Genomic DNA, 57,671 nt, shown 5'->3' with positions numbered 1-57,671 from the left:
AATTTTGGATTCTAAAGTTGTGGAGAAAAATAAGGAAAATGATGAAAAAGGGGTTTATCAGGATTACTATGATTATTCGGAGCTTGTTAAAAAAGCGGCTTCTAATAGAATTTTGGCGATAAATCGTGGGGAAAAAGAAAAAATATTAAAAGTTGACATTGAAATTGACGAAAAAACTGAAAAATTTATAATGGACTTTATTTTGGATACTTTTGAAAATAAAAATTTAGTTGAATTTTTGAGTGAAGTTATAAAAGATTCGCTGGATAGACTGGCTTATCCGTCGATAAAAAATGAAGTGAGAAATATTTATACTGAAAAAGCTGAGGAAGAAGCGATTAATATTTTTTCTGAAAATTTAGAAAAACTTCTTTTACAACCGCCTTTGAGTAAAAAAACATTGATGGGCCTTGATCCTGGTTATAGAACAGGTTGCAAACTGGTAATTATTAATAAAGATGGTTTTTATGAAACAAACGATGTGCTTTTCCTGGTTGAAGGAGTGCATAATCCAAAACAGCTTGAAACAGCGAAGAAAAAAATATTAGATTACATAAAAAAATATGATGTTGATATTATTGCAATTGGGAATGGAACGGCTTCTCGTGAAACTGAAAGTTTTGTGGCAAATATCATAAAAGAGGCGTCAAAACCTGTGTCATACTTGATTGTAAGTGAAGCAGGAGCTTCAGTTTATTCAGCTTCAAAAATTGCAATTGAGGAGTTTCCTGATTTGGATGTAACGGCGAGAGGAGCGATTTCGATTGCTAGAAGAATTCAAGATCCTATGGCTGAGCTTGTAAAAATTGATCCAAAATCAATTGGAGTTGGAATGTATCAGCATGATGTAAATCAGAAAAAATTGAATGAAACATTGGAACAAACGATTGAGCATGTTGTAAATAATGTTGGAGTCAATATTAATACGGCTTCTTGGGCATTACTTAGTTTTGTGTCTGGAATTAAGAAAAATGTAGCAAAAAATCTTGTAGATTACAGACATGAAAATGGAGATTTTAAGGATAGAAAAGAATTGAAAAAGGTAAAAGGGCTTGGAACGAAGGCGTTTGAACAAATGGCAGGATTCGTTGTAGTGCCTAATAGTAAAAATCCTTTGGATAATACGATAATCCATCCAGAATCGTATCATATCGCTGAAACTATTTTGAAGGAAGCAAATTGTAAGGTTGACGATTTAAAATCTAATTTGGATGAAGTTAGACAAAAATTGAAAACAGTGAATTTGGACAAAATTATAAAAGAAAATGATTTTGGACCGCAAACTGCAAAAGATGTTTATGAAGCGTTGTTAAAAGATAGAAGAGACCCAAGAGATGAGTTTGAAAAACCATTATTGAGATCGGATATTTTAAATATGGATGATTTGCAAGAAGGAATGGTTTTGGAAGGAACTGTGAGAAATGTGGCTAAATTTGGGGCTTTTGTGGATATAGGGCTAAAAGGGGATGCACTGCTTCATATTTCTGAAATTTCTGATAAATTTGTAAAAGATGCTACAAAAGAGCTATCTGTGGGGCAAATTATTAAAGTTAAAATATTGTCGCTGGATAAAGAGCGTGGAAGAGTGGGACTTACGAGAAAAGGATTATAAAAAAATTTAAAAAATATTAAAAAAGTGCAGATATTATAAAAAAATAAAAAATTTTTAAAAAAATATTTGTACTTTTTTGAAAAATTTGATAATATATAAGTGAGAAATTTGGGTTATTAAAAAGTTATAAATATTATTTTAAATTATAAACTTCTAATTTTTGCAATAGAAATGTTTAGAAACTTATGATTTTATTTATATTAAGTAGACAAGTCTCTTTGTCAAATGATCATAGTAAAATAGTTTATGTAGTTGTCAAGCAAGTCTAAAAAAATATAACCTAAAAAAATTTAAAGAATTTTTAAAAAACCAAATTAATTTTAAAAAGTAAAATATTTTATGTATTTTAAATTTTAAAAGAAATTTTTCTTTTTAAAACTTTTTTAAAAAAAATATAAAGAGAAGGAAGGTTCGGAAATGGGATTATTTTTAATCGGATTAGTGCCAATAGTTGTATTTTTGATACTATTAACTTTTTTGAAAAAATCAGCTATGTTTAGTGCGTATGCCAGTTTAGTAGTGGCAATTATTTTAAACTTTATTGTTCCTGGATGGCAAATGCCAGTTCAAGGGGTTATCGCTTCAATTATTGAAGGATTTGCAACAGCGTGGATGCCTATCGGTTTTGTAGTATTTGCTGCATTGTTTGCTTATGATTTATCAGTAAAAACTGGTAAAATTGAAACAATCAAATCAATGTTAGGAAGCATTTCAACAGATAAAAGAGCTCAAGCATTGATATTAGCTTGGGGATTTGGTGGATTTATAGAAGGTATTGCAGGATATGGGACAGCAGTTGCGATTCCAGCAGCAATCATGGTTTCATTAGGATTTACTCCACTAAGTGCAGCTTTAATTTGTCTTATTGCAAACTCAACACCAACAGCGTTTGGAACAGTTGGACTACCAGTTACAACAATGATTTCAAACTTTAAATTGAATGCTGGGGAAACAGCATTTTATACATCATTATTGTTGTTAGTTTTGACATGTATTATACCATTTATCTTGGTAATAATGGCTAATAAAGAAATTGATGGTGGAAAAAACGCAGCATTTGGAAGAGGAATTTTACCTGTAGTTATTGCTTCAATTATTGGTTATTTAACACAACCATTTATCGCAAAAGCAATGGGTGCTGAATTGCCAACAATTTTATCAAGTTTATTTGCAATGATTTTGATGATAGTTGCTACTAAAATCTTTATTAAAGAAGATAAAAGTGCAAAATCTAATAAAGGTCAAGCTATTACTGGAAAAGATGCATTTATGGCTTGGGTTCCATATATTTTAATGATAATCTTAATTATTGGAACAAGTCCAGTTGTAGAAGCTGTTCATAAAGCGTTAGAACCAACAACTACACATTTCAATTTTGCTTTGGGACATGAAGCTACATGGTTTAAGGATAAAGGAGATCCGAGTGTAATATTCAAATGGATTTTAGCACCAGCTGCACCATTATTTGTTGCAACTGTTATAGCAGGATTCATTCAAGGTGTAAAACCAAAAGTTATGGCTGAAACATTAAAAGAAACAATTTTAAGTAAATTACCTTCAGTTGTGGTAATTATGGGAATTGTGGCATTATCAGTAGTAATGAAACATAGTGGAATGATTGAAAGTATAGCAAAAGGATTTGCTGCAACAGGTAAATTCTTCCCAGTAATTTCGCCGTTCCTAGGAACTATCGGTACATTCGTAACAGGAAGTGACTTGGCATCTAACTTGTTATTCGGTGGAGTTCAAGTAAATATAGCAGGATCAAACGAAGCGTTGAAAGCATTGTATATTGCCGCTGGTACAGGTGGAGCAACAGGAGGAAAAATGATTTCTCCGCAAAATATTGCAATTGCCGCTTCAACAGTTGGATTAATGGGTAAAGAAGGAGATATGCTTAAATTCACTGTTAAATATTCAATAGCTTATGCAGCTGTTTTAGGTATTTTAACATTCATCGGAGCAGGAATACTTCATTAAAAACTTAAAACTAAGAATTATGAAGTTTTAAAAAAATAAATGCAATAAATAGTTAATAAAAAGGAGAATACTGAAGTTATAAAAATTTTAGTATCTCCTTATTTATTTAAAAAATTAAATTTTGCTGCCAAATAAAATATTATTTTATTTTTTAAGCGGGATTTAGTGAGAGTTATTTAAAAATGTATAAAATTGTGATATAATAAAAGACATAAAAATAGTAAAAAAAAATAATTTTAAATAAAAGTAGGAGGAAGTAATGTCAGAAAACAACAATCCAGAAAAAGTGGATTATGCAAAAACGCTTAATTTGCCAAAGACAAGTTTTAAAATGAAAGCTAATTTGGCACAAAAAGAACCTTTGACATTAAGGGACTGGAAAAAAGCTGAAATTTATGAAAAATCATTGAAAGAAGGAGCACCATTTTTTGTGCTTCACGATGGACCGCCTTATGCGAATGGAGATATTCACATTGGACATGCGTTAAATAAAATATTGAAGGATATTATCTTAAAATATAAGAGATTAAGAGGTTATAATGCACCGTATATTCCAGGATGGGATACTCACGGACTTCCTATTGAGTGGAAAATAATGGAAGAACTTGGGGAAAAAGCAAAAAATATGACTCCACTGCAAATTAGACAAGAATGTAAAAAATATGCATTAAAATGGGTGGAAAAACAAAAAGAAGGATTTAAAAGACTTGGAGTTTTAGGAAACTGGGATAATCCTTATATCACTTTAAGACCTGAATATGAAGCAGAACAATTAAAAGTATTTAAAGAAATTTATGAAAATGGATATATTTATAAAGGGTTAAAACCAGTGTACTGGTCGCCAACTACTGAAACTGCACTTGCAGAAGCAGAAATTGAGTATAAAGATGTAACTTCTCATTCAATTTATGTAAAATTTGAAGGGGAAAAAGATTTGACTGATAAATTAGGTGTGGATGAAGCAAGTATTTTAATTTGGACAACAACACCTTGGACATTGCCAGCAAACTTGGGAGTATTCTTACATCCTGAATTTGATTATGGATTGTATAAAACTGAAAAAGGTAATCTTGTAGTTGCAAAAGACTTGGCTGAAGATGTGTTTAAAACATTGGACTTGTCGTATGAATTATTAAAAGAATTTAAAGGGACAGAATTGGAATATACTCATTATCAACATCCGTTCTTAGATAGAAAAGGGTTAGTAATGAATGCTGATTATGTAACAATAGATGCAGGTACAGGAGCAGTTCATACAGCACCTGGACATGGGGCAGATGACTATAATTATTCATTGAAATATAACATTGGAATTTTGTCGCCAGTAGATGATAAAGGGCATATGACTAAAGAAGCTGGAAAATATGAAGGAATGTTCTATGCAAAAGCAAGTAAAGCGATTGTTGAAGACTTGACCGAAAGCGGACATATGTTATATCACACAACTTTTGTTCACTCGTATCCACATGATTGGAGAAGTAAAAAACCAGTTATTTTCAGAGCAACTGAACAATGGTTCATTAGCATTGACGAAAGCGATATTAGGGAAAATGCATTAAAGGCATTGGAAAATGTTGAATTTGTGCCATCTTGGGGTAAAAATAGAATTGGTTCAATGTTAGAAACTCGTCCTGACTGGACTATTTCAAGACAAAGAGTCTGGGGAGTGCCAATACCATTATTTTATAACAGAGCGACTGATGAAGTTATTTATGAGCCAGAAATTATGGATAGAATAATTGAATTGGTTAAAAAAGAAGGAACTGACATTTGGTGGAAATACGAAGCCAAAGAAATTATTGGAGATGAACTTTTAGAAAAATATAACTTGAAAGATGTGGATATTAGAAAAGAAAGAAGTATAATGGATGTATGGTTTGATTCTGGAGTTTCGCATAGAAGTGTGCTAGTTCCAAGAAACTTGCCAAGACCAGCAGATTTATATCTTGAAGGAAGTGACCAGCACAGAGGTTGGTTCCAATCTTCACTATTGACATCAATTGCAAGTACAAAAGATGCACCTTACAAGAGAATATTAACTCACGGATTTACAATGGACGGACAAGGTAGAAAAATGTCTAAATCACTTGGAAACACAATACTTCCAAAAGATATTACAGAAAAATACGGAGCAGATATTTTAAGACTTTGGGTATCTTCGGTAGATTACAGAGAAGATGTGAGAATTTCTGAAAATATTTTACAGCAAATGTCAGATGCATACAGAAGAATTAGAAATACAGCGAGATTCTTGATGGGTAACTTAAATAACTTTGACTATGCAAATGATAAAGTTGACTATAAAGATATGTTTGAAATTGACAAATGGGCAATGCACAAACTGGAAGAATTAAAAGAAAAAACAACTGAATATTATGATAAATACGAATTTTACAGTTTATTCCAAGAAATTACATATTTCTGCTCAATGGAAATGTCTTCATTCTATCTTGACATCGTAAAAGACAGACTTTACTGTGAAGGTACAACTTCAATCGAAAGAAGAAGTGCTCAAACTGTGCTGACAGAAGTTCTAAAAGTGTTAGTAAGAATTATTTCACCAGTATTGTCGTTTACTGCTGATGAAATTTGGGAAAGAATTCCAGAAGCATTAAAAGAAGAAGAAAGTGTGCATTTATCAAAATGGATTGAAGCAAATCCTGAATACTTAAATGAAGAGTTGGCTAAAAAATGGGATAAAATCGCTCGTTTAAGAAGAGAAGTAAATAAAAAACTGGAAGCAGAAAGACAGACTGGATTAATAGGGCACTCTCTTGATGCAAGAGTTCTTTTAAACATTGCCAATGCTGAATATTCATTTATAAAAGATTATACAGAAAATGAAGTTTCTGATTTATTTATCGTATCTCAAGTTAAATTTGTAAATGATAATTTAGCAGAAAGCGAAATCGAAGGAATAAGTATAAGTGTGGAAAAAGCGTCTGGAGAAAAATGTGAAAGATGCTGGAAGTATGATGAAGAAGTTGGGCACGATCACAATCATTCAGATGTTTGTCCGAGATGTGCAAAAGTTCTTAATGAATTGGAAGGTAAAAATTAATTTATGAATTATGGAATAATAATAGTGGGATTGGCTCTGTTTGACCAAATTACAAAATACATAATTTATCAAGTTGCAAAAGGTCAAGCGGGGTTTTCAATCCCGATTATAAAAAATTTTTTTCACATTACTTATGTTGAAAATCACGGTATGATTTTTGGACTAGCGCAGGGGAAAATAAATGCAGTTACGATATTTAGTGTACTTTTGATTATTTTTATAATTTTTAGCGAATACAAAAATTTTAAGAATTATTCAAAATGGACAAAAGTCGGAATTTCTGTTATAGCCGCTGGAGCGTTAGGAAATATGATTGACAGAGTTTTTAGAAATTTTGTAATTGATATGATAGATTTTCGTGGAATTTGGAATTTTGTATTCAATGTTGCAGATATGTATGTTCATATTGGGATTTATATTATTGTTATTGATTATTTAGTAAGAAAATATAAAATAAAAAGAGGTAAATAGCGTGATTTTTGTTGCTGTTTATGGATTTTTCTTGCTTTTTCTTGTAGTGTTAATACTTACTGTATTTTTGACTATTATTTATTTTTCTAAGAATAATGTGTTAGTTAAACTAATTATTTGTGGATTTTTATTAATTTTTACTATTAATTTTTTCTATATCTGGTTTCCAATTAAAGAAAATACAGAATTGAAAATAGGAAGTTATTTACTTACAGCTGATTATAATGCGACTGTTCCTGAAGTAAGTTTTTCTTTAGGAAATAAAGGATATTTAAAAAAATTAAATAAAATAAAAGATAACTGGGTCGGTTATATTTATGATTTTGATGAAGCTGTATTAGAAAATTTAAGAGCTGAAGAGGAATTAGTTTCTTTATTAGAAGAAAAAGAAGTTGAAAATAATAGAATTGAATATAATAAAAATTCTGGTTATTTTATAATAAATTCACAAAATCAGCTGTTTCATTTGACAGAAGAACAGGCAAAAGAAAAACTGAAAGTAAAAAATCTTAATTTGAAAAATCCAGAAAAAATTATAAGAAAATATGGAGAAAAAAAAGAAAAATCAACATTTTACAAGATAATTGATGATTATTTTATACCATTTTCAGATAATGAAATTGGTATAATAGGTTATGAAGTAATCAAATACTTCGCTATTTTAACATTAATTTTGAGAATATTATATTTAAGAAAACTTTTAAAAAAAGAAATCAAGAGAAAGGATAGAGATAAATGACTTTTCAGGAAATTATATTAACTCTTCAAAAATTTTGGGGAGATAAAGGTTGTGTAATTGGGAATCCTTATGATGTGGAAACTGGAGCGGGGACTTTTAACCCTGATACGTTTTTGATGTCATTAGGACCAGAACCTTGGAATATTGCGTATGTTGAGCCATCTAGAAGACCAAAAGATGGAAGATATGGAGAAAATCCAAACAGAGTTTATCAACATCACCAATTTCAAGTAATAATGAAACCATCGCCAGAAAATATACAAGAATTATATTTAGAAAGTTTGGTTGCACTAGGAATTGATCCGAAAGAGCATGATATAAGATTTGTAGAGGATAACTGGGAAAGTCCTACATTAGGAGCTTGGGGACTTGGATGGGAAGTATGGTTAGATGGAATGGAAGTAACTCAATTTACTTATTTCCAACAAGTTGGAGGATTAGAAGTTGAAATTGTTCCATCAGAATTAACTTACGGACTTGAAAGAATCGCACTTTATTTACAAAATAAAGATGATGTAAAAGATTTAGAGTGGACAAAAGGTGTAAAATACGGAGAAAGAAGATTCCAATTCGAGTACGAAATGTCGAAATACAGCTTTGAAGTAGCCGATGTGCCAATGCACTTCCAATTATTCGATATGTATGAAAAAGAAGCATTAAATTGCTTGAATCATAACTTGGTATTACCAGCTTACGACTATGTGCTAAAATGTTCACACACATTTAACAATCTTGACGCAAGAGGTGCAATTAGTACAACAGAAAGAATGTCTTATATCTTAAGAGTAAGAGATTTAGCTAAAAAATGTGCCGAACAATTTGTGGCAGCAAGAAAAGAATTGGGATATCCATTGTTGAAAAAATAAGAAATATAAAAGGGGGCTTTTCAAAAGATTTTGAGAAGGAAGGAGTGTGCGATGAAACTAACAATAAACAATATCGGGAAATTAAAAAATGCTGAAGTTGTAATTGATGGAATAACGGTTATCACTGGTGAAAATGATACTGGGAAAAGTACAGTTGGGAAAGTTTTGTGGAGTGTTTTTAATGGATTTTATGAAATTGATGAGAAAGTTTATAATGAAAAAGTTTCTGAGTTAAAAAAAATTATAGATGAAATCATAAAAGAAAATGTTTATAAAAATCTTTCAACGGATTATAATTCTTTTTTTGAAATTTTTAACAGTACGGGGGAAAAAATTGCTATAGAATTTTTGAAGGAAAATAAAAATTATTCAGAAGATGAGATAAAAATTATAATTAATAATTATAAAAAAGATTTAAAAATTGAAAATATTTCAAAATTTGTTCAAGAAATAAATGAAACTTTAAAAATTTCAGACAAAGAAATCATAAAAGTTATTGTTTCACGAGTTATGAATAAGGAATTTCATAATCAAATTAACGCCGTTTTTTCTAAAGAAAAAATGAATATCGGAGAAATAAATCTTAAAATAAAAGATAAAGAAATAGATTTAAAAATTGAAAATAATGAAATTTCAGATGTTCAAAATTATTTTTTAATAAATAAAGAAACGATGTATATTGACAATCCATTTATTTTGGATAGTTATGATTTCGAGGATGAGAATCACCAGACACATTTAGCAACCAATGTTTTTTCAGAAAACGAAAATAGTGTTATTTCTGAAATAAAAGTGAAGAAAAAATTGAATAATATTTACCAAAAATTAAACAGTGTTTTGAGTGGAGAAATTTTGGAAAATAAAAATTCTAAATTTGTTTACAGAAAAAATGGTGAAGATATTGACTTAAAAAATTTATCTACAGGGCTTAAAACTTTTGCAATTATAAAAATGTTATTGCAAAATGGAACGTTGGAAGAAAATGGGACAATAATTCTTGATGAACCAGAAATTCATTTACATCCAGAATGGCAACTAAAATTTGCTGAATTGATAGTTTTATTGCAAAGAGAGTTTGGAATGCATATTTTATTGACAACACATAGTCCGTATTTTTTAAATGCAATTGAAGTTTTTTCGGAACGACATAAAATTGATGATAAATGTAAATATTATGTGGCTGAAAATGAAGGAAATAGCAGTATTATAAAAGATGTAACAGGAAATACAAGAGAAATTTATAGAAAATTAGCAAGACCGATTCAGGATTTAGAAAATATTAGATATAGCAGTGATTTAGATGAGTAAAAAAATTAATTTGAAAATATATAATACTTCTACATTAAAGCAAACTTCAAAAGATGATAACAATGAAGAATATATGACAGAAAGTCAAATTAAAGTAATTAATTTTGATAGTGTTGGAGGAGATAAGTACACTAGAAATAATAATTTGAGCATTCAGCTAAAAACAAATGATGTTTTATTTTTACATAGCGATAGAAGATATACTTTTATTGAATTTAAAAATGGGAAATTACTTGATAAGTCTAATAGAATTGATATAAAAAAATTAAAGGATATAGAGTTAAAGATTCTTAATAGTATGTTTGTTTTAGGAGATATTGAGGAAAAATCTTTAAATACTTTAAAAGAAATTACAAATTATATTTTAGTCTACAATGAAGAAAAAAATTCACCAAATGAAAAGAATTCCATTTCAGAGATTGGAAATTATTTTATAAATCAGGGAAGTAGTTTATCAGTTGGAGAAAATACTTTTGGTAAAGATGAAATCATTTGTTTTGGACTTGAAAAATTTAAAAATTATTGTTTTAAAAATGTACACACCTACTCAAAAGAGGAATTTGAGGAAAAATTTGTAAGAAAATATGAGAAATTAAAATAAAAAATAAAGTCTTTTTTACTTCTTTTTGGGCGAAAATTTATAAAAAATAAAAAAAGAAGAGTGTAAATACCGAAAGGAGTGAAAAAATTGAATTTTCTTTTTGAAATAGGATTAGAAGAATTGCCTTCGAGATATGTAGACGAGGCTGAAAGTAATTTGAAAAAAATTGCGGAAAAAGAGTTAAAAGAAGAAAGAATTGCGTTTTCAGAAATAGAGTCTTTTAGTACGCCTAGAAGAGTGGCGATTATTGTTAAAGATATTGCTGAAAAACAAGCAGATTTGGATAAAAAAAGTGTTGGACCTTCAGTGGAAATCGCTTATAAAGACGGAGCGTTGACAAAAGCTGGAGAAGGATTTATAAAATCACAAGGAGCGACACCTGATGATGTAAAAATTATCGAAAATGAAAAAGGGAAATATATTTCAATTGAAAAATTTATTGCTGGAAAACCTACAAAAGAAGTGTTGCCAGAAATATTGTCGAATGTTATTAAAAAAATCGAGTTTGAAAAATCAATGAAATGGTCAGATAGAACATTTAGATTTGCAAGACCGATAAAATGGTTTGTGACTTTGCTTGGAACAGAAGTATTGCCTTTTGAGTTTGAAGGATTAAAAGGTGGAAACAAAACTCGTGGAATGAGATATTTTGCACCACAAGATGTTGAAATTTCAAATCCTGACGAATATGTTTCAAAATTGAGAGAAAATAGTGTAATTGCTAGAAAAGCTGATAGAAAAGCAGAAATTTTAAAAAGTATAAAAGAAAATTGTGAAAATGATGGTGATGTTGCAATTATCAATAATTATTTATTGGAAGAAGTTGTGAATTTGGTGGAATATCCTTTTGCGATAAAAGGTGAGTTTAATCCTGATTATTTGGACCTTCCAGAAGATATTATTACGATAACTATGGAAACACACCAAAGATATTTTCCAGTGAAAGATGCAAATGGAAGATTGACAAATAAATTTATTGTAATTAGAAATGCACCTGAATATTCGGAAGTTGTGAAAAAAGGTAATGAAAAAGTTATCGAGCCAAGACTTGCTGATGCAAAATTCTTCTTTGACGAAGATTTAAAAGGTAAATTTGCCGATAATGTGGAAAAATTAAAAGAAGTTACATTCCAAAAAGATATGGGAACAATCTACGAAAAAATGCAAAGAAGTAAAAAAATCGCTGAATATTTGGCAGATGAATTGGGATATGGAGCGAAAAAGAAAAATATCTTAAGAACAGTGGAACTTTCAAAAGCAGACTTGGTTTCGAATGTAATTGCAGAAAAAGAATTTACAAAATTACAAGGATTTATGGGATCAGTTTATGCTGAAAAACAAGGTGAAGATAGAGAAGTGGCACTTGGAATTTTTGAACATTATTTGCCAAGATACCAAAACGATATTTTGCCGACAACTATTGAAGGAGCATTAGCTGGAATTGCTGATAAAATCGACACTGTAGTAGGTTGTTATTCAGTAGGTTTAAAACCAACAAGTTCAAAAGATCCTTATGCGTTGAGAAGAGCAGTTCAAGGAATCATTCAAGTAGCATTGGATTCTAAATTAGAGTTAAATTACGAAAAATTAGTCGAAAAGGCTTACGAAATTTTTGCAGCTGACAAAAAAGTGTTGGATAAAAATGTTGTGGAAAATGTGGTAGAATTGTTTAAACAAAGATTATCAAATGTTTTAGGTGAAAAATACAGCAAGGACTTGATTTCATATGAAATTAATCTTGAAAACAATATCGTAAAATTAAATGACAGATTGTCAGTGTTGTTGGAATTATCGAAAACAGAAAATTTCGAAACATTAATTAACTTATTAAAAAGAGTAAAAAATATAGTTAAAGATACCAAAGGTGAAACTGAAATTTCAGAAAACTTATTTGAAAAAGACGAGGAAAAAGCAATATTTGAATTAGGAAATGAATTGGAATTTCTTGAAAATGAAGAATTTGCAAATTACATTCAAGTTTTATTGAATAATGCAAATGTAATTAATAACTATTTCGATAATGTTATAATTAACGCCAGCGATAAAAAAATTAAAAATAATAGAATTGCTACATTGAAAAAATTGGAAAAATCAATTGACAAGATGATAAATATATAAAAATTTTTAAAAAAATTTAAATAGTTAAATTGCCAGTCAATATGGGGTTTTCGAATAAATTTCACAGTTAAATGATAGATAAATAAAATTTTAGTGTTGACTTTTTTTGCTAAAAATGTTATTATTTAAGTGTAAAACAAAGGTTAAGTTGAACTTGACCTAGTGCAAAATTAGCAAAAAAACTTGATTTTTTTGCTTAAATGGTGTATAATCACTTAAGTAAAGTTAGATTAAAAAATCCAAATTATTAAAAAGTTTTTTTAAAAAATCAATTAAGTTTTAGTTTTTTAAAATTTTTTATTTTGGATTAAGCATCTTGAAATATAACTGTTTAGGCACAATCAAGACAGTATAGTAACAAGATTTAAATAGAAAATTCAGGAGGAATTAAAATGAAAAAATTAGTTATTTTGGGAACAGCTTTATTAGCTTTGAATGCTGTAGCGTCTGAATTCCAAGTAAAAGGTGGATATGATTTCTACAGAAAATATAAATCAGGAGCAGATTATTGGAAAAATCCTGATTTTAAAGTAAAAAATGGTGCAACTGCTGGTGCTGAATACATCGTAGACAACCAAGGTGAATTTGAATGGGGATTAGGAGCAGAATATAAATTTGCTAATAACTCAGGAAAATTAAAACCTAAAAAAGACCAATGGAATGGTACTTATGCAAAAGCTAAAAAAATTGGTAGAGATGTACCAGTTTATGCTTTAGGTAAATTTAACTTAATTACAACTAACAATGGAAATGATGCTTTATATGTATTAGGTAGAGCAGGATACAATTTCGCTAAAGAATCAAAAGAAGCAAGAAAACAAGCAGGATTGGATATTAAAGGTGGATTATATACTGCAGCAGGAATTGGTACTGAATTTGGACCAGTTTCATTAGAAGCATTATATGAAAGATCTAGTTTTAAAGTATCTGACAAAACTCCAAATGCTGATGTAACTAAATACAGAGATCATTTAGATACAGTTGGAGTAAGAGTAGGTTATAGAATCGGTCAATTGAAAAATGACAGATCACCTAAAGTTATAACTCAAACAGTTGAAGTACCTGTACCAACTCCAGTTCCAGTACCTGATAAAACAATCGACACTGGTAGAAATGCTGCATTACCATTTAGCTGCTCAGTTGATGAGAAAAAATGTGTAATCAGAGGATTTAAAGTTGACGGAAGAGTACCTAACGAAACTGAACAAAACGACTTAAGAAGTATCGCAGGTGTAATTAACCAATTCGCTGACGGTGGATCAATTGATTTCGTTGGACATACAGATTCAACTGGATCAGCTGCTTACAACCAAAAATTATCAGTTGCAAGAGCACAAAATGTAGCAAGATTATTAAGAGAATATGGACTTAAAAATACAATTTCTTACGGAACAATCACTGGACAAGGTGAAGCTAATCCAATGGATACTAACGATACAGAACAAGGAAGATACAATAACAGAAGAGTTGAATTATTCTTCCAAAATGTTGACTTCCAAAATGTAAAATTCATTAACCAATAAGAATAATTAATAATTTGGGAACTATTTTAAATAGTTCTCAAATTTTATAATTTTTTTAAAATTATATTTAAAAAGAGGCGAAAGCCTTTTTTTTGTATAACAAAAAATGTGAGAAAAATTATTAAATATTTTCTTTTTTTTCGAAAAATGTGATATAATTTATTGTAATTGTGTATTTAGAAAAATTTAAAATAGAGATTATTTAAAAATTAAAAATTAAAAATTAAAATTTATAGATTTTAGAATCCTGCAACTTTAGTCGTGGGAGGTTCAGATATTAATAAAATAAATAGAAATAATTTTTTAATTGAAAAAGTGGAGAAAATATGAAAAATAATTTTAGAGAAAATTTATTGAGTGCAGAAAAAATGTGTGAGAAAATAACTGAATTAAAAAGGGAAGGGAAAAAAGTTGTTTTTACAAATGGAGTATTTGATATTTTGCACATAGGTCATTTGACTTATTTGGAGGAAGCTAGAAGTCTTGGAGATATTTTGGTTGTCGGTGTCAACAGTAATTCTTCTGTTAAAGTCAACAAAGGCGATAAAAGACCAATTAACGATGAAAAAAATAGGGCGTTTGTACTTTTGGGGACGAAGTTTGTGGATTTTACAGTTATTTTTGATGAGAAGACGCCGGAAAAACTTCTGGATATTTTAAAACCTGACATTCATGTGAAAGGTGGAGATTATAAGAAAGAAGATTTACCAGAAACAAAAATTGTGGAAAAAAATGGTGGAAAAGTTAAAATTTTATCTTTTGTTGACAATGTTTCCACAACAGATATAATTAATAAAATAATTAAAGTTTATTAAATAGTGCAAGAACACTCGCGACTTTAGTCGTGAGATGAATTGTACGAAAATTTTAGTAAGCATATAGGGAAACTTGTATGTAGACACGGATCAAAACCGTGCAACAAAGAAACTGAATTGCTGGGAACTCTTAAAGCTAGTATAACCACAACATAATACCTAAGTGAATGGTATAGGTGTGATGGTGGCGAAAGCAGAAAAAATATACTAGATGGTGCAAGGTTAAATCCTAAACATTATGATAATAGACAATCAGCAGCTAAACCTGAAAAGGAAAGTTCAACGACTATCCCTCGTGAGGGGAGTACAATACAAGCGATAGGTATTGGAAGTGGTTTCGCCTAAGTCCTTGAAATAGGATATGGATAAGATATAGTCTGTGCTTGTTAGAGATAACAAGAAGTTCATAAGAGAACTGCATAAGTAGTAGCGAACTTATGTGAACGACGCTTCCCACTGTTGTGGGGTTTTAAAAACTTTAAAAATATTTAAAAATATTACTTTTTTGACAGATAAAATGTAGAATACATGGTATAATATCTCTGATGAAAAGGAGGTGATATCTATGTATTTGACATTAAAACAACAAGTAAAACATCTTAGTAAAAAAGAATTTAAAATTTTGAAATATTTGTGCCATATAGCTAAGAATTTAAAGAATCAAGCTATATATAATGTTAGACAATACTATTTTGAAAATAAAAAGTATTTAAGTTATAACGAAAACTATAAAATGCTTAAAAATAGTGAGAACTATAAGAAGTTAAATTCTAATATGGCTCAACAAATTCTAAAAGAAGTAGACGGAAGTTTCAAATCATTTTTTGTACTTTTAAAACTTGCTAAAAAAGGTCAATATGATAATAAAAAATAAAATTACCTAAATATCTTGCTAAAGATGGTTTTACAACTCTTGTTATAGGTTTTGTTAGATTAAAAGATGATATTCTGATAGTTCCTTATTCAAATTTGTTTAAGAAAACTCATCAGGAAGTTAAAATTAAGCTGCCACCAGTATTGAAAGGCAAGAAGATAAAAGAGATTAGAATAATACCAAAACAACATTCTAGGTACTTTGAAATTCAATATACTTATGAAGTAGAGGAAGTTCAAAGGGAATTAAATAAAGAAAATGCACTAGGAATTGATTTAGGTATAGACAATCTTTGCACTTGTGTTACAAATACTGGAGCTTCATTCATAATAGATGGTAGAAAATTAAAATCAATAAATCAATACTATAATAAGACAAATGCAAAATTACAAAGCATTAAAGATAAGCAAAAGATAGAGCATATAACATTAAGGCAAAAGAGAATAGCTAGAAAGAGAAATAATCGTATAGAAGATTATCTTTCGAAAGCAGCAAGAATAATAATAAATTATTGTCTTAATAATGATATAGGAAGAATAGTTCTGGGATATAATGAAGATTTTCAAAGAAATTCAAATATAGGGAGTATAAATAATCAAAATTTTGTAAATATACCATATGGGAAATTAAGAGATAAATTAATATATCTATGTAAACTATATGGAATAGAATTTAAGCTGCAAGAAGAAAGTTATACATCAAAAGCAAGTTTCTTTGATGGAGATGAAATTCCAATATATGATAAAGAAAATCAAAAAGAATATATATTCAGTGGAAAAAGAATAAAAAGAGGACTATATCAAACAAGCATAGGTAAACTCATAAATGCAGATTGTAATGGAGCATTAAATATTCTAAGAAAAAGTAAAGTTGTGGACTTAAATGTCCTATACAATAGAGGTGAGCTGAACACACCTAAAAGAATAAGGGTAGTGTAAAGCTATCAAACTTCTTAGAAAATTTTTGAATATTTTTAAAAATTTTAGAACCCTGCGACTTTAGTCGTGGGAGGTTCAGAAAAAGTGAGATTGAAATATGAAAATAATGAATTTTGATGAAATAAATGATTTGGCAAAAAATTTAGCCAAAAAATTGGAAAATGGCGGATGTGTTGGGCTAATTGGAGATTTAGGAGCGGGGAAGACGACTTTTACTAAAAAAATCTGCAAGTATTTTGGCGTAACTGAAAATGTGAAAAGTCCGACATTTACTTATGTCATTGAATATGAGAGTGGAAGAAAAAAAATTAGCCATTTTGATGTCTACAGAATTAGCGATTCTGAAGAAATTTATGAAATTGGGTTTGAAGATTTTATTGGAGATGAAGAGAGCGTCGTAATTGTTGAATGGGCAGATAAAATTTTATCTGAAATGCCGCAAGATACGATTTTTATTGAAATTAATCATAATTCTGAAAACACAAGAAAAATTTCAGTTTATAAATTTGAAAATGGGGAAAAAATAGATTGTTTGGAAAAATTACAAAAATAAAAAAAATTTTAAAAAAAATAAAGAGAAAAGTAAAAAGATAAAAAATAAAAAATAAAAAATAAAAGAAACAATAAACAATAAAAAATAAAAAGTAAAAATAAAAATAAAAATAAAAATAAAACGAAAGAAACTAAAAGAAACTAAAAGAAACTAAAAAAACTAAAAGAAAAACAAATAAAGAAAGGAAAATCATGATAACTTTTGCAATAACTACGACTACTAAATTAGCTGGTCTTGCACTTTATGAAGATGACAAAGTTCTGGGAAAAATTCATATTGAAGTTGCAAAATCACATTCTACAACAATCTTGGAGCAAATTGAGTGTCTTTTGAAGTGGACTGGAAAAAAGCTAACTGATATAAAAAATGTGGTTGTGTCGATTGGACCTGGTTCTTTTACAGGTGTGAGAATAGCAATTTCTGTCGTAAAAGGGATTTTTTTTGGAAGAGATGATGTGACTTTTTATGAAGTTAATGAACTTGATGCGCTGGGATATCAGGCATTTTTTGATATTTGTGCAACTTGCAGCAATTTTTTGGATAAAAAAATTTATGCATTGATAGATTCGAGAAAAGAAAAAGTTTATTTTGCGGCTTATAAAGTTTTTGAAAATAAACTTGAGTTAGTGGAAGATTATAAAGTTGCTAAATTGGATGATGTAATCTTGGAAATTAAAAATCAAAAATTTGAAAAAAATGAAAAAAATAAAGAAATTGAAAAAGAAGATAAAAATAAAGATAAAGAAAGTAGAGAAATTAAAAAAAATAAAGAAAAAAATAAAAATAGTGAAATTTATATGATTGGAGATGCAGTTTTTAATTATAGAGAAAAGATAGAAGAAAATTTGGGACAAAGTATTCATTTATTTGAAGAAAAAAATTTGAAAATTGATGTGGCAACTTTTGTTCAAATGATGATTTCTGGAAAACTTGAAGACAAAAAAACTGATATTTTTAATTTAAGACCAAATTATTTGGAAAAATCACAGGCGGAAAGGGATAAGAAATAATGGCTTTAAAAAATTTTTTTAAATTTGGAAAAAAGAAGAAAAAAGAAGAGGAGATTGAAGAAACTAAAGAAACTGAAAAAACTGAAAAAATTGAAAAAAATATAGAAAACGAAGAAAATAAAGAAAATAAAGAAGATAAAGAAGAAAAAACAAAAAAAGGCAATGAAATTTCTGAAAAAAATAAAAAATTAAAAAATGAAAAAAAATCAGAAGAAAACAAAAATGAAAAAGGAAAAGAAGAAAAAGAAGCAAAAGAAAAAAAAGAAGAAAAAATTGAAAAAACTAAGAAAAAACCAAAGTTAAAACCACTAAAAGATAGACTTGCAACACCTAAAAAAGGATTTTTCTCAAAATTAAAAGAGATGTTTTTGGGAAAAACAATTGACGATGAACTTTATGAAGAGTTGGAAGAACTGCTTATTCAATCTGATATTGGAATGGATATGACGATGGAAATTGTAGCAGATTTGGAAAAACAAGTTGCCAAAAAGAGATTGAAAGCGTCGCAGGATGTCTATGAAGAATTGAAAGAATTGCTAAAAGATAAACTAGTTTACAACACTGAAGAAAATACAAAACTTGATATTCAAGATGGAAAACTTAATATTATTTTGGTAGTTGGAGTAAATGGAGTTGGAAAGACGACTTCGATTGGAAAAATTGCGAAAAAGTTAAAGGATGAAGGGAAAAAGGTTATAATTGGAGCTGGAGATACATTTAGAGCGGCTGCAATTGAGCAGATTGAAGAATGGGGAAAAAGAACTGGCGTTGAAGTTGTGAAACAATCTCATGGAAGTGATCCTGCGGCTGTCATATTTGATACGGTAAAAACCGCTAAAAATCGAAATTTTGATGTGGCGATACTGGATACAGCGGGAAGACTTCATAATAAAAGAGATTTGATGAAAGAGCTGGAAAAAATTAATAAAATTATAAAAGAACAATCGGGAAATGATAAATTTGAAACACTTCTTGTAATTGACAGCACGACTGGGCAAAATGGACTTGAACAAGCTAAAATCTTTAATGAAATTGTGGATTTAACAGGTATTATTTTGACTAAGTTTGACGGAACTGCAAAAGGAGGAATTATTTTTCCGATAACTAATGAACTAAAAAAGCCAATTAAATTTATTGGAGTTGGGGAAGGAATTGAAGATCTTAGAAAATTTGATTCTAAAGAGTTTGTAGAAGCGATTTTTTCTGATTAGTTTTAAAAAATATTTAAAAATAAAAATAAAAAATAAAAAAAGAAATGGAGTTGAAACAATGCCTAAAAATTTGTTAGAAAGTTTGAAAGCTAAAGCAAAAATATTGCAAAAAACAATTATTTTACCAGAAACGGAAGATCCAAGGGTGTTAAAAGTGGCTGAAAAAGTTATGAGTGAAGGTCTTGCGAAAATTGCACTTGTGGGAAGCGAAGAAAAAATAAAAAAAGAGGCGGAAAAATTGGGGGTAAATTTGGATGGAGCAATTTTTTATGATCCAAATAACTGTGCGACTATTGACCAAATGTCAGAAATTTTGAGAAAGAGAAGAGAAAAAAAAGGTATGACTTTTGAAGCGGCAAAAGCTACAATGTTATCAGATCCTAGATTTTTTGCAGCAATGCTTGTAAAACAAGGAAGAGTTGACGGAATGGTCGCAGGTTCGATTTCTCCGACTGCGCATGTATTAAGAGCAGCAATTTTAGTAATTGGACCAAAAGAAGGGCTTAAAACAATTTCAAGTTCGTTTGTTATGATAACTGACTCGGACTTTGGAGCAGATGGAACGCTTATTTTTACTGATGCGGCAGTTATTCCAAATCCAACTGCGCTGCAACTTGCGGATATAGCGATTTCAGCAGTAGAAAAAGCTAGAGTTACGGCTGGAATTAAAGAACCAAAAGTGGCATTTTTATCTTATTCGACAAAAGGAAGTGCAGATGGTGAATCAGTTAGAAAAGTTAGAGAAGCAATCGAAATTTTAGAAACTAAAAATGTTGACTTTGAATTTGATGGAGAAATGCAGTTAGATGCGGCAATTGTTCCAGAAGTGGCAAAACTTAAAGCGCCAAATTCAAAAGTGGCAGGAAATGCAAATGTATTGGTTTTTCCAGATTTAAATGCAGGAAATATTGGTTATAAATTGACTCAGAGATTTTCTCGTGCAAAAGCATTAGGACCATTAATTCAAGGACTTGCAAGACCTGTTCACGATTTGTCAAGAGGTTGTAGCGTGGAAGATATAGTTGAAGTTGTGGCAATTACAGCTGTTGAATCTGATGAATAATAATAATTAAGAATAAGGATAAGGATAAAGATAAATAAAAATTTTTGGAGGGAATAAATAAATGAAAATATTAGTTATAAATAGTGGAAGCTCGTCGTTAAAGTTTGAATTAATTGATATGACAAATGAAAAATCAATTGCGAAAGGACTGTGCGAGAGGATAGGAATTGCAAATCCGATGATCAGTTACAAAAATTTGATAAAAGATATAAAAATAACTGAACAGCCAGAACCTATGGACGATCATAAAATGGCAATTGACGCTGTATTAAAACTTCTTCAGGACGATAGCATGGGAGTTATTAAAAGTGTTGATGAAATTGATGCGATAGGACACAGAGTTGTGCAAGGAGGAGCTTATTTTAAAGATTCAGCTTTAGTTGATGAAAAAGTTATTTCATTGGTTGAAGAACTTGGGGAACTTGCTCCACTTCATAATCCAGCTGCGGCAATGGGTGTGAGAGTTATGATGGAATTACTTCCTGATAAAAAAAATGTTGTTGTATTTGACACTTCGTTTCATCAGACAATGGAGCCAAAAGCATATATGTACGCTTTTCCATATGAAGACTATGAAGAGTTAAAAGTTAGAAAATATGGTGCACATGGGACTTCACATAGATATGTGAGTGAAATTGCAGCTCAAATGCTTGGGAAAAAAGATTCTAAAATAATAGTTTGCCATCTTGGAAATGGAGCTAGTATAACAGCTGTAAAAAATGGAAAAGTTGTAGATACTTCGATGGGTCTAACTCCACTTGCTGGAGTTATGATGGGAACTAGAACTGGAGATGTGGATCCATCGGCAGTTGTTTACATTATGGAAAAAAGAGGTTTGACTCCAAAAGAAATGAATACGAGAATGAACAAACAGTCTGGAATTAAAGGAATTTTTGGACCTAGCTCAGATTTTAGGGACTTGGCAGCTGGAGTTGAAGAAGGAAATGAAAAAGCAAAATTGGCATATGAAATGTTTTGTTACAAAATAAAATCTTATATTGGAGCTTATGCCGCTGCAATGAATGGACTTGATGCAATAGCATTTACAGGTGGAATTGGAGAAAATGCTTTTTATGCGAGAAGAGATATTTGTAGGGATTTGACATATTTAGGAATTGATTTGGATGAGGAAAAATCAAGTAAATGGTTACCAGGAAATGTAGAAATTACTAAAGAAAATTCTAAAGTAAAAGTTTATAAAATTGAAACAGCAGAAGAAATAATGATAGCAAGAGATACTTATAGACTTACAAGAGAAAGTTAGGAGAAAAAATGGCAAGTTTAAATATAATTTACTATTCGGCAACAGGGAATACTGAAGAAATGGCAAAAAATATTGCTCAAGGTGCAAAAGATGCGGGAGCAGATGTGAAAGTGATAAATGTGGAAGAAGCTGATGAAAATTCAATAAATGCTGATTTTTTGGCATTTGGTTCACCTGCTTCAGGAGCAGAAGAAATAGCGCCAGAAATGGTTGAATTTATCGAAACAAATAAAGATAAAATTTTTAATAAAACAGTTGGACTTTTTGGCTCTTACGATTGGGGAACTGGAGTTTTTATGGAAAATTGGGTGGAACAATTAACTAGTGAAAATTTTTCAATTGTAGGAGAAGGACTTATAAATCACCTGGCGGTTGACGATGACGAAAAAATTGAAAAGTGTAAGGAATATGGAAGAAAAATAATATTATAGCAAAAATAAAAAAAGGGGGATTTTTTCCTCCTTGATTAAATAAATAAAAAAAATTTTTATCTTTTCAGACATATTTTATTTTGCCAATAATTAATAATTCTTGATATTAAATAAGAAATGTGGTACCATTAAATATAAACTATTTCAAAAACATAAGTTTTCGGAGGAAAAATTTGGGAAATTTGATATTACAATTTTTTATGATGGTCTTTGTTGGAACACTTATTGGATGGTTTACGAATTACTTAGCCATAAAATTGCTTTTTAGACCATATAAAGAGATGAATTTTCTCTTTTTTAAAATACAGGGATTAATTCCCAAAAGAAGAGCGGAAATATCTTTAAATATAGCCGATGTTGTGGAAAAAGAGCTGATTTCTGTGGATGATATCGCAGATAAAATTGAAGAAATGGAACTTTCAGATGAAATTATTGATAAGTTATTAGATAAAGTTATTGGAGAAAAATTGCAAAAAAATATATTGGATAAAAATCCGTTATTAAAAATGTTTATAAATGATAGCGTGATTGAAAAGATAAAATCTTATTTTAAAAAGAGCATTTTGGAAAATAAAGAAGAAATTATTGGGGAAATTATAAAAATAGGAAAAGAAAAAATAAATTTTCGTGAAATTATTTTGGAAAAAATGGAAAATTTTTCTTTGCAAGAAATAGAAGAAATTATTTTAAGAATTTCAAAAAATGAACTAAAGCATATTGAAATAATAGGTGGAGTTCTTGGGGGAATTATCGCAGTGTTTCAATTCTTATTGATGGTGGCACTAAAAGCGATATAAGTTTTGAGAGAGGGAGAAAAGATGGAAAAAGAAAGAGTATTGGCACCCGATGAACTGGGAGAGGACAATATTCAAAAGTCACTTAGACCAAAAACTTTTAGCGAATATATCGGTCAAGAAGATTTGAAAAAAAAAATGAACATTTTTATAAAAGCGGCAAAAATGCGAAATGAAACTGTGGACCACATTTTGCTATATGGACCTCCAGGACTTGGAAAGACGACACTTGCAGGAGTGATTGCAAATGAGATGGGAGTAAATTTAAAAATTACAACTGGACCAGTTTTGGAAAAATCAGGGGATTTGGCGGCAATTTTGACTTCGCTTGAAGAAAATGACATTTTATTTATTGACGAAATTCACAGATTAAATACTTCAGTTGAAGAAATTTTGTATCCTGCGATGGAAGACAATGAAATTGATATTTTAATTGGAAAAGGACCGTCAGCTAGAAGTATTCGGATTGAGTTGCCAAAATTTACATTAATTGGTGCGACGACTAAAGCGGGACAACTTAGTACGCCACTTCGGGACAGATTCGGTGTGACACATAAAATGGAGTTTTACAATCTTGATGAGCTTACAGAAATTGTTCGAAGAGGAGCTGAAATTTTAAGCATTTCGTACGATGAAGACGGAATTAGCGAGATTTCTAAAAGAAGTCGAGGAACGCCTAGAATTGCGAATAGACTTTTGAAAAGAGCAAGAGATTATGCACTTGTTGAAGGAAATGGAGTTTTGGACAAAAAAAGTGTAAATGGGATTTTAAAACTTTTGGGAGTCGATGAAAATGGCTTGGATGAACTTGACAGAAAAATTTTAAGTTCAATAATTGATGTCTATAACGGCGGACCTGTTGGAATTGAGACATTATCACTTTTGCTGGGAGAGGATAGACGAACAATTGAAGAAGTTTATGAGCCGTATTTAATTAAAATTGGATTTATAAAGCGGACACCCCGTGGAAGAGTTGTAACTGAAGCTGGTTACAGACATTTAGGAATAAAAAAAATACTGGAAGAATAAAAATGAGGTGAAAAGCTGTTGTTGACAGTGATAGCAGAAAAGAAAAATATTAGTGATACAAAAATTATTATTGATAATAAATTGGATTGCGGACATATTCAAAATGTGTACAGACTTCAAATAAATGATGAATTGAGAGTTATTGACGGCGAATTTGAATATTTGACAAAAATTTTAAGCATTTCTAAAAAAGAAGTCATTTTAGAAATAATAAAAAAAATGGAGGACAATTATTCGCTTGATGTGAATATTGACATGGCGATAGGAATTTTAAAAAACGACAAGATGAATTTAGCGATACAAAAATTGACGGAAATAGGTGTTAATAAAATAATTCCGTTAAAGACAAAAAGAGTTGTTGTAAAAATTAATGAAAAAAAAGAAAAATGGGAAACTGTTGTAAGAGAAGCGCTAAAACAATGTAGAGGAGTGAAATTTCCCAAAATTTCAGAAATAAAAAAAATTTGTGAAATTGACTACGAAAAATATGATAAAATAATATTTGCCTATGAAAATAGTGAAAATTCAAAGTCGATTTTTGAATTAATTGATGAAAAAGATAAAGATATTTTGTGTGTAATTGGACCAGAAGGCGGAATTACCGAAGAGGAAGTTGATTTTTTGAAAGAAAAAAATGCTTTTGAAGTGAGTCTTGGCGCTAGAATTTTAAGAGCTGAAACAGCTTCAATTGTAGTTGCAGGAATTATTTCAAATTTAAATTTAAAATAAAAAATTAAAAAACTAAAAATAATAAAAAACAAAACAAAATTAAATTAAAGAAAGGAAAAAGAGAAAATGAGTGAAATAAAAAATGAATTTGGTGCAGAAATTCAACAAATAATTGACATTATGGAGGACAAGAAAGCGCAGGACATAAAAGTATATGATATGCGTGGAAAATCACCATTTTTTGATTATTCGATACTTTGTACTGGAAGTTCAAGTAGAAATATTGAAGCGATTGCGACAGATGTAAAAAAAAGTTTGGAAACGGTTAGAAGTGTTGAAGGACTGGAAGAAGCTAATTGGGTTTTAATTGATGCAGGAGATGTGATTGTTAGTATATTTAGTAAAGATGCGAGAGATTATTACAAATTAGATGAATTTTACAACGGAGTAAATGGAAAAAATAAAGAAAACGAAGAAAATAAAGAAATTGATGAATAAAATATTTTAAAATAAATAAAAAAATAAAGACAAGGCAAAAAAAGAAGGAAAAAAAATGAGAGAATTAGACAAGGAAGAAAAAAATCCAAGGTTTATTGCTTTTATTATGCTTGTAGGAATAGGATTTTTAGTATTAATTTCAAAATTATTTATTTTACAAATTTTAGAAGCTTCTAAATATGAAGAAAGAGCACAGCAAAATAGAATTAGAACAAATATAATAAAAGCTAACCGTGGTGAAATTTACGATAGAGAAGGTCATTTACTTGCAAAAAATATGACAGGATATCAATTGGTTCACATTGGGACAAAAACGCTTGATGCAAATGATGTAAAAATATTGAAAGAAATGAAAAATATGAATCCAGAGCAAATTCATGCAAGACTTTCAAGTGAGAAAAAGAAAAAAGCTAAGGACTTGGAAGAGACAATGCTTGATATTAAAAAAATTAATGAAGTGACTGGAACAAATTTGGACGACATAATTGATAAATTTTTTAAAGAGCAAAGACTTGGAACGGATAAAAAAATATTGGTTATTGAGGATTTGGACAAAAATGTTGCATTAAAGGCTATTGAAAAATTGGATAACGATAGAATTGACATAGTTGAATATAATAAGAGATTTTATCCTGAAGACACAATAGCATCTCATGTTATAGGTTATGTAAAACCGATAAGTGAAAAAGAATATAACGAGTTAAAAGACAAAGGTTATCAAAATAGTGACCTAATTGGGAAAAAAGGTGTTGAGCGTTCTTATGACAAAGAGATGAAAGGTCAGGATGGAAAAGAGAGTATTGAAGTTGATGCAAAGGGGAATATAATAAGACAAATTTCCACAAACGAAAGTATTGCTGGAAAAAATGTATATTTGTCACTCGACTTTGACTTGCAAAAAGCTATGACAGAAGCATTTAGCGGGAAAACTGGTGCATTTATTGCAATGGAAGCGAAAACTGGGAAAATAGTTACTTTTGTAAGCAATCCTGAAATAAGCTTGAATTTGATGAGTTCAAAAATTCCTGGAGCTCAGTGGAACGCTTTGGTAAATTCTAAATCAAAACCACTTGTAAACAAAGGAATTGCAGGACTTTATCCTCCTGGATCGACATTTAAGGCAGTAACTGGTACAGGAATATTGGAATCTGGAATTTCTCCGTATGCAACAGTAAATTCTACAGGACAATATAGATTTGGAGGTTCAGTATTTAGAGATTCGCATAAAGCTGGACATGGTATAACTAACTTTGCCAAATCTATCGAAGAATCAGTAAATACATACTATTATGTATTTTCTCAAAAAGCTGGAATAAAAAATATTGATAAATATGCTAAAGAATATGGAATCGGTCAAAAAACAGGAATTGACATACCTGGAGAATCTACGGGAACATTGCCAAGTCCTGAATGGAAAAAGAAAAGATTTAAGAAAAAACAAGATCAAAAATGGCTTCCAGGAGATTTAATCAATATGTCAATAGGACAAGGTTATGTGCTTGTTACACCAATACAAATTGCTTCAGTTTATCAGACAATTGCAAATAACGGTGTGCAGTTAAAACCAACTGTTGTAGACAGATTTGTAACTTATAACGGAAAAGTTGAGGTAAATCAGCCAAAATTTTCGAGAAAATTAAATGTAAGTCCAAAGACAATAAAATTGTTGCAAAATGCATTGAGACTGCCAGTAATGGGTTCAGGTGGAACAGCGAAAATACTTAGAATAGACGGTTATCCTGTTTCTGCTAAAACAGGTACGGCACAAAATTCTGGATTTGGAGATAATCACTCGTGGATAGCTGGATATTTTCCATCAGATAAACCACAAATTGTATTTGTTTCGGTTGTAGAAGGTGGAGGATATGGTGGAGTCGCCTCTGGAGAAATGGCTAGAGTCTTTATAAATAAATATAGAGAAAAATATGTTTTAAAAGTAAAACAAAAAGATAAAGATAAAACACAAGATGATAATAAAAATAGCAAAAATAATAAAAATAACGAAAATGATAAAAATAATGGAAATAATGGAAATAAAAAAGGATAAAATTTGAAAATATAAAAATATAAAAAAATAAAGTGAGGAGGTGTTTACTAAATGTCAGATAAAGAAAGAAGAGAAGCAGGAAGTTTAAATTCAACAATAAAAAGATATTTTTCTAAAAAAGAAGATACTAATAAAATAAAATCTAATTTAAAGAGATTTAGAAGAAAAAGTACGAATAGAAGACATTTAGATGAAAAAAACGAAACAAGATATGTTCCACTTGCGAACAATAGAAATAGACATGTTGACAAAAGAAGTTTCAAAGATGAGGCAAGAGATGAAAAAATGTATGTAATCCCATTAGGCGGATTGGAAGAAGTTGGGAAAAATATGACGGCATTTCAGTATAAAGACGAAATAGTTGTGGTGGATGCCGGACTTACATTTCCAGAGGATGAACATTTGGGAATTGATGTTATAATACCTGATTTTGCATATTTAGAAGCGAATAGAAATAAAATAAAAGCTTTGCTTTTAACACATGGACACGAAGATCATATTGGAGCGGTGCCGTATTTTTACCAAAAATTGGGAACAGAAAATATACCGATGTATGGTGGAAAACTAACACTTGCACTTGCAAAAGCTAAATTTGAGAAAAAGGATGCGAAACTTCCAAAAGAGAAAGTTATAACTGGAAGAAATATTTTAAAGATTTCAAAATATTTTACGGTGGAATTTATAAGTGTTACACACAGTATTGCTGATTGTTACGCCATTTGCATAAAAACTCCTGCTGCGACAATTTTACATTCGGGAGATTTTAAAGTGGATTTAACACCTGTCAATGGAGAAGGGTTCGACTTTGGAAGACTTGCGCAACTTGGAGAAGAAGGAATAGACTTGCTTTTGTCAGATAGTACAAATGCACAAATTCCTGGATTTACACCGTCTGAAAGAACCGTTGGAGAAAGTTTAAAAGATGAGTTTTCAAAAGCTAAAGGAAGAATAATACTTGCGGCATTTGCATCTCATGTGCATAGATTGCAGCAAATTGTAAATATTGCTCATTCTCACGGAAGAAAAATTGCAATTGATGGAAGAAGCATGATTAAAATATTTGAGATTTGTTCAAATTTGGGATATTTGAAACTTCCAAAAGATATAATGATAGATATTGAAAAAGTTGAGACACATCCAGCAAATAAAGTTCTTATTTTGTGTACTGGAACTCAAGGAGAGCCACTTGCAGCATTGTCCAGAATTGCAAACGGAACTCATAAACACATAACTCTAAGACAGGGGGATACTGTTGTAATTTCTGCAACACCTATTCCAGGAAATGAAAAGGCTGCAACAAAAAATATTAATCAATTGATGAAACGGGATGCCAATGTCGTGTTTGAAAAAGGAGTTGGAATTCATGTGTCTGGACACGGTTGTCAAGAAGAACAAAAACTTATGATAAATCTTGTGAAACCAAAATTTTTCATGCCAGTTCACGGAGAATATGCAATGATTAAAAAACATAAAGAATTGGCAGTTGCTGTAGGAGTTGAAGAAAAAAATGTTCTTTTAGTTGAAAATGGAGCAAAATTAGAACTTTCTAAAAGAGCATTTAGACAAGTTGGAAAAGTGCCAAGTGGAGCGACATTTATTGATGGATTTGGAATTGGGGACATTGGAAATGCTGTCTTAAAAGATAGACAAAATTTAGCCGATGATGGAATAGTAATTATTTCAATTTTAAAATACAAAAATGGAACTTTTAACGAAAATATAGAACTTGTCACAAGAGGATTTGTCTACAACAAAGATGCAGAAAGTCTGCTTTCTAGGACAAAAGAATTGGTGAAAAAAGAACTTTCTGTTTTACAGAGTGAAAAAGTTAAAGAAATTGGAAAAATAAAACAGAGAATTAGAATAAAAGTTGGAGATTTCTTGTTGAAGGAAACTGACAGAGATCCAATAATTTTACCAATAATTATGGATAATTAAGAAAGGAGATAATATAAAATGGTACAGCAACTTTCAAGTAGAGAAAGAGCTTTTTTGAGAAAATTGGCACACAATCTTGAGCCGATTGTAAGAATCGGAAAAGAAGGAATAGATGAAAATGTTTTAAAGAGTATTTCTGAAGTTGTAAAGAAACGAGAATTAATAAAAGTAAAAATATTACAAAATTCATCAGTAGAATTAGATAGAGAGTCAGCAAGTGAAATTGCAAAAGATACAAAGTCAATTTTTGTAGATAAAATTGGAAATGTGCTTATATTTTTTAAACCTAAAAATTCAAAAGATGCGATAATTACACCTGAATTTAATGAATTTAAAAAGAAAAAAAACAAAAAATAAAAGAATTTAAAAAATAAAAAATAAAATAGAAGTGAAGAAAAGAAATTAAAAGAAATTAAAAGAAATTAAAAAAAATTAAAAAGAAGAGAAGAGAAAACAGAAAAAAAGAAAAGGAAAAAAAGATGAGCGCAGGAGTATTGTTTGGAAATAGACTTTTAGATGTTGCGGCGATATCTTGCCTTTCAGCACAATTTTACAAAGTTTTTTTTCCAATATTTAAGGGAAGAAGACCACAGTGGGGACGATTAATTCAAACTGGTGGAATGCCAAGTTCTCACGCTTCAACAGTTGTTTCACTAGTAACAGGAGTATTCTTACTAAAAGGTGCTGCTTCTTTAGAATTTGCTATTTCAGCAGTGTTTGCTGGAATTGTTTTATACGATGCAACTGGAGTTAGACGCCAAGCTGGAAAACATGCAAGAGCTTTAAATAAACTAATAGGAGCGATAGAACATAAAGAAGGAATAGAAATAATAAACGAAAAATTTAAGGAACTTTTGGGACATACGCCACGAGAAGTGTTTTGGGGAACTGTTTTAGGAATAGTTATGAGTTTTTTATTCAAAGGATATATTTTGGGGTAAATTTTAAGTTGAAAAAACTTTTCAATTGTATTATAATAAACAATAACAAAAAATAAGAAGATAAGATAAAAAAGAAGGAGTGGATGAAATAATGATAGAAATGATATTACCTGATGGTAGCAAAAGACAGCTAGAAAAACCAATGACAGTAGTGGAATTTGCAAAAACGATCGGTTCTAGTTTAGGTAAAGCAACTGTAGGAGCTATGATTGATGGAACCCAAGTAGATCCTTCGTACATAATTGAAAAATCAGGAAATATACAGCTAATAACAAATACTAGCGAAGAAGGAATAGAAATAATTAGACATAGTGCGGCTCACATAATGGCTCAGGCTGTGCAAAGATTATTCCCAAATACAAAAGTTACAATAGGGCCTGTTGTAGAAAATGGATTTTTTTATGACTTTGATCCTGAAAGACCTTTTACTGAAGAAGATTTAGCAAAAATCGAAGAAGAAATGAAAAAAATAGTAAAAGAAAATTATCCTTTTGAAAGAAGCGAAATGAGTGCTGAAGAAGCTAAAAAATTCTTTGCTGAAAAAGGTGAAACTTATAAAGTTGAAATAATTGATGACTTGGGAGTTGATAAAGTCAGTATTTATAAACAGGGAGAATTTGTGGACTTATGCCGTGGAACACATGTTCCATCAACTGGATATTTAAAAGCGTTTAAATTAATGTCAACTGCTGGAGCTTACTGGCGTGGAGATTCTAAAAATAAAATGCTTCAAAGAATTTACGGAGTGGCTTTTGCATCTAAAAAAGAGCTGGATGAATATTTGACAATGATGGAAGAAGCTGAAAGAAGGGATCACAGAAAATTAGGAAAACAGCTTAACTTATTTTTCTTGGATGAACATGGACCAGGTTTCCCATTCTTCATGCCAAAAGGTGTGGAATTGTTTAATAAATTGCAAGAAATTTGGAGAGTTGAGCATAAAAAAAGAGGATATCAGGAAATTAAAACACCGATTATGCTGGATAGAGAACTTTGGGAAATTTCTGGACATTGGTTTAATTACAGAGAAAATATGTATACATCAGTAATTGATGAAAAAACTTATGCAATAAAACCAATGAACTGTCCAGGTTCAATAATTTCATACAAAAATAACTTGCATTCATACAAAGATTTGCCATTAAAATACGGGGAAATGGGACTTGTTCACAGACACGAATTTAGTGGAGCTTTGCACGGACTTATGAGAGTTAGAGCATTTACACAAGATGATGCGCATGTTTTCTGTACGAAAGAGCAAATTGAAGAACAAATTATTGAAATTATTGATTTATACGATAAATTCTATACTTTATTCGGATTTGAATATCATATTGAATTATCAACAAAACCAGATAAAGCAATTGGTTCTGATGAAATTTGGGAAATGGCTGAAGCTAATTTAAAATCAGCTTTGGAACATAAAGGAATTGACTACAAGTTGAATCCTGGAGATGGAGCATTTTACGGTCCAAAAATTGACTTTAAGATGAAAGATTCAATTGGAAGAATTTGGCAATGTGGAACAATCCAACTAGATTTCAACTTGCCACAAAGATTTGAAATGAGCTACATTGGTGCAGATGGAGAAAAACATGAACCAGTAATGATTCACCGTGCAATGTACGGAAGTTTAGAAAGATTCCTTGGAATTTTGATTGAACATTATGCAGGAGCGTTCCCTACTTGGTTAGCGCCAGTTCAAGCGAGAATTTTGACAATTTCTGATGAACAAGTTCCATTTGCAAAAGAAGTGTTTGAAAAACTTCAAAATGCAGGAATTAGAGTTGAACTTGACACAAGAGTGGAAAAAATTGGATACAAAATTAGGGAAGCAAATGGAGATCAAAAAATACCAGTACAATTAATTATTGGTAAAAATGAAGTTGCGAATAATGAAGTGAATGTTAGAAGATTTGGTTCACAAGAAAGTAAAAATGTTTCAGTTGATGAAATTTTAAATATTTTGCTGGAAGAATCAAAAGTTCCGTTTAAAAAATAATTTTATTTAAAAAAATTATAAAAAATTGTTAGATAGATAAAAGTAGAGGTGATTTTTATGAATAATTATTATGATGAAGATAATGATTTTTTGAAACAAGAATATAAAAACGAAGGAAAAGAAACACAAATTGCAACTTATGAAGATTTAAACAGATTAGTTACTTCAAAAGTTCGTGGAAGCGTGTTGTGGATGGTCCTTGGATTGGTGTTATCTGGTCTTACCGGATTTTTTGTGATAAATGCAGCTTACAAAGGAATGTTTTCTTATGAAGCATTTGAAAGTTTAGTGAAAGTATCTGTAGTCTTGCAAGTTGTGACAGTTTTGGCATTTACATTTTTAATTTATAAAGTGTCATCAAGTGTTTTAAAATTGATGTTTGTCATATATTCGGTACTCACTGGAATAAGTTTTTCAGTTCTTTTTGCAGGTGACTTAAATATCTTAATCACAGCGTTTTCTGTAACTGCACTACTATTTTTGATTTTGGGGATTTACGGTTATGTCACAAATGAAGATTTGACAAAATTTGGAAGTATTGCAACTGTGGGTCTTATTACAATTATTTTGGCAAGTATAGTAAATATATTTTTAAAAAGTGATGGTGTAGTTTGGTTTACGACAATTCTTGGAGTAATTGTATTTGTTATTTTTATCGCTGTTGATATAAATAGAATAAAAAGTAATATAATTGCTCACGCCGTACAAGGCGATATGGAAATTCTTAATAAAATTGAAATTATGGGAGCGTTAAATTTGTATTTAGACTTTATAAATTTGTTCTTGTATATTTTGAGAATATTGGGAAGAAAAAAATAAAGTATATTTAAAAATATTTATGTAAAAAATGCTTTAAAGTTGGAGTTTTTCTGATTTTAAAGCAATTTTACTTTTTTAGAAAGCGGGAAAATTTTGCAGGATAATAAATTAAATCAAGATAAATTAAATGGTGATTTGGAAAAATTTATTAACGATGAAATTACAAACAGTAAGATTTGGGTGTTTTGTGGAATAATGATTTCTATTCTGCTGTCACATATGTTAAATTTACAGGCTGAAATGTATAAAATTATGTATATTTTTAAGATGAAGCAAGTTTTGGATAAAATGTCGTTTTTATTTATTGCAATAATTATTTTAGAAATTTTTTTAACATTTTTTTTGTATAAAATTATAATTAACAAAAGCAAAAAAATTATAAAGTCAAGTTTTGTAGTTTATTCGCTTTTAACTGGATTAAATTTATCAATTTTTTCTTCAGTAATAAAAGTTTTGTTTCAGAAAAATATTGGAATTTTACCTGTAATATTGCTAATAATATCGTTATTTCTCGTAATAATTTTAATAATTTTTGATTCAAAAAAAATAAAAAAAATGATAAAAATAAAAGTTTTAGAAAATAATGAAACTGAATTTCTGGAGAAAACAAGATTTTATGTGGCGGCAGTTTTGTATACGGATATTGTGAAAATACTGATTTTGCTTATAATAAGCACGATGATTTTAATATAAATTTTGAAAGGGAAATAAAAAAATATATGAAAAGAAAGATAGAATGTGTAGAAGAATTTCATAGAATCTATAAACTTGGAAATTCTGAAAAGCCAATTGGAAAATTAAAGGATGGATTGGAAAAATTGAGATTTGACTTGATGGCTGAAGAAAATGGAGAATATTTGGAAGCGGCTAAAAAAGGAGATGTTGTGGAAGTGGCAGATGCACTTGGAGATATGCTCTACATTCTTTGCGGGACAATTATTGAGCACGGAATGCAAGATGTGATTGATGAAGTTTTTGAGGAAATCCACAGAAGTAATCTTAGTAAATTGGACGAAAATGGAAATCCGATTTATCGAGAAGACGGGAAAGTTATAAAGGGACCAAATTATTTTCCGCCAAATTTAAAGCAATTTTTTGAAAAAAAATAAAAAATATTATTGAACAAATATTTTGAAAAATAAAAAAATTTTATTTATCTAATATTTGGAAAATACTTGTAAAAATTTGAGAAATATGATAAAATATAGGTCGATATATGAAGAATTTTAACTAAAAAATAAATTAGTTAAGTAATTAAAAATTATAAATAGTGAAAACTATATTTAAAATTAAGAAAGGAGCTACTAATTTTAGTAGGGTGAAAAACAATGAGAAGATGTGAAGTTTTTGGAAAAGAAGTTAGCCACGGAAATAGAGTAAGTCACTCTCACAAAGCTACAAAAAGAATATGGAAACCAAATTTGCAGACAATGCTTTTAAATATTAATGGAAGCGAAGTAAGAGTAAGAGTTTGCACAAAAGCTATGAAAACATTAAAAGGAAAAAATGTTGATCAAGTTAAAAAAATATTGTTAAAAAATATTAAAACATTAAGTCCTAAAGTTCAAAAAGCATTATTTGCAGTAAAGTAAGTTATTAGTAACTTACTTTTTTTATTTCTAAGTTATTTTGAAAAATATAAAAAAATATAAAAAAATTAAAAAAAAGTGTTGACATCTAAAAATATATATGATATAATATTTTTCGTCGTGAGATAAATAAATTTCACAAATAAAGTGTGCGGCCTTCGTCTAGTGGTCAGGACTCCAGGTTTTCATCCTGGCAACAGGGGTTCGACTCCCCTAGGCCGTACCAATTAAATAAAATTATGGTCGCATAGCTCAGTTGGGAGAGCACCTGCCTTACAAGCAGGGGGTCATTGGTTCGAGCCCAATTGTGACCACCATTTATGGAGGTGTAGCTCAGTTGGTTAGAGTGCTTGCCTGTCACGCAAGATGTCGCGAGTTCGAGTCTCGTCACTTCCGCCATAAAATTTTGCCGCTTTAGCTCATCTGGTAGAGCAACTGACTTGTAATCAGTAGGTGGTTGGTTCGAGTCCGACAAGCGGCACCATAGAAAAATTAATAATGTTGTGGAGAGGTTCCCGAGTGGCCAAAGGGATCAGACTGTAAATCTGCCGGCTCAGCCTTCGAAGGTTCGAATCCTTCTCTCTCCACCATTTTTTTTTATAAAAAATTTAAATGTGAAAAATCATATAATTTCGTAGGAGGAAATATTAATTATGGTTAGAAAAATAAAAGGAGCAGGAAATAAATCAGGAGGAAGCCAACAAGATATTATAAAACAAGCTCAAGTAATGCAACAAGAAATGTTAAAAATTCAAGAAGGATTAAAAGATAAATTTGTAGAAAGTTCTGTAGCTGGTGGTGGAATCACTGTTAAAGCCAATGGTCAAAAAAAATTAGTTGATTTATCAATTTCTTTAGATGTTTTAAAAGACGCAATTGAAGAAAATGATTCAACAATCGTTTCAGATTTAATTATAAATGCAGTAAATGAAATTTTAGATAAAGCTGAAGAAATGGCAGAAAAAGAAATGGAAGTAGTTACTGGTGGAGTGAGTATTCCAGGATTATTCTAATAAAAAGTTTAGATTTTTTGCAGTTTTAAAGTAATTGGAAATGGACCAGAAAATAATTTCTGGTTTTTTTATAAAAAAATTAAAAAATATTTGACAAATAATATTAAATATGATAAAATACCAAATGTAGCGTGTGGGTGGATGTCCGAACGGCTAAGGGACCGGTCTTGAAAACCGGCGAAATCGCAAGATGTCTGGGTTCGAATCCCAGTTCACCCGCCATTAAATATAATTTTGGAGAAGTGGCAGAGCTGGCCGAATGCGCTCCCCTGCTAAGGGAGTATCCGGGCTAAAACTTGGATCGAGGGTTCGAATCCCTCCTTCTCCGCCATTTTTTTTATAAGAAGGTTTTTTTTGCACCTGTAGCTCAACTGGATAGAGCGTCTGACTACGGATCAGAAGGTTATGGGTTCGACTCCTGTTAGGTGCGCCATAATTTATTAAATAAAAAAATATTAGACATTGAAAATCAATAAATAATTTTTATTGGTTTTTTTATTTTAAAAAAATTTGAAGGAGAATAAATGGAAGAAAATAAAGAGTTAGAAAAGAAAAAAAATATCAATAAAATGATAATAATGATGTTTTTATGTGTAATTGTTTATAATTTTGGACATCCTGGAACTCCAGCGCTAATTGAAATGAGAGGATGGGAAAAAAGTGTATCTGGAGAACTTTTGGCATTTATGAGTGTGGCTATGTTTATTTCGTCGCCATATTTGGGAGCTATTGCGGATCATATTGGAATGAAAAAGTTATTTATCTTTATGCCACTTATCTATGGGACTTCTCAGTTGTTTTTTGGATTTGTTGCGCAATTGCCTTTGGTGTTTATTGCTAGAGTTGTTTCAGGTTTTGCATCTGGTGGAACTTATGCGATTGCTTTTGGGTATGTGAGTCAATTGTCAAAAAGTGGCGAGAAAGCTAAAAATATTGCCAAAGTTAGTTCGGCTACTGTAATAGGTGGTGCAATTGGTCAAAAAATTGGAGGAATGGTTGCTGACATTGATCCAAGATATTCTTTTGTATTGCAGTTTATATGTGGAAGTATTGTTTCAATTATTATATTATTTCTTATGAAAGAAATAATTCACAAAAAAGATAAAACTGAAAAGATTGATCCAAAGAAATTAAATCCATTTGCAACTTTTAAATATATAAAAGAATTGGATAATTATTCAAAATATTTCTGTCTTATAATTTTGTTATCTGGAATTGGAATTTATTCATACGCCAATGCACTTAATTATTTTTTGAGGTTTAATGAAAAAGTTTCTTCAAATACAATAGGAACTTTTGTGATGTTTTCTTCGCTTACCGCTTTTTTTGGAACGGCATTTTTGCTGGAAAAATTGGTTTTGAAATTTAAAGAAAAAAATATTTATAAATTTATGATTTTGATTGGTATAATTTTTATGGCAGTAATTTTATTTAGAATAAAATCTGGGATAATTCCTTATGTTATAATGGCGATTTATACGATGTCTTACGAAATTGTTAGATCGCTTGGAAATACGATTATTGCTAAAAGATATAAAGAAAATCAAGGAAAAATTTTAGGAGTAGCTTCAGCTGTTGGATTTCTTGGAAATGCGATTGGTTCTCTTTTGTCGGGACATTTACTGAAAATGAGTGAATTTTTGCCTTTTATTACAAATATCGCTGTAATGGGAATTGTATTTTTACTTATTTTATTAAATAGTACAAGAACACTCGCGACTTTAGTCGTGAGATGAATTGTACGAAAATTTTAGTAAGCATATAGGGAAACTTGTATGTAGACACGGAGCAAAACCGTGCAACAAAGAAACTGAATTGCTGGGAACTCTTAAAGCTAGTATAACCACAACATAATACCTTCGTTCAAATATGGTATAGGTGTGAAGGTAGCGAAAGCAGAAAAAATATACTAGATGGTGCAAGGTTAAATCCTAAACATTATGATAATAGACAATCAGCAGCTAAACCTGAAAAGGAAAGTTCAACGACTATCCCTCGTGAGGGGAGTACAATACAAGCGATAGGTATTGGAAGTGGTTTCGCCTAAGTCCTTGGAAATAGGATAAGGATAAGATATAGTCTGTGCTTGTTAGAGATAACAAGAAGTTCATAAGAGAACTGCATAAATGGTAGCGTATTTATGTGAACAACGCTTCCCACTGTTGTGGGGTTTTAAAAACTTTAAAAATATTTAAAAATAAACAGATAAAATGTAGAATACATGGTATAATATCTCTGATGAAAAGGAGGTGATTATATATGTATTTAACATTAAAACAACAAGTAAAGCATCTTAGTAAAAAGGAGTTTAGGAATTTAAAACATTTATCACATATAGCCAAGAACTTAACTAATGAAGCTATATATAATATTAGACAGTATTATTTTAATAAGAAAAAGTATTTAAGTTATAACGAAAACTATAAAATGCTTAAAAACAGTGAGAACTATAAGAAGTTAAATTCTAATATGGCTCAGCAAATTCTAAAAGAAGTAGACAGAAGTTTCAAATCGTTTTTTGGACTTTTAAAACTTGCTAAGAATGATCAATATGATAATAAAAAAATAAAATTACCTAAATATCTTGCTAAAGATGGTTTTACTACTCTTGTTATAGGTTTTGTAAGATTAAAAGATGATATTCTGATAGTTCCTTATTCAAATTCATTTAGAAAGACACATAAGGAAATCGCAATAAAACTACCACCAGTATTAAAAGGCAAGAAGATAAAAGAGATTAGAATAATACCAAAACAACATTCTAGGTACTTTGAAATTCAATATACTTATGAGGTAGAAGAAGTTCAAAGGGAATTAAATAAAGAAAATGCACTAGGAATTGATTTAGGTATAGATAATCTTTGCACTTGTGTTACAAATGCTGGAGTTTCATTCATAATAGATGGTAGAAAATTAAAATCAATAAATCAATACTATAATAAGATAAATGCAAAATTACAAAGTATAAAAGATAAGCAAAAGATTGAGCGCACAACATTAAGACAAAAGAGAATAGCCAGAAAGAGAAATAATCGTATAAATGATTACCTTTCAAAAGCAGCAAGAATAATTGTAAATTATTGTCTTAATAATGATATAGGAAAACTAGTTCTAGGATATAATGAAGATTTTCAAAGAAATTCAAATATAGGAAGTATAAATAATCAGAACTTTGTAAATATACCGTATGGAAAATTAAGAGATAAATTAATATACCTATGTAAACTATATGGAATAGAATTTAGACTGCAAGAAGAGAGTTATACATCAAAAGCAAGTTTCTTTGATGGAGATGAAATTCCAATATATGATAAAGAAAATTCACAAAAATATATATTCAGTGGAAAAAGAATAAAAAGAGGACTATATCAAACAAGTAAAGGCTATCAATTAAATGCAGATTGTAATGGAGCATTAAACATATTAAGGAAAAGTAAAGTTGTGGATTTAAGTATCCTATACAATAGAGGTGAGCTGGACATGCCTAAAAGAATAAGGGTAGTGTAAAGCTATCAAACTTCTTAGAAAATTTTTGAATATTTTTAAAGATTTTAGAACCCTGTGACTTTAGTCGTGGGAGGTTCAGTAATTAATAAAAAATAGAAAAATGCTAGAATTTATGGTAAAATAAATAAAAAAATAAAAAAAATAAAAAAAATAAGTAAAGAAATGAAGAAATAGAAAAAAATAAAAAAATAAAGAAATAAAGAAAGGAAATTTATGTATAATTTTAGTTATTTTAGTCCAATTCATATAGAAACATTTGTTGTTTCAGCGTTATTTTGCACTTTATTGCTTTTTATTCCCAAAATTTTTAAAAAAATTGATTTAAAAAAATATTCGGTATTTTTGGGATATTTTTTGTTGTTTTTTAAAGTTGTTGATTCAGTTTATCGGGTAATTTACCAAAAAGAGCCAATCCATAATGTGATGCTTGTCCATCTTTGCAACTTTGTGGCAATTTTTGCTGCCTTTTATCTAATTTTTAGGACAAAATATTTATATAATATCGTCTATTATTTGTCTTTTGGTCCTTTTTTAGCGTTAGTTTTGCCTGGAATTACAAATTATTTTAATAATTATTATGTCTATATTTTTATGATAATGCATGCATTAATTGTTTTTACAGTTGTATTTGGAGCAAAATATTTAGATGGAGAACCTACGAAAAAAGGACTTTTTCAATCTATAATAACTTTACTTATTATATTTTTGTACGCTGCATTTTATAATTTTTTGTTTAAAGATATAAATGCGATGTTTTTGCGAGAATATATTGAACCTAGAATATTTGGATTCATAAAGCCATTTTGGATATATAGAATTGTTTTAATAAGTGGAATGATATTGTTGGAAATATTACTTTATCTTCTTTCAAAAATAAAAGTAAAAAATGAATTTGATTAATAATATAATGAAAAAAAGCACAATTTATCCCATATCGAAAAAGGGGATTATTGTGCTTGTTCGTAAAAAAATTATTTTTCTGCTTTATTACTTTCTTCTTCAAATTTATCAAGTATAACTTTTGTTATTTCTTGCCGTAATTCGGGAGTTATAGGATGAACTATATCTTTAAATTCTCCATTTGGCATCTTTCTTGAAGGCATTGCCACAAATAATCCGTTTTGACCATCAATTATTTTTAAACCGTGGATAACAAAGCTATCTTCAAAAGTAATGTCAACATGTGCCTTTAGTCTATCATTTGCAACTTCAGGTTTTTTCCCAATTCTAATACGAACATCTGTAACTTTCATAAACTTTTCTCCTTTTCTGTATGTTTTTTTGTTACCTTTTCACTATAATTATACCCCATTTGCTACAAAAAACAAGAGATTTTCTTTATATTTTTTATATTTAGATAAATAAAAAAAATAATTTTGTTAAATAAAAAATTAAAAAAAGAAAAATTTTGAATTTTTTTTATAATGTGCTAAAATTATCAAAGGAGGTATGTGTTTATGTACAAAGCTGTTGTCAGTGATTTGGATGGGACACTTTTGAATGAAAAGCACAAAGTTAGTCCATATACAAAGGAAACCATTGAGCTACTATTAAAAAAAGATATAAAATTCTACATTGCGACTGGAAGAAGTTATCTTGGTGCAAAGGAAATTATGGAAGAAATTGGATTAAAAATTCCATTAATTACATCAAATGGAGCAAGAATCTTGGATGAATCTGGAACTGAAATTTATGTGAATAATCTTGCAAGAAAATATGTTGAAAAATTACTTGCAATAAATTACAAATCTTTTGGAAGTGACATTATTTTAAATGGATATTCAGGTAACAATTGGTATGTGACTGAAGATGCAAAAGCTTACTTTTATGCGCAAAAACCAGAGAGAAAACTATATCCAGAACAAATTTCTTTTGAAGATTTTAGCAAAAAAAATTTTTCAAAAATGTTTTTTTTAGGAGACCATGAAAAATTACTGGAATTGGAAAAAGAAGTTAAACGAGTTACAAATGATGAAACAAATATCGTTTTTGTAAATGAAAGAAGTTTAGAAATTTTTTCAAAAACTTGTGATAAAGCTGTTGCGGCTAATTTTTTATTACGAAAAGATGGGCTAACATTGAAAGATGCGGTGTCTTTTGGAGATGGAGTCAATGATTACGATTTAATCACGCAGACAGGGCTTGGATTTGCGATGGAAAATTCCATTTACAGATTGCTTGAAAAACTTTCTGATACAGAGATTATTGAAAGTAATAAGAGTGATGGAATGGCTAAAAAAGTTCGAGAAATATTTAATTTGTAAATTATTTTTAAAAAAGTTGTAAAAAATTATAAAAAGTTACAAAAAGTTGCAAAAAAATATAAAAAATTATTTTGAAAGGAAATTGTTATGAAAAAATTAGCGTTGGTTGTCGACGACACACCTTACATAAGAGAAGATATAAGAGATATATTAGAAGAAATGGGATATGAAGTTTATGAAGCAAATGATGGACTGGAAGCGTTGAAAATGTATAAAAAGGTAAAACCGCAAGTTGTAACAATGGATATAAATATGCCAAATATGCACGGTCTTGCAGCTACAAAAGAAATTTCAAATTATGACAAAGATGCAAAAATAATGATTTGCAGCACAATGGTAATGTTTCCAAATTATCAAAAAATGGGAATTGAAGCTGGAGCTAAGTCATTTTTATCAAAACCGTTTACTGACGAAGAGTTTGTGGAAGCATTTTCGAAATTATTTTTATAAAATTTAGATCAACTAAAAAATAAATAACTAAAATGAAAGGATTAAAAAAATGTATAAAGCAGTTATTAGCGATTTGGATGGAACATTAATTGCCAAAGGACATTATATCTCGCCTGTTACCATTGATACGATAAAAAAAATAATGGCAAAAGGTATTAAATTTTATATTGCTTCTGGAAGAAGTTATGAGCAAATTGGTTATGTGACTGAACAGCTTGACATAAAAATTCCTGTGATTGCTGCAAATGGTGCAAGAATTTTTGATGGAGATGGGAAGTTGATTTATGAAAGAGGATTAAATAAAGAAGACTCTGATGCAATACTTGATTTAGATTATAAAAATATTGCAAAAAAATCTCATCTTAATATTTTTTCTGGGAATGAATGGATTATAACAAAAGGGACAGCGCAAGATGTTTTTGACAGAATAACTAATCAGGTAAAAGTTAATTTTAGGGAAGTTCCAGAAACAGAATTAAAAAATTTGGATATTTTAAAAATTTTTTATATCGGTGACCACGAAGAGCTTTTAAAATTGGAAAAGGAAATTTTGAAGGTGACTAAAGGTGTAAATGTGATTTTTGTTACAGACCAATGTATGGAAATTATGTCAAAAGGAGCTAATAAAGGACTTGCAGCGAAATTTTTGCTGGAAAAGGAAAATGTAAAATTGGAAGAAGCTATAGCTTTTGGCGATGGAGAAAATGACTTTGAGCTGCTTACGATGGTTGGAAAAGGTTACGCTATGGGAAATGCCATTGATAGACTGAAAAATTTATTGCCAAGTGATTTTGAATATGTAGGAAAAAATATGGAAGATGGTGAAGCGCTAAAATTGCAGGAATTGTTTTTAAAATAATTTTTTTATTTATTTTTTCTGAGGAGAAATAATTTTTGATTTCTCCTTGCAAGTTACTTATTAAAGAAATAAAAATTTGAGAATTTTTTAGGTTAGCAGTTGACAATTAATTATATTTTTGATAGAATGAACAAGTAAAAAATAAAAAAATGTAGGATAGTAGGTATAATTTGCACTTTTTGCAAATTTTGGAAGTGAAAATGAAAATTATAAAATGTAGTTATTGGTAGGAAAATATGCGTTTTTGCATAATTTAGTAGTATTGAATTTAATAAATTTTTTTTAAATTAGTGATTTGTAAATTTTAGTTTATAAATTAAATATTTTTTAGTAATAAAAATTCTGTCAATGAGTTTCTTTTTATAAATTTATTTTATTGAATTTTGATATATAAAATGTAAGTGCGATTTTCAACTCTCCTATTATAGAGAGTTTTTTTATTACAAAATAAAAAAATTAAAACAAAAAATAAATGGAGGAAAAGTAATGATTATAAAAGTAGATGAAAATATTTCACAGGAAAATATGGAAAAATTGTTGAAAAGAGTGGAAGAGCTTAATTTACAGCCACATTTGTCTTATGGAAGTGAATATACAATAATTGGATTAGTTGGAGATACAAGTGTTATAGATGTGAACAGAGTTTTGGCAATTGAAGGAGTGCTTGATGTGCAAAGAGTGCAAGAACCGTACAAAAGAGCGAGCAGAAAATTTCATCCAGAAGATACGGTTGTAAAAGTGGGAGATGTAGAAATTGGTGGAAATAATCTTGTGATGATGGCAGGACCTTGTTCGGTTGAAAATGAAGAGCAAATTATGACAGCGGCAAGAATAGTGAAAAAATATGGAGCAACAATGTTAAGGGGTGGAGTAGTAAAACCAAGAACATCGCCATATGCGTTCCAAGGTCTAGGAATGGAAGGAATTGAATTGATGAAAAAGGCAAAAGAGGAAACAGGACTTCCAATAATATGTGAAGTGATGTCGATTTCACAATTGCATGAATTTGGTCCACACGTTGATATGATTCAGCTTGGAGCAAGAAATATGCAGAACTTTGATTTATTAAAGGAAGTTGGGAAAACAAATATTCCAGTACTTTTGAAAAGAGGTCTAAGTGCGACAATAGAAGAATGGCTTATGTCGGCTGAATATATTTTGGCAGGAGGAAATGAAAATGTGGTTCTTTGTGAAAGAGGAATAAGAACTTATGAAACCGCTTATAGAAATGTGCTTGACTTAAATGCAGTTCCAATGATAAAAAAATTGACACATTTACCAATAATAGTTGATTCAGCTCACTCTACAGGAAAATATTGGATGGTAGAACCACTTGGAATGGCAGGAGTGGCAGCAGGAGCAGATGGACTTATGGTAGAAGTTCATCCAGAACCAGATAAAGCATTGTCAGATGGACCACAATCGTTGAAAGAAGATGTATTTAAACATTTGATGGAAAATGTGGAAAAAATTGCAAATGTATTGGGGAAAAGTTTTAAAGCGAAATAATTTTTTGAAAAATAGATTTTGTTTTTAAAATTTTGAAATATTTGAAATTATAAAAAAGATGTTAGCAATGACATTACCAAAAGTTAGAAAATTTTATAAAATATGACATAAATAATATAATAAATACAATACAGTTTAATTCAATATAATAATAGAAAATAAAATAAGATAAAATAAAAAAATAAAAATAAAATAAGAGAAAGGAAAATAAAGTTATGATTATAAAAGTAGATGGGAAAATTGATAAAAGCGTATTAGAAAGATTGATAAAAAGATTGGAAGAAGAAAATAATGTTAAAGTGAAGCCAATTATTGGGGCAGAATATTCAATTTTAGGGTTAGTTGGAGATATTAGCTCTATTGATATTAAGCATATTCAATCTTTAGAATATGTAATTGATGTTCAAAGGGTTCAAGAGCCGTACAAGAGAGCAAGTAGAAAATTTCATCCAGAAGATACAATTGTAAAAGTTGGAGATGTAGAAATTGGAGGAAATAATCTTGTGATGATGGCAGGACCTTGTTCGGTTGAAAATGAAGAACAAATTATGACAGCGGCAAGAATAGTGAAAAAATATGGAGCAACAATGTTGAGAGGTGGAGTAGTAAAACCTAGAACATCGCCATATGCGTTCCAAGGACTAGGAATGGAAGGAATTGAATTGATGAAAAAGGCAAAAGAAGAAACAGGACTTCCAATAATCTGTGAAGTAATGTCGATTGCACAATTGCATGAATTCGGTCCACATGTTGATATGATTCAGCTTGGAGCAAGAAATATGCAAAACTTTGATTTATTGAAAGCAGTTGGAAAAACAAATATTCCAGTACTTTTAAAAAGAGGACTTAGTGCGACAATAGAAGAATGGCTAATGTCAGCTGAATATATTTTGGCAGGAGGAAATGAAAATGTAGTTCTTTGTGAAAGAGGGATAAGAACTTATGAAACAGCTTATAGAAATGTGCTTGACTTAAATGCAGTTCCGATGATAAAAAAATTGACACATTTACCAATAATAGTTGATTCAGCTCACTCTACAGGAAAATACTGGATGGTAGAACCACTTGGAATGGCAGGAGTGGCAGCAGGAGCAGATGGACTTATGGTAGAAGTTCATCCAGAACCAGATAAAGCGTTGTCAGATGGACCACAATCGTTGAAAGAAGATGTATTTAAACATTTGATGGAAAATGTGGAAAAAATTGCAAATGTGTTGGGGAAAAGTTTTAAATCAAAATAATTATTTAGCTGAAGTGGTATAGCTGTTGTAATTTAAGAGTAAATTGTGAAATGAGATAAGATTATGATGAAAAATAATTTGAAAAAAATAGAAGATTTGACAGTAACGATTGTTGGGCTTGGAGTGATTGGAGCTGCTTTTGCACAGAGTTTTAGGGAGATTGGTATTAAGACGATTTATGGAATTGATATTGATGAGGAAACTTTGAAAAAGGCAGAGGAGAAAAATATGATAAATAAAGGGTTTCTTGAAACTAAGGACCCTTTGGAAAAATCAGATTTTGTTGTAATTACTCTTTATCCTAACTTGATGAAATCGTTTTTTGTGAATAATATTGATAATTTTAAGGAAAATGCCATAATTACTGATGTTGTGGGTATTAAGGAGAAAATTATTGGAGATATTGATCCGATTATTGAGGAAAGTAATAAAAAGAATGGGAAAAATATTGACTTTATTTTTGGACATCCGATGGCAGGGCGTGAAAAAAGAGGAATTGATTTTGCGGATAATCGTGTTTTTCAAAATGCAAATTATATAATTATTAAGGATGAAAAAAATAAAAAGGAAAATTTGGAATTACTTTCGGAAATTGTAAGATTGATGGGATTCAAGAAGGTTAGTTTTCTTACGGCACAGGAACATGATGAGATTATTGCGTTTACGAGTCAGCTTACTCATGCGATTGCGGTTTCACTTGTGAATAGTGATAGTGAGAAGTATGATACAAATCGTTTTATTGGAGATTCTTATCGAGATTTGACGAGAATTGCAAAAATAAATGAAGATTTGTGGGCAGAGCTGTTTATGGGGAACAAAAAAAATCTTTTGAAAATGATACAGCAGTTTGAAAAAGAACTGGATGTAATTAAAGATGCCTTGAATAATAATGATTTGGGGACATTAAAAGAGAAATTTATAATTTCTACGAAACGTAGGGAGAAAATAGATTAAGAGAAATTAACTTGGGAGGAATGAAATGGAAAATAATTCTGAAAAGAAAAAGTATTTGAAAACACTAGTTGGAGATAATATTTATTTTTCACCAATTTCTCTTGATGATATTGAAAAGTATACTGAGATGGTTAATGATATAAAAGTTTCAGTTGGTTTAGGCTCTGTTTCTTATACAAATATTACAGATTTTGAAAGTGAAAAGGAATTTTTAACTTTAATAAAAAAAGAAAAAATGTTTGCTGTTAGACTACTTGAAAACGATGAACTTTTGGGAAATATTGGATTTAATTCATTAGATATGGTAAATAGAAACGGTGCATTGGGAGTTCTAATAGGAAATACTAAACATCAGCGAAAAGGTTATGGAACAGAAGCTCTGAAATTAATACTTGATTATGGTTTCTCATTTTTAAATTTGAGAAATATATCGCTAAAAGTATTCGAATATAATGAACCAGCCTATAATATGTATAAAAAAATTGGCTTTAAGGAAGTAGGACGGTTACGGAAAGCGGTTGAAATTATGGGAAAAACTTATGATATTATTATAATGGATATGTTAAAAGAAGAGTTTCAGTCGGTTTATATAAAAAGAGAACTTGAAAAAAGATATAACTTGAAATAAAAAATTATATAGTAAAATCATTTTAAATTGTTGGATTTAGTGGTTTTGCTATATTTTAACAAAAGATAGCAAGAAGTCTCCGGCTTCTACAAGTGGGAGATGAATTGCTTTTTTTTTTGTAAAAAAAATTGAAAAAAGGATACATCCATGATAAAATTTTTGTATAAAATATTGAAGAGAAATCATTAATGATAAAATTTCTAAAGAAATAATATTCAAAGTCAAAAGGAGGTGTAATTTTATGAAATATAATTTAGCATTCAAATATAGAATTTATCCAAATAAAGATCAAGAATTGTTGATAGACAAGACTTTTGGATGTGTTCGTTTTGTTTACAATACGATTTTGTACACTGCTAATAAAATTTATGAAGAAACTGGAAAAAATAAAATAATTACACCTGCCAGTTTGAAAAGTGAAAACCAATTTTTGAAAGAAGTAGACAGCCTGGCACTTTCAAATGCTCAATTGAATGTAAAACGATCGTTTACGAATTTCTTTCAAAAGAGAGCGAAATTTCCAAGGTTCAAATCTAAAAAGAATAATGTTAAAAGTTATACAACAAATTGTGTGAATAATTCAATACGAATTGAAGAAAATAAATATTTGGTTTTGCCAAAATTGAAAAAAGTTAAATTAAAATATCATAGAGAAATAACAAAAGATTACAAGATAAAGTCAGTAACATTGACAAATAGTAATGGAAATTACTATGTTTCTGTTTTGACGGAATTTGAAAAAGAAATTCAAAAAATACCAAGTAATGATAAAGTGATTGGACTTGATTTTTCAATGTCTGAATTATTTGTCAGCTCTGAAAACCAAAGGGCTGATTATCCAAGATATTTTAGGATGTTGGAGAAAAAATTGAAGAAATTACAGAAATCATTATCAAGAAAAGTAAAGTTTTCTAAAAATTGGTATAAACAAAAAGCAAAAATATCAAAATTACATGAATATATTAAAAATTGTCGAAGAGATTTTTTGCATAAATTATCAAAAAAATTGTCCAAAGAACATAATGCTGTGATTGTCGAGGATTTGAATATGAAAGGGATGAGCCAGGCATTAAATTTTGGGAAAAGTGTAGGAGATAATGGATGGGGAATGTTTTTGAGGATGCTTGAGTATAAGTTGATGTTTTTAGGGAAACAATTTTTGAAGATAGATAAGTGGTTTCCGTCGTCGAAAACTTGTAGTAAATGCGGAAATATTAAAGAGGAACTGAAATTATCAGAAAGAAGCTATAAATGTGAGTGTTGCGGAATTGAGATTGATAGAGATTACAATGCGGCACTTAATATAAGAGATGTTGGAAAAGAAATGTTGAAATATTAGGAAATAAAAAAACAGGGCAGGGACTGTCCGAAGAGCTTGGTAAATATATTTGGCTAGCAAAAGCAGATACTTCCCAAGAAGCTCCCGCTTCTAAAAGCGGGAGTAGTTCACTATACAATTGTTTTTAGGAAAATAATATTGATTTGAAATGTAAATTTAGTATTAAATGAAAAATTATGATTAAAAGGATGGATAAATTATGGAAAAATTACATGTTGGATTGGGAAAAAATTCTTATGATATTATGATTGGGGAAAATTTTTTTGAGGAATTTCCAAAATATATTGGAGAAGTTTATACTGGGAAAAAATTGTTTGTAATTACAGACTCGAATGTTCATGAGATTTATGAAGAAAAGTATAAAGAAATGTTTAAAGGATTTAATTATAGTATATTTGTGCTACAAGCTGGAGAAAAACATAAGCATATTGGGATAATGCCTTCGATTTATTCGGCTATGGTGAATGAAGGGCTTACGAGAAAGGATATGGTTGTTGCATTTGGTGGCGGAGTTGTTGGAGATATTGCTGGATTTGCAGCGGCTAGTTATATGCGTGGGATTGGGTTTATTCAAATTCCTACAACAATAGTTTCGCAAGTTGACAGCAGTGTTGGAGGAAAAGTTGGAGTTGATTTGCCTGAGGGGAAAAATCTTGTTGGGGCATTTCATCAGCCAAAACTTGTTTTAATTGATAATTATTTTTTAAATACATTAACTGATAGATATTTTTACGATGGATTTGGGGAAATTGTGAAATATGGATGTATTTATGATAAGAATTTTTTTGATAGACTTGTGGAAATTGTGGAAAAAGTTGGGGTTTCGCAAGATGATGAAAATTATATACAAAAATTGCGTGAACATTTGATGAAGTATGTGAATGAGCTTGTTTATCGTTCTTGTGAGATAAAGAAGGAAGTTGTGGAAAAAGATGAGAAGGAAAGCAACTTGAGAATGATATTGAATTTTGGGCATACGATTGGTCATGCGATTGAGCAGTTTACAAATTATGAAAAATATTCGCACGGAGAGGCGATTTCTGCTGGGATGGTGGATATTACGAAAATTGGAGAGAAAAAAGGATTTACTAAAGAAGGGGAAGCTGTGAAGATTGCGAAATTGCTTAAAGCATTGAATTTGCCAACTGAAATTGAGTATCCAAAAGATGAGATTGCTAAGATTATGAAAAGGGATAAGAAAAGTACGAATGACGGGATTAATTTTGTAATTTTGAAGGAAATTGGGGAAGTTGAGATTATGAAGATTGGGGCGGAAGAGATTTTTGAGTAAGCATTTGCAAGTGTGGAAATAGAAATGTGTGATTATATTGGAAAATTGAAAAGGTTAGGCGGTGTCTGATAAAGTTATTAAAATCTTGAATTGGAAAAGAATAAAATGGAGGAATAAGATGGATAATAAAATTATTAAAGATGAAATTTTTGGAGAAATAAAAAATTTTGAAACTGAAGTTGAGTGGCTTGGGAGAAAAATAAGTGTGAGTTTTGATGGTGGAATTGGGCATAATTGGAGTGAAGAGAAAAAAGTAGAAGAAGTTAAAGGAGCAATTGAACAATTTAAAATTATGTATCTTAATCAAAAAGAATGGGATGAGAGAATAAGGGATAGAATTGTGGAAGATTTGCGTTGGTTAGCAGAAGATTGGTTTTCTTCAGTAGATGAGGAAGATGTGGATGAAATGATAGAAATACTTGAAAAAAATTCAAATTCTAAATTTACGGAAAAAGAAAAGGAAGAGTTAAAAGAACAAAAAGTTTCAAAAGAAGTTTTTAAAAATGGGATTTATCTTGAAGGGTTGCATATAACTTCTGATGGAGATTTTACGGTGTACTATTATGATGATGAAGTATTTTTTGCAGGGCATGGGATTGAATTAATGGGGAATATTAACGGGGAATTTAGAGGTGAAGCGGATATTGTAGGATAAATTTTTAGTTTTGAGTGTTGAAAGAGAATTTTGATAAGGATAAGATTTTGAATAAAGGTTTTGGTTTAAAGGGTTTCTTTTAGACTTAAAATGAAGAGGAAAAAAACAATGTAAAAGGAGAAAAATTTATGAAAATAAAAATAAAACCAAGTACATTAAATGGAAAAATAGAAATACCACCGTCAAAAAGTTATTCGCATAGAGCGGTGATTGCAGCGGCATTAGCCGAAAGTGAGAAGAAGTCGATGATTGATAATTTAAAGTTTTCTGTGGATATTACTACAACAACGGATATTATGGAAAATTGGGGAGCGAAAATTAAAAGATTTGAAAGTGCTCTTGAGATTGTTGGGAATGATGGGAAAGTTGTTCCGAAGGATAAGTATGTGCAATGTAATGAGTCGGGGTCTACGATTAGATTTTTGATTCCTGTTGGGATTACGAGCGAGAATGAATTGATTTTTGATGGGAAAGGGAAATTGGTGGATAGACCGCTGGATTCGTATTATAAAATTTTTGAGGAGCAAGGGTTGAAGTATGAGACGACTGTTGGGAAATTGCCACTTACAGTTAATGGAAAATTGAAGGCTGGGAATTATGAGATTGACGGAAATATTAGTTCGCAGTTTATTACTGGGCTTTTGTATGCTTTGCCACTTCTTGATGGGGATTCTAAGCTGATTATTAATAAAAATTTGGAGTCGAAGGGGTACATTGATTTGACGCTGGAAATTTTGCAGTTAGCTGGGATTGAGATAAAAAATAATGATTATAAATCGTTTGAGATAAAAGGTAATCAGAGTTATAAGCCTTTTGATTATACTGTTGAAGGTGATTATTCGCAAGTGGCATTTTGGATTGTCGCGGGGATAATTTCGGCGAATCGTGATAATGAAGTGAAATGTTTGCATGTGAATAAAAATTCGTTGCAAGGAGATAGGGAAATTATTGAGATTGTTACTAGAATGGGTGCAAATCTTGAGATTTTTGATGATTATGTGATTGTGAAGCCATCTAAAACAAAAGGAACTGTGATTGATATTTCTCAATGTCCTGATATTGCACCGATTTTGACTGTGCTTGCTGCATTGAGTGAAGGGGAGACTCGGATTATTAATGGAGAAAGACTTAGAATTAAGGAGTCAGATAGAATTACTTCAATAAAAACTGAGCTTAATAAACTTGGTGCGAATGTGGCTGAGAAAGGGGATAGCTTGATTACTCAAGGTGTACAAGGATTTACTGGTGGAGTTACGGTGAGTGCTTGGAATGACCATAGAATTGCGATGTCTCTAGCAGTTGCGTCATCTCGATGTGAAAAAGAGATTGTTTTGGAAGAAGCTGAAAGTGTCAGAAAATCTTATCCGCATTTCTGGGATGATTTTGTAAAAATGGGTGGAGAGATTGAAGTTATTGAGAAGTAAAAAATTACAAATTAATTAAGAAAATCTTTTATTTTTTATATAAAGTTTGTTTATACAAATAATATTGAATAAATGAAAGAAAGAAGGAAGGAAAGTTTATGAAATTAGATTGTAAAAAGAAAATATATTTTGGAATGATGGCTTTATTTTTGACAGGAATGGCATTTAGTACAGTTTCTTTTGCAAAAACTGTGAATAAAAGTAAAATTATAAAATCGGTTTCGGCTGATAATGCGATTGTTGATGTCAAATCTTATGGTTTTGTTGATTTAGAAGGTGCTAAAACTTCGGCAATTATTGTTGAGTATAATCAGAATATTAAAGCTGATTCTGTAAATAAAAATGATTATGAAATTACAGATTATGCGATTTACAGCGAGAAAAAAGATGGTTTTGAGAAGACTGTGGAAATTGATAGGGATAATACAAAAGGGAATGAAGGGCAAATCACAAAAGTTTATGTTAACGATAAGCCAGAAATTTCTAAAAATGGTGGTACTAAAGAAGGAAAATATGTAATTATTGAAGTGAATACAGATTATATGCTTACTGGACAAAATTTATCCTATACAAGTACAATGATGGCTGGTGTGAAACAAATTGGAGAAGTTGTTGGTAAGAATGGAAAAATTGCTGCTGGAACGAGGGAAATTTCAAATTATACTTTGGAAGATAAAACGCAAACTAGACCAACAGGTGAAACAGTTAAGCAAACTGTTATTAAAGCAGATAAAAATAAAATTATTTTGCCAGAGTTTGACAAAAATAGTGGATGGAAAATAAATTATATTGGAAATGGAGGATTTAAAGCAACTAAGGCATATAGTGAATATACTGGAAAATATGAGGATTTTGAAATGCCTTATGCAATTTATGTTCCAAATAAAGAAGTTTTAGAAAAAAATAAAGGAAATATCTCGGTTGTACTTCATATGGAACACGCAGGGGCAAATGACATTGATCCAATGGCTTCGCTTACTTCTACAAAAGCAGCTGCAAAAATGGCGAGTAAAGAACTTCAAGAGAAAAATCCAGCAATAATCATTGTTCCACAAGTTGAAGAAAGTCGTCGTTCTACAAATGATGTTGTTTCTTCAAGTGAAGCAAATACAGCAATTTGGGAACTTCTGGATTCTGTTTTGAAGGAATATAAAGGATATATTAATGAAAGCCGTATTTATGGAACTGGTCAATCTATGGGAGGAATGCTTCTTTTAGATATGGCAGCACAAAGAGATAATTTTTTTGCAGGAGTAGCAATTTTAGGATCTCAATGGTCTAATAATTATAATAAAGATTTTCAAAATAATGGTGCAGCAGCTCGTTCGCCACAAAATGATCTGATTAGTTTTAATGGATTTGGACTTGATAAAAAGAATTATCAGAATTGGTATTATATGATTTCTGATGATAATATATTGGTTCATACGGCTGCAGATGATTTGATGGCAACAAGTTTGTGGAAAACAATTCAGGAATATTTTAAGGCTACAGGAGTTGAAATTTCACACAACGAATGGGATCCTTATCTTTCTGTTGAAGAGCAAAATAAAATTGATAAAAAAATGACAACTCATGATAATACAAAACCAGGTACAGGAATAAACTGGGGAGAATTTAGTAGAGGTTCTCATATGTCGACTTGGAAATATGGATATCAAATAGATTATCCATTTGAATGGTTATTTGAACAAAGACGTGAAACTGCTCAAGCTCGTGGAAAAGTGGAACAACTAAAAAATAAATGGATTGGTCGTGATAAAAATGGAAATATTAAAAAGGGTTCAGGAACTGCTGGATTGAACACGGCTCAATATACACCTAATGGAAAAAATGATACCTATATAGAAGATTGGAAACCTTATGTTATTGTAAGTAAATTGATAAGTGATATTCCAAATGCAGAAAAAATAGTATTGAATAATAGAACTGGTGAAAAATACACGAAAAAATCATATTTAGAAATGGTTCATAAATTGTATAATTTACTTTCAAAAGAGGACAAAAAGAAAGTTACAAATTATGATGAATTGGTAAAAGCAGAAAAATAGAATTTTAAATTTAAAAAAGAGAAGGAGCTAGAAAATGGGAGCAAATTTTGGAAAAAATTATAGAATTTCATTGTTTGGAGAATCGCATGGAACGGCATTGGGAGTGAATATTGACGGAGTTCCAGCGGGAACTGAACTAGATTTAGAATTTATCTCGCAGGAAATGAAAAGAAGAGCACCTGGAAGATCAAAATTGACAACGCCTAGAGTGGAAAAAGATGAATTTGAGATTTTGAGTGGATTTTTTGATGGAAGAACGACTGGAACGCCACTTGCGATGATTGTTAGAAATAGGGATCAGAGATCAAAGGATTATAGTGAACTTAGAAGAAAACCAAGACCAGGACATGCTGATTGGAGTGGATTTAATCGATATGATGGGTTTAATGATATTCGTGGAAGTGGGCATTTTTCAGGGAGAATAACGACTTCGATTGTATTTGCTGGTGCGATTGCGAAACAGATTTTGAAAAGTCAAGGAATTTTGATTGGAGCTCATATAAAATCACTTTATGATATTGAAGAAAGAGATTTTGTGGAAAGTGATATTACTCAAGAGAATATTGATAAATTACATGGAATGATTTTGCCGACTTTGGAAGATGGAATAGCTCAAAAGATGGAAAATGCGATAATGAAAGCTAGAGAAGAAGAAAATTCTTTGGGTGGAATTGTGGAAGTGATGATTACAGGGGTGAAACCTGGGATTGGAGATCCGTTTTTTGAATCGATTGAGAGTGAAATTTCAAGAATGATTTTTTCTGTTCCAGCTGTGAAAGGTATTGAATTTGGAGCAGGATTTGGAATTGCTAAGATGACTGGATATGAAGCGAATGACGAGATGTATTTTGATGAAAATGGAAATATAAAATCGTATACGAATAATAATGGAGGAATTGTTGGAGGAATTTCGACTGGGATGCCGATTAGCTTTAAAGTTGCGATAAAACCAACGCCTTCGATTTCAAAGGCACAAAAAACAGTGAATTTAGAAACAAAAAAATCAGATATTTTGGAAGTGAAAGGTCGACATGATCCAGTGATTGTGCCAAGAGCAATTGTTGTATTGGAATGTGCGACTGCGATTGTGATTTTGGATAGATTTTTGGAAGCTAAGAAATATAGATTGTAAAATTAAGAATAGTTTAATTAAAGTTGTAGATTATAGTGGGAGTTTTTGACTCCTATTTTTTTAAAAATATAAAAAAAAGAAAATAAGGAGAATAAAATTATGAAAAAAAATTTAAGTGTAGTTATTTTATTTGCTGCTCTAATTACTGGCATACTTGGAAATGGTGCGCCAAAAAATAAAAGAAAAATAAATGTTAAAAGAGTTGAAATTAGAGAGGAAAATGAAAAAATTATGAATTTAAAAAATTATAACGGAATAAAAAAAATCAGTATTTTTGTAAAAGGTTTTGAGAGTGGGCCTACTGTGAGTAAAATTATTATGAAAATGGATGATTATCGAATTACAGGGCTTGATAAAAATGACTGGAAAGTTAAGACGAATGGAGTTGAGAGAAAGGTAACTAATGTGTATGTTTCGGATAATAAAGGAGAAAAAGCCTTTGATACTGGGATTGTTACGCTTGAATTGGAAAATGTATTTAATCAGAAAACTTTGAAATATGAAGGTTCTCCATTTTCTTATAACATGAAGAAATTTTTTAATGAATGGGCGAAAGAATATGTTGTAGAAATTGATGGAAAAGTTACTGTTGATGGGAAAGATTATTCAGTTAATAAAAAGGAGGATGTAATTAATAATCGAGTTTCGACTGATACGGAATTGTTCACTTATAGAAATTCTTTTAGTGGAAATTACAAAAATCCGATTACGAAAAAAGTGGAAAATTTGAAATTGGAAATGGCGGCTTATGAGCCAGAAATTTTGAAAAAAGGAGATAAAAAACCATTAATTATTTGGCTTCATGGACAAGGTGAAGGTGGAACAGATCCTGATATTGATATTTTGGGTACAGAAACTTCGGCACTTGCGAAAGAAGAAATTCAAAAATATTTTACTACGAAAGGAACTGATACAAAAGGAGCTTTTGTATTGGCTGTTCAATCGCCTACTTATTGGATGGACGAAGGTGACGGGACAAATGGTAACGGAAGTGGAGTTTCACGATATACGCAAATTTTAATGGATACAATTAAAGAATATGTGAAACATAATCCATCTGTTGATACAGAAAGAATTTATCTTGCTGGAGATTCAAATGGTGGATATATGACAGTAAACATGATAATCACTTATCCAGACTATTTTGCAGCAGCTGTACCAATTTGTGAGGCATATGCTTACCATGAGTATGCTAGAAATGCAGACGGAACTTACAAAGCAAAAGATATTGAAGTTTCTGCAGGTGGAGAAAATAGTGCAGCTTCAAAATTTGAGGAAACTAAAAAATTATGGGTAACAAAAGAAAAAATTCAAAAAATGAAAAAAACACCAGTTTGGTTTATTGCAGCGGCAGATGATGGAATTGTTACACCGCAGAAATTCTCGCTTCCAACATATAGAGATTTATTGAAGGCTGGAGCTGACAATGCTTGGTACTCATATTATGAAAATGTGATTGGAACAGATGAACCCAATTCTAGATTTCCAGGACATTTTTCATGGATATATTTTTTGAATAATCAAGTAGAAGGTGTACAAAATCGAGATAAAATAAGAAATTCTAAAGATGAGACAACTTTTGGGTTTGAACCGAGTAATGTTGGGAAAGGTGGAAGTGAAAAGGCTAAGTTGAAAGGGAAAACATTTGAAAATGTGTTTGAGTGGATGAATTTTCAGAAGAAAAGCAAAATAAAAATAGATAAAAATTTTTAGTGACTTTTTTAGATTTATATTATTATTAATTATGCCAGAAGACTCGCAACTTTAATTGTGAGATGAATGGCATATTTTTTGTTAAAAAAAATAATTAAAGAATATATATATATTGTAAAATATGTTATTTTAGAAAAATAATTTAGTATATCATTTTTACTATGTTTTTTATATATTTTTTATTGCGTTTGATTGTGAAATACACTTATTTTATAAAAAAATAAAAATTTAAAAAAAAGTGTTGACAACAAATAAAATATATGATATAATAATTGAGTAGTTAAGGATTTTGAAAAAAATCAAAATTGGATTATGCCTTGGTGGCGAAATCGGTAGACGCACAGGACTTAAAATCCTGTGGAATATTATTCCGTGCCGGTTCAAGTCCGGCCCGAGGCACCACAATCATATTTATGCGGGAGTAGCTCAGTTGGTAGAGCGTCAGCCTTCCAAGCTGAATGTCGCGAGTTCGACCCTCGTCTCCCGCTCCAAAATATGAGCCATTAGCTCAGTCGGTAGAGCACTTGACTTTTAATCAAGGTGTCACTGGTTCGATCCCAGTATGGCTCACCATTTTTACCATATGTGCCTGTAGCTCAGTTGGATAGAGCAACGGCCTTCTAAGCCGTGGGCCAGGAGTTCGAATCTCTTCAGGCACGCCATATGGATCCATAGCTCAGCTGGTTAGAGCACTCGGCTCATAACCGAGCGGTCGCTGGTTCAAGTCCAGCTGGATCCACCATTTAAATTTTATGCGGCCTTCGTCTAGTGGTTAGGACTCCAGGTTTTCATCCTGGCAACAGGGGTTCGACTCCCCTAGGCCGTACCATTTTTTTTAAAAACCATATTAATTGTGGTATTTTTTTGAAGTAATTAC

At 30.2% G+C, this 57,671-nt stretch carries 51 protein-coding genes, 14 tRNA genes and 1 pseudogene (1 of these 66 cut by a window edge); 65 read left to right on the top strand and 1 reads right to left on the bottom strand.

Features of this window, described 5'->3' with window-relative positions; all coding sequences use genetic code 11:
- The 45 genes and pseudogenes from J5A73_RS09015 to J5A73_RS08795 all read left to right on the top strand — a co-directional run.
- Window positions 1-1,612 carry the 3' portion of a Tex family protein gene (locus tag J5A73_RS09015; protein ID WP_211615123.1) on the top strand. It extends 554 nt beyond the left edge of the window, so 1,612 of the gene's 2,166 nt are visible here — the last part of the coding sequence; its start codon lies off the left edge, out of view; the stop codon is at window positions 1,610-1,612.
- Window positions 1,613-2,029: 417 nt separating this feature from the next.
- A complete protein-coding gene (locus tag J5A73_RS09010; protein ID WP_211615122.1) occupies window positions 2,030-3,592 on the top strand; it encodes an L-lactate permease in 1,563 nt (520 codons plus the stop codon).
- A 259-nt stretch (window positions 3,593-3,851) separates the two neighbouring features.
- The gene (gene ileS / locus J5A73_RS09005; protein ID WP_211615119.1) at window positions 3,852-6,653 is read left to right on the top strand and encodes an isoleucine--tRNA ligase; all 2,802 of its coding nucleotides are present in this window, start codon (window positions 3,852-3,854) and stop codon (window positions 6,651-6,653) included.
- A 3-nt stretch (window positions 6,654-6,656) separates the two neighbouring features.
- Window positions 6,657-7,124 carry a signal peptidase II gene (gene lspA, locus J5A73_RS09000; RefSeq protein ID WP_211615117.1) on the top strand — a complete coding sequence of 156 codons (468 nt, stop codon included), beginning with the start codon at window positions 6,657-6,659 and terminating at the stop codon, window positions 7,122-7,124.
- 1 nt (window position 7,125) lies between these two features.
- Window positions 7,126-7,863 (top strand): hypothetical protein, encoded by a 738-nt coding sequence (locus tag J5A73_RS08995; RefSeq protein ID WP_211615114.1) that lies wholly within the window; start codon window positions 7,126-7,128, stop codon window positions 7,861-7,863.
- The gene (gene glyQ / locus J5A73_RS08990; protein ID WP_211615112.1) at window positions 7,860-8,729 is read left to right on the top strand and encodes a glycine--tRNA ligase subunit alpha; all 870 of its coding nucleotides are present in this window, start codon (window positions 7,860-7,862) and stop codon (window positions 8,727-8,729) included. The genes J5A73_RS08995 and glyQ overlap by 4 nt, the downstream gene beginning before the upstream one ends.
- Before the next feature lie 51 nt (window positions 8,730-8,780).
- Window positions 8,781-10,037 (top strand): ATP-binding protein, encoded by a 1,257-nt coding sequence (locus J5A73_RS08985; RefSeq protein ID WP_211615110.1) that lies wholly within the window; start codon window positions 8,781-8,783, stop codon window positions 10,035-10,037.
- Complete coding sequence (locus J5A73_RS08980) at window positions 10,030-10,638, top strand: hypothetical protein (RefSeq protein ID WP_211615107.1); 609 nt, start codon at window positions 10,030-10,032, stop codon at window positions 10,636-10,638. Before J5A73_RS08985 ends, J5A73_RS08980 begins: the two co-directional genes overlap by 8 nt.
- Window positions 10,639-10,725: 87 nt before the next feature.
- The gene (gene glyS / locus J5A73_RS08975; RefSeq protein ID WP_211617418.1) at window positions 10,726-12,756 is read left to right on the top strand and encodes a glycine--tRNA ligase subunit beta; all 2,031 of its coding nucleotides are present in this window, start codon (window positions 10,726-10,728) and stop codon (window positions 12,754-12,756) included.
- Between the two features lie 392 nt (window positions 12,757-13,148).
- Window positions 13,149-14,279, top strand: a complete 1,131-nt coding sequence (locus J5A73_RS08970; protein WP_211615104.1) for an OmpA family protein — start codon at window positions 13,149-13,151, stop codon at window positions 14,277-14,279.
- 326 nt (window positions 14,280-14,605) lie between these two features.
- Entirely contained in the window at window positions 14,606-15,094 is a 489-nt protein-coding gene (rfaE2, locus tag J5A73_RS08965) for a D-glycero-beta-D-manno-heptose 1-phosphate adenylyltransferase (protein WP_211615102.1), read from the top strand.
- Between the two features lie 39 nt (window positions 15,095-15,133).
- A complete protein-coding gene (locus tag J5A73_RS08960) occupies window positions 15,134-15,250 on the top strand; it encodes a MarR family transcriptional regulator (protein WP_211615099.1) in 117 nt (38 codons plus the stop codon).
- A 409-nt stretch (window positions 15,251-15,659) separates the two neighbouring features.
- Window positions 15,660-16,906 (top strand): annotated as a pseudogene (locus tag J5A73_RS08955) (RNA-guided endonuclease InsQ/TnpB family protein).
- 97 nt (window positions 16,907-17,003) lie between these two features.
- The gene (tsaE, locus tag J5A73_RS08950; protein WP_211615096.1) at window positions 17,004-17,459 is read left to right on the top strand and encodes a tRNA (adenosine(37)-N6)-threonylcarbamoyltransferase complex ATPase subunit type 1 TsaE; all 456 of its coding nucleotides are present in this window, start codon (window positions 17,004-17,006) and stop codon (window positions 17,457-17,459) included.
- A gap of 191 nt (window positions 17,460-17,650) precedes the next feature.
- Window positions 17,651-18,469: a tRNA (adenosine(37)-N6)-threonylcarbamoyltransferase complex dimerization subunit type 1 TsaB gene (tsaB, locus tag J5A73_RS08945; RefSeq protein WP_211615087.1), complete on the top strand. Its 819-nt coding sequence runs from the start codon at window positions 17,651-17,653 to the stop codon at window positions 18,467-18,469.
- Window positions 18,469-19,680, top strand: a complete 1,212-nt coding sequence (ftsY, locus tag J5A73_RS08940; RefSeq protein ID WP_211615085.1) for a signal recognition particle-docking protein FtsY — start codon at window positions 18,469-18,471, stop codon at window positions 19,678-19,680. Before tsaB ends, ftsY begins: the two co-directional genes overlap by 1 nt.
- A 58-nt stretch (window positions 19,681-19,738) precedes the next feature.
- Window positions 19,739-20,743, top strand: a complete 1,005-nt coding sequence (pta, locus tag J5A73_RS08935) for a phosphate acetyltransferase (protein WP_211615083.1) — start codon at window positions 19,739-19,741, stop codon at window positions 20,741-20,743.
- A 61-nt stretch (window positions 20,744-20,804) separates the two neighbouring features.
- Window positions 20,805-22,007, top strand: coding sequence for an acetate/propionate family kinase (locus J5A73_RS08930; protein WP_211615081.1), 1,203 nt, complete (start codon window positions 20,805-20,807; stop codon window positions 22,005-22,007).
- 8 nt (window positions 22,008-22,015) lie between these two features.
- A complete protein-coding gene (locus tag J5A73_RS08925) occupies window positions 22,016-22,438 on the top strand; it encodes a flavodoxin domain-containing protein (protein WP_211615078.1) in 423 nt (140 codons plus the stop codon).
- A 173-nt stretch (window positions 22,439-22,611) separates the two neighbouring features.
- Window positions 22,612-23,235: a DUF445 domain-containing protein gene (locus J5A73_RS08920; protein WP_211615075.1), complete on the top strand. Its 624-nt coding sequence runs from the start codon at window positions 22,612-22,614 to the stop codon at window positions 23,233-23,235.
- 21 nt (window positions 23,236-23,256) lie between these two features.
- Complete coding sequence (ruvB, locus tag J5A73_RS08915) at window positions 23,257-24,261, top strand: Holliday junction branch migration DNA helicase RuvB (protein WP_211615072.1); 1,005 nt, start codon at window positions 23,257-23,259, stop codon at window positions 24,259-24,261.
- A gap of 18 nt (window positions 24,262-24,279) precedes the next feature.
- Window positions 24,280-24,990: a 16S rRNA (uracil(1498)-N(3))-methyltransferase gene (locus J5A73_RS08910; RefSeq protein ID WP_211615069.1), complete on the top strand. Its 711-nt coding sequence runs from the start codon at window positions 24,280-24,282 to the stop codon at window positions 24,988-24,990.
- 66 nt (window positions 24,991-25,056) lie between these two features.
- Window positions 25,057-25,428 carry a ribosome silencing factor gene (gene rsfS, locus J5A73_RS08905; protein WP_211615067.1) on the top strand — a complete coding sequence of 124 codons (372 nt, stop codon included), beginning with the start codon at window positions 25,057-25,059 and terminating at the stop codon, window positions 25,426-25,428.
- Between the two features lie 55 nt (window positions 25,429-25,483).
- Window positions 25,484-27,475 carry a penicillin-binding protein 2 gene (mrdA, locus tag J5A73_RS08900; protein WP_211615063.1) on the top strand — a complete coding sequence of 664 codons (1,992 nt, stop codon included), beginning with the start codon at window positions 25,484-25,486 and terminating at the stop codon, window positions 27,473-27,475.
- 51 nt (window positions 27,476-27,526) lie between these two features.
- Window positions 27,527-29,413, top strand: coding sequence for a ribonuclease J (locus tag J5A73_RS08895; protein ID WP_211615060.1), 1,887 nt, complete (start codon window positions 27,527-27,529; stop codon window positions 29,411-29,413).
- Between the two features lie 18 nt (window positions 29,414-29,431).
- Window positions 29,432-29,770 (top strand): ribosome assembly RNA-binding protein YhbY, encoded by a 339-nt coding sequence (yhbY, locus tag J5A73_RS08890; protein ID WP_211615057.1) that lies wholly within the window; start codon window positions 29,432-29,434, stop codon window positions 29,768-29,770.
- 122 nt (window positions 29,771-29,892) lie between these two features.
- Entirely contained in the window at window positions 29,893-30,354 is a 462-nt protein-coding gene (locus J5A73_RS08885; RefSeq protein ID WP_211615047.1) for a divergent PAP2 family protein, read from the top strand.
- Between the two features lie 91 nt (window positions 30,355-30,445).
- Entirely contained in the window at window positions 30,446-32,356 is a 1,911-nt protein-coding gene (thrS, locus tag J5A73_RS08880) for a threonine--tRNA ligase (RefSeq protein ID WP_211615045.1), read from the top strand.
- Between the two features lie 57 nt (window positions 32,357-32,413).
- The gene (locus J5A73_RS08875) at window positions 32,414-33,175 is read left to right on the top strand and encodes a Bax inhibitor-1/YccA family protein (protein WP_211615043.1); all 762 of its coding nucleotides are present in this window, start codon (window positions 32,414-32,416) and stop codon (window positions 33,173-33,175) included.
- Between the two features lie 93 nt (window positions 33,176-33,268).
- A complete protein-coding gene (locus tag J5A73_RS08870; protein WP_211615040.1) occupies window positions 33,269-33,868 on the top strand; it encodes a hypothetical protein in 600 nt (199 codons plus the stop codon).
- Between the two features lie 26 nt (window positions 33,869-33,894).
- Window positions 33,895-34,284 (top strand): nucleoside triphosphate pyrophosphohydrolase family protein, encoded by a 390-nt coding sequence (locus J5A73_RS08865; RefSeq protein ID WP_211615037.1) that lies wholly within the window; start codon window positions 33,895-33,897, stop codon window positions 34,282-34,284.
- A 219-nt stretch (window positions 34,285-34,503) separates the two neighbouring features.
- Window positions 34,504-34,767, top strand: coding sequence for a 50S ribosomal protein L28 (rpmB, locus tag J5A73_RS08860; RefSeq protein ID WP_211615034.1), 264 nt, complete (start codon window positions 34,504-34,506; stop codon window positions 34,765-34,767).
- Window positions 34,768-34,915: 148 nt separating this feature from the next.
- Window positions 34,916-34,990, top strand: a tRNA-Glu gene (locus J5A73_RS08855).
- A gap of 15 nt (window positions 34,991-35,005) precedes the next feature.
- A tRNA-Val gene (locus J5A73_RS08850) sits at window positions 35,006-35,081 on the top strand.
- Between the two features lie 5 nt (window positions 35,082-35,086).
- A tRNA-Asp gene (locus J5A73_RS08845) sits at window positions 35,087-35,163 on the top strand.
- 9 nt (window positions 35,164-35,172) lie between these two features.
- Window positions 35,173-35,248, top strand: a tRNA-Thr gene (locus J5A73_RS08840).
- Between the two features lie 21 nt (window positions 35,249-35,269).
- A tRNA-Tyr gene (locus tag J5A73_RS08835) sits at window positions 35,270-35,354 on the top strand.
- A 63-nt stretch (window positions 35,355-35,417) separates the two neighbouring features.
- Window positions 35,418-35,777, top strand: a complete 360-nt coding sequence (locus J5A73_RS08830) for a YbaB/EbfC family nucleoid-associated protein (protein WP_018450406.1) — start codon at window positions 35,418-35,420, stop codon at window positions 35,775-35,777.
- Between the two features lie 135 nt (window positions 35,778-35,912).
- Window positions 35,913-35,999, top strand: a tRNA-Ser gene (locus J5A73_RS08825).
- A gap of 14 nt (window positions 36,000-36,013) precedes the next feature.
- Window positions 36,014-36,108: transfer RNA gene (locus J5A73_RS08820), tRNA-Ser, on the top strand.
- Between the two features lie 25 nt (window positions 36,109-36,133).
- Window positions 36,134-36,210, top strand: a tRNA-Arg gene (locus J5A73_RS08815).
- Window positions 36,211-36,301: 91 nt separating this feature from the next.
- Window positions 36,302-37,513, top strand: a complete 1,212-nt coding sequence (locus tag J5A73_RS08810; RefSeq protein WP_211615031.1) for an MFS transporter — start codon at window positions 36,302-36,304, stop codon at window positions 37,511-37,513.
- Between the two features lies 1 nt (window position 37,514).
- The gene (locus J5A73_RS08805; protein WP_080667958.1) at window positions 37,515-37,631 is read left to right on the top strand and encodes a MarR family transcriptional regulator; all 117 of its coding nucleotides are present in this window, start codon (window positions 37,515-37,517) and stop codon (window positions 37,629-37,631) included.
- A 405-nt stretch (window positions 37,632-38,036) separates the two neighbouring features.
- Entirely contained in the window at window positions 38,037-39,284 is a 1,248-nt protein-coding gene (locus tag J5A73_RS08800; RefSeq protein ID WP_211615027.1) for an RNA-guided endonuclease TnpB family protein, read from the top strand.
- Between the two features lie 213 nt (window positions 39,285-39,497).
- Window positions 39,498-40,184: a YwaF family protein gene (locus tag J5A73_RS08795; protein ID WP_211615025.1), complete on the top strand. Its 687-nt coding sequence runs from the start codon at window positions 39,498-39,500 to the stop codon at window positions 40,182-40,184.
- 71 nt (window positions 40,185-40,255) lie between these two features.
- Here the strand turns inward: J5A73_RS08795 and spoVG are convergent, their stop codons facing one another.
- Window positions 40,256-40,537: a septation regulator SpoVG gene (gene spoVG / locus J5A73_RS08790; protein WP_211615023.1), complete on the bottom strand. Its 282-nt coding sequence runs from the start codon at window positions 40,535-40,537 to the stop codon at window positions 40,256-40,258.
- A gap of 204 nt (window positions 40,538-40,741) precedes the next feature.
- On the opposite strand from spoVG, the gene J5A73_RS08785 reads away from it, so the two are divergent.
- The 20 genes from J5A73_RS08785 to J5A73_RS08690 all read left to right on the top strand — a co-directional run bounded on the left by J5A73_RS08785 (window position 40,742) and on the right by J5A73_RS08690 (window position 57,623).
- Window positions 40,742-41,548, top strand: a complete 807-nt coding sequence (locus tag J5A73_RS08785) for an HAD family hydrolase (RefSeq protein ID WP_211615014.1) — start codon at window positions 40,742-40,744, stop codon at window positions 41,546-41,548.
- An 87-nt stretch (window positions 41,549-41,635) separates the two neighbouring features.
- Window positions 41,636-41,998, top strand: coding sequence for a response regulator (locus J5A73_RS08780; RefSeq protein ID WP_211615011.1), 363 nt, complete (start codon window positions 41,636-41,638; stop codon window positions 41,996-41,998).
- Window positions 41,999-42,047: 49 nt separating this feature from the next.
- Window positions 42,048-42,857: an HAD family hydrolase gene (locus tag J5A73_RS08775; protein WP_211615008.1), complete on the top strand. Its 810-nt coding sequence runs from the start codon at window positions 42,048-42,050 to the stop codon at window positions 42,855-42,857.
- A gap of 486 nt (window positions 42,858-43,343) precedes the next feature.
- Window positions 43,344-44,366, top strand: a complete 1,023-nt coding sequence (gene aroF, locus J5A73_RS08770) for a 3-deoxy-7-phosphoheptulonate synthase (protein ID WP_211615006.1) — start codon at window positions 43,344-43,346, stop codon at window positions 44,364-44,366.
- A gap of 215 nt (window positions 44,367-44,581) precedes the next feature.
- The gene (aroF, locus tag J5A73_RS08765; RefSeq protein ID WP_211615004.1) at window positions 44,582-45,607 is read left to right on the top strand and encodes a 3-deoxy-7-phosphoheptulonate synthase; all 1,026 of its coding nucleotides are present in this window, start codon (window positions 44,582-44,584) and stop codon (window positions 45,605-45,607) included.
- Between the two features lie 63 nt (window positions 45,608-45,670).
- Window positions 45,671-46,561, top strand: a complete 891-nt coding sequence (locus J5A73_RS08760) for a prephenate dehydrogenase (protein ID WP_249069241.1) — start codon at window positions 45,671-45,673, stop codon at window positions 46,559-46,561.
- Between the two features lie 25 nt (window positions 46,562-46,586).
- Window positions 46,587-47,189: a GNAT family N-acetyltransferase gene (locus J5A73_RS08755; RefSeq protein ID WP_211615001.1), complete on the top strand. Its 603-nt coding sequence runs from the start codon at window positions 46,587-46,589 to the stop codon at window positions 47,187-47,189.
- A gap of 241 nt (window positions 47,190-47,430) precedes the next feature.
- A complete protein-coding gene (locus tag J5A73_RS08750) occupies window positions 47,431-48,528 on the top strand; it encodes an RNA-guided endonuclease TnpB family protein (protein ID WP_211614999.1) in 1,098 nt (365 codons plus the stop codon).
- A gap of 199 nt (window positions 48,529-48,727) precedes the next feature.
- A complete protein-coding gene (gene aroB, locus J5A73_RS08745; RefSeq protein ID WP_211614997.1) occupies window positions 48,728-49,819 on the top strand; it encodes a 3-dehydroquinate synthase in 1,092 nt (363 codons plus the stop codon).
- Between the two features lie 118 nt (window positions 49,820-49,937).
- A complete protein-coding gene (locus J5A73_RS08740) occupies window positions 49,938-50,474 on the top strand; it encodes a DUF2262 domain-containing protein (protein WP_211614994.1) in 537 nt (178 codons plus the stop codon).
- A 128-nt stretch (window positions 50,475-50,602) separates the two neighbouring features.
- Window positions 50,603-51,898: a 3-phosphoshikimate 1-carboxyvinyltransferase gene (aroA, locus tag J5A73_RS08735; RefSeq protein ID WP_211614991.1), complete on the top strand. Its 1,296-nt coding sequence runs from the start codon at window positions 50,603-50,605 to the stop codon at window positions 51,896-51,898.
- Window positions 51,899-51,996: 98 nt separating this feature from the next.
- The gene (locus tag J5A73_RS08730) at window positions 51,997-53,949 is read left to right on the top strand and encodes a peptidase (RefSeq protein WP_211614988.1); all 1,953 of its coding nucleotides are present in this window, start codon (window positions 51,997-51,999) and stop codon (window positions 53,947-53,949) included.
- 34 nt (window positions 53,950-53,983) lie between these two features.
- Complete coding sequence (gene aroC, locus J5A73_RS08725; protein WP_211614985.1) at window positions 53,984-55,081, top strand: chorismate synthase; 1,098 nt, start codon at window positions 53,984-53,986, stop codon at window positions 55,079-55,081.
- 99 nt (window positions 55,082-55,180) lie between these two features.
- Window positions 55,181-56,794, top strand: coding sequence for a prolyl oligopeptidase family serine peptidase (locus J5A73_RS08720; RefSeq protein ID WP_211614982.1), 1,614 nt, complete (start codon window positions 55,181-55,183; stop codon window positions 56,792-56,794).
- 314 nt (window positions 56,795-57,108) lie between these two features.
- Window positions 57,109-57,196 (top strand) — tRNA-Leu (locus J5A73_RS08715).
- Window positions 57,197-57,209: 13 nt separating this feature from the next.
- Window positions 57,210-57,285: transfer RNA gene (locus J5A73_RS08710), tRNA-Gly, on the top strand.
- Between the two features lie 6 nt (window positions 57,286-57,291).
- Window positions 57,292-57,367, top strand: a tRNA-Lys gene (locus J5A73_RS08705).
- A gap of 12 nt (window positions 57,368-57,379) precedes the next feature.
- Window positions 57,380-57,456 (top strand) — tRNA-Arg (locus J5A73_RS08700).
- A gap of 3 nt (window positions 57,457-57,459) precedes the next feature.
- A tRNA-Ile gene (locus J5A73_RS08695) sits at window positions 57,460-57,536 on the top strand.
- A gap of 12 nt (window positions 57,537-57,548) precedes the next feature.
- Window positions 57,549-57,623 (top strand) — tRNA-Glu (locus tag J5A73_RS08690).
- The last annotated feature ends 48 nt before the right edge of the window (window positions 57,624-57,671 follow it).

The sequence above is a fragment of the Leptotrichia sp. oral taxon 218 genome (assembly GCF_018128225.1).
Classification (GTDB): Bacteria; Fusobacteriota; Fusobacteriia; order Fusobacteriales; family Leptotrichiaceae; genus Leptotrichia.
The sequence above is the reverse complement of the archived record's forward strand: the minus strand, read 5'-3'. Positions and strand labels throughout refer to the sequence as shown.

Coding starts and splice junctions, on each gene's coding strand:
- ileS (WP_211615119.1), top strand. CDS start 3,852: ATGTCAGAAAACAACAATCCAGAAAAAGTGGATTATGCAAAAACGCTT.
- J5A73_RS08755 (WP_211615001.1), top strand. CDS start 46,587: ATGGAAAATAATTCTGAAAAGAAAAAGTATTTGAAAACACTAGTTGGA.
- J5A73_RS08785 (WP_211615014.1), top strand. CDS start 40,742: ATGTACAAAGCTGTTGTCAGTGATTTGGATGGGACACTTTTGAATGAA.
- J5A73_RS08775 (WP_211615008.1), top strand. CDS start 42,048: ATGTATAAAGCAGTTATTAGCGATTTGGATGGAACATTAATTGCCAAA.
- J5A73_RS08740 (WP_211614994.1), top strand. CDS start 49,938: ATGGATAATAAAATTATTAAAGATGAAATTTTTGGAGAAATAAAAAAT.
- J5A73_RS08925 (WP_211615078.1), top strand. CDS start 22,016: ATGGCAAGTTTAAATATAATTTACTATTCGGCAACAGGGAATACTGAA.
- J5A73_RS08750 (WP_211614999.1), top strand. CDS start 47,431: ATGAAATATAATTTAGCATTCAAATATAGAATTTATCCAAATAAAGAT.
- J5A73_RS08760 (WP_249069241.1), top strand. CDS start 45,671: ATGATGAAAAATAATTTGAAAAAAATAGAAGATTTGACAGTAACGATT.
- J5A73_RS08895 (WP_211615060.1), top strand. CDS start 27,527: ATGTCAGATAAAGAAAGAAGAGAAGCAGGAAGTTTAAATTCAACAATA.
- rsfS (WP_211615067.1), top strand. CDS start 25,057: ATGAGTGAAATAAAAAATGAATTTGGTGCAGAAATTCAACAAATAATT.
- J5A73_RS08930 (WP_211615081.1), top strand. CDS start 20,805: ATGAAAATATTAGTTATAAATAGTGGAAGCTCGTCGTTAAAGTTTGAA.
- J5A73_RS08720 (WP_211614982.1), top strand. CDS start 55,181: ATGAAAAAAAATTTAAGTGTAGTTATTTTATTTGCTGCTCTAATTACT.
- pta (WP_211615083.1), top strand. CDS start 19,739: ATGCCTAAAAATTTGTTAGAAAGTTTGAAAGCTAAAGCAAAAATATTG.
- J5A73_RS08865 (WP_211615037.1), top strand. CDS start 33,895: ATGAAAAGAAAGATAGAATGTGTAGAAGAATTTCATAGAATCTATAAA.
- J5A73_RS08985 (WP_211615110.1), top strand. CDS start 8,781: ATGAAACTAACAATAAACAATATCGGGAAATTAAAAAATGCTGAAGTT.
- J5A73_RS08800 (WP_211615027.1), top strand. CDS start 38,037: ATGTATTTAACATTAAAACAACAAGTAAAGCATCTTAGTAAAAAGGAG.
- J5A73_RS08980 (WP_211615107.1), top strand. CDS start 10,030: ATGAGTAAAAAAATTAATTTGAAAATATATAATACTTCTACATTAAAG.
- ruvB (WP_211615072.1), top strand. CDS start 23,257: ATGGAAAAAGAAAGAGTATTGGCACCCGATGAACTGGGAGAGGACAAT.
- aroF (WP_211615006.1), top strand. CDS start 43,344: ATGATTATAAAAGTAGATGAAAATATTTCACAGGAAAATATGGAAAAA.
- rpmB (WP_211615034.1), top strand. CDS start 34,504: ATGAGAAGATGTGAAGTTTTTGGAAAAGAAGTTAGCCACGGAAATAGA.
- glyQ (WP_211615112.1), top strand. CDS start 7,860: ATGACTTTTCAGGAAATTATATTAACTCTTCAAAAATTTTGGGGAGAT.
- spoVG (WP_211615023.1), bottom strand. CDS start 40,537: ATGAAAGTTACAGATGTTCGTATTAGAATTGGGAAAAAACCTGAAGTT.
- aroF (WP_211615004.1), top strand. CDS start 44,582: ATGATTATAAAAGTAGATGGGAAAATTGATAAAAGCGTATTAGAAAGA.
- aroA (WP_211614991.1), top strand. CDS start 50,603: ATGAAAATAAAAATAAAACCAAGTACATTAAATGGAAAAATAGAAATA.
- J5A73_RS08830 (WP_018450406.1), top strand. CDS start 35,418: ATGGTTAGAAAAATAAAAGGAGCAGGAAATAAATCAGGAGGAAGCCAA.
- J5A73_RS09010 (WP_211615122.1), top strand. CDS start 2,030: ATGGGATTATTTTTAATCGGATTAGTGCCAATAGTTGTATTTTTGATA.
- mrdA (WP_211615063.1), top strand. CDS start 25,484: ATGAGAGAATTAGACAAGGAAGAAAAAAATCCAAGGTTTATTGCTTTT.
- tsaB (WP_211615087.1), top strand. CDS start 17,651: ATGATAACTTTTGCAATAACTACGACTACTAAATTAGCTGGTCTTGCA.
- J5A73_RS08810 (WP_211615031.1), top strand. CDS start 36,302: ATGGAAGAAAATAAAGAGTTAGAAAAGAAAAAAAATATCAATAAAATG.
- lspA (WP_211615117.1), top strand. CDS start 6,657: ATGAATTATGGAATAATAATAGTGGGATTGGCTCTGTTTGACCAAATT.
- aroB (WP_211614997.1), top strand. CDS start 48,728: ATGGAAAAATTACATGTTGGATTGGGAAAAAATTCTTATGATATTATG.
- J5A73_RS08795 (WP_211615025.1), top strand. CDS start 39,498: ATGTATAATTTTAGTTATTTTAGTCCAATTCATATAGAAACATTTGTT.
- J5A73_RS08780 (WP_211615011.1), top strand. CDS start 41,636: ATGAAAAAATTAGCGTTGGTTGTCGACGACACACCTTACATAAGAGAA.
- J5A73_RS08875 (WP_211615043.1), top strand. CDS start 32,414: ATGAATAATTATTATGATGAAGATAATGATTTTTTGAAACAAGAATAT.
- J5A73_RS08730 (WP_211614988.1), top strand. CDS start 51,997: ATGAAATTAGATTGTAAAAAGAAAATATATTTTGGAATGATGGCTTTA.
- ftsY (WP_211615085.1), top strand. CDS start 18,469: ATGGCTTTAAAAAATTTTTTTAAATTTGGAAAAAAGAAGAAAAAAGAA.
- tsaE (WP_211615096.1), top strand. CDS start 17,004: ATGAAAATAATGAATTTTGATGAAATAAATGATTTGGCAAAAAATTTA.
- thrS (WP_211615045.1), top strand. CDS start 30,446: ATGATAGAAATGATATTACCTGATGGTAGCAAAAGACAGCTAGAAAAA.
- rfaE2 (WP_211615102.1), top strand. CDS start 14,606: ATGAAAAATAATTTTAGAGAAAATTTATTGAGTGCAGAAAAAATGTGT.
- J5A73_RS08970 (WP_211615104.1), top strand. CDS start 13,149: ATGAAAAAATTAGTTATTTTGGGAACAGCTTTATTAGCTTTGAATGCT.
- yhbY (WP_211615057.1), top strand. CDS start 29,432: ATGGTACAGCAACTTTCAAGTAGAGAAAGAGCTTTTTTGAGAAAATTG.
- J5A73_RS08885 (WP_211615047.1), top strand. CDS start 29,893: ATGAGCGCAGGAGTATTGTTTGGAAATAGACTTTTAGATGTTGCGGCG.
- aroC (WP_211614985.1), top strand. CDS start 53,984: ATGGGAGCAAATTTTGGAAAAAATTATAGAATTTCATTGTTTGGAGAA.